Here is a 57,671-nt window from a genome sequence, read left to right on the forward strand (position 1 = left end):
GCCGGAAAATCAGGAGTACCCCACCCCAACCCTCCCCTGCTCGCAGGGGAGGGGCCGTGCCGCTCCGCCTCGCCTCACGCACGGGACCGGATCTCCGCTCCGCCGCTGCCGATACCGCCGCATTCACCACCGCATGACCTTCGCGGGGTGACAGGCGCCCCCCCGGTCTGCAACCATCGGCCCCTTTCGGGGATGCGCGGCCGCGCTTCAGGAGTTTCCATGTCTTCCAGCAGCTCGATCCGCCGCGACGTCGGCCCGTTCGCCCTGATGCTCACCGGTCTGGGTTCGATCATCGGCTCCGGCTGGCTGTTCGGCGCCTGGCGCGCAGCGCAGATCGCCGGCCCCGGCGCGATCTGGGCCTGGGTGATCGGCGCGGTGATCATCCTGTTCATCGCACTGACTTATGCCGAGCTCGGGGCGATGTTCCCCGAATCCGGCGGCATGGTGCGCTACGGCCACTACTCGCACGGTTCGCTGGTGGGCTTCATCGCGGCGTGGGCGAACTGGATCGCGATCGTCTCGGTGATCTCGGTGGAGGCCGAGGCTTCGGCGCAGTACATGTCCTCGTGGAAGTGGGCGTGGGCCAAGGATCTCTATCACCAGGCGCCGGGTGGCCACGGCGAACTCAGCGCCGCCGGCCTGGCCATCGCCGCGGTACTGGTGATCGCGTACTTCCTGCTGAACTTCTGGAGCGTGAAGCTGTTCGCGCGCTCGAACACCGCCATCACCCTGTTCAAGCTGGTGATCCCGGCGCTCACTGCGGTGCTGCTGATTGCCAGCGGCTTCCACCCCGAGAATTTCAGCGTCGGCATCCATGGTGAGGTGCACGCCATCGACTTCGCCTCGGTGCTCACGGCGGTGGCGATCGCCGGCATCGTGTTCAGCTTCAACGGCTTCCAGAGCCCGGTGAACCTCGCCGGCGAGGCGCGCAACCCGGGCAAGAGCATCCCGTTCGCCATCGTCTGCTCGATCGTGCTGGCCACGGTGATCTACGTGCTGCTGCAGGTGTCCTTCATCGGCGCGGTGCCGCGCGAGATGCTGGCCAACGTGGGCTGGCACGGCATCAACTTCAGCTCGCCGTTCGCCGACCTCGCGATCATCCTGGGCCTGCAGTGGCTGGCCACGCTGCTGTTCATCGACGCGGTGATCAGCCCCAGCGGCACCGGCATGACCTACACCGCCACCACCGCGCGCATGCTCTACGGCATGGAGCGCAACGGCACGCTGCCGAAGATCCTCGGCCGCGTGCACCCCAAGTGGGGCGTGCCGCGCCCGGCGATGTGGGTGAACCTGGTGGTGTCGTTCCTGTTCCTGTTCTTCTTCCGGGGCTGGGGCACGCTGGCGGCGGTGATCTCGGTGGCCACGATCATTTCCTACCTGACCGGCCCGGTCAGCGTGATGACGCTGCGCCGCACCGCGCCCGGCCTGCACCGCCCGCTGCGCCTCGCTGGCTTGCCCGTGCTCGCCGGCATCGCGTTCGTGATGTCCACCGAGTTGCTGTACTGGGCCAAGTGGCCGCTGACCGGCGAGATCATCCTGCTGATGGTCGTGGCGCTGCCGGTGTACTTTTATTACCAGGCCAAGGCCGGCTGGCACGATTTCGGCCGCCAGATGAAGGGCGCCTGGTGGCTGGTCGCCTACCTGCCCGTGATCGCCTTCGTCTCCTGGGCCGGCAGCACTACGTTCGGCGGCAAGGGTTACTTGCCCTACGGCTGGGATCTGGTGGTGGTCGGCGTGATCGGCTTGGTGTTCTATCTGTGGGGCGTGAAGTCGGGCTGGCGCACGCCGTCGGTGGAAGCCGCCGAGCTGGAAGCCCACGCACATCCGGACGCGCCGGTGGTGCCGCCGGATGAGTTTGACGCGGAGCGCATCGCGGGACGCTGATCGCCTACTCTCGCGAAAAACCAGTCGCGCATTGAACTTGCGAAAGCGGCTTCGAGCGCCTGCCGGCGCTCGAAGCCGCTTTGTTCCTTGCGAACAAGCAGAAGCAAAAGCCCCTCTCCCGCAAGTGGGCGAGGGGATTCATGGCGCGCTCAATCGCGCCCCGCAAACGCCTCTCGCAACCACGCGTGCATCAACCCGTACGAGCGTGCGGCCACCTTCGCGTCGTACTTGCAGCCTGGCGAGTTCTCGCCCACTTCGGTGAAGCAGTGCACCGCGTGGCCCAGCACCACGAACTGCCAGTCGGCGGGACTCTGGCGCATCTCGGCCATGAACTTGTCGGCGTCCTTCATCGTCCAGGTGTCGTCGGCACCGTTCATCGCCAGCACGCGGGCCTTGATGTGCTTCGCCATCGAAGCATCGTCGGTGGAGAGGTCGCCGTGGAAGGACACCACCGCGGCGACATCTGCACCGCTGCGGGCGAGGTCGAGTACGGCTGCGCCGCCGAAGCAAAAGCCTATGGCGGCGAGTTTCGCGGTGTCGATCGGCGCGTCCTTCGCCTGCGCCCTGAGTTGCACCAGGGCCTCGTTGATGCGCGACCGCATCAGCGCGCGGTTCGCGTACAACGGCTTCACCGCGGCCTGCGCCTGCTCTGCGTTGTCCAGCTGCGGGCGCACGTTCGCGCCGTACATGTCGGTGAGCAGGATCACGTAGTCCCTGCCCGCGATCATCTCGGCCTTCCTGACCGCCTCGTCGTTCACGCCGAACCAGTTCGGCACCATCACCAGGCCCGGGCGCTTCGCGCTGCTGGCATCGTCGTAGACCAGCACGCTGTGGAAGCGGGTGCCGCCCTGCGTCCATTCCACCGGGCGATGCACCATCTTCGCCTGCGCGGCGAAGGCGAAGCTGGCGAGCAGGAGTGCGGCGAGACAACGGATGTAACGCATGGTGGAACCCTCCCTCGTGAAGAGTGCGGCCAAGGATGGCCGCCCGTTTGACTTTCGCGTTCACGGACGAACGCAAAAGAAAACATCAGAGCCCGGCGGCGTGCTGCACGATGCGCCGCTTAAGCGGCGCCAGCCGGTCGAGCAGGCGCACGCCCAAGGCGCGAGCGGCAACCAGCGGCGGCGACTGCCAGGCATAGATGCGGGCCAGTGCGTCGAAGCCGCGCGCGTCCAGCGTATCGGCACTGCGGCGACGGCGAGCGTAGCGGCGCAACACATGGGCGGCGGCGAAGTCGCCGCCCGCGTCGCGTGCGGCGACCAGCACGTCGCGCAGCTCGGCCACGTCGCGCAAGCCCAGGTTCACGCCTTGCCCGGCCAGTGGATGCACCGCGTGCGCGGCGTCGCCCAGCAGGACGAAGCGTTCGGTCTGGTAGGTCTCGGCCAGTTGCAGGCGCAGCGGGAATGCGGCGCGTTTCGTGGTGGACAGGATGCGGCCCAGCCGGAAATCGCTGGCCACGCCCAGCTCCTGCAGGAAGGCCGCGTCGTCCAGGGCCAGCACGCGCCGCGCCTCGACTTCGGGCAGCGACCACACGACGGAGCTGCGCCCGTCGACCAGCGGCAGCAGCGCCAGCGGGCCGGTGGGCAGGAAGCGCTGCCACGCCGTCTGCTGATGCAGCCGCTCGGTGGCCACGTGCGCCACCACCGCGCGCTGTGCGTAGTCGCGGCCGCGGGTGGCGATGCCCATCATGTCGCGTAGCGGCGACGCGGCGCCATCGGCGGCCACCACGAGGCGCGCGGACAGGCTTTCGCCGTCGGCCAGTTCCAGCGTCACGCGATCCTCGCGCGCTTCGCAGGCTCGCACTTCGGCCGGGCACAGGCGGCGCGCGCCAGCCGCGTCCAGTGCCTTCCAAAGCGTCCATTGCACCAGGTTGTTTTCGACGATATGGCCGAGCAGGTCGCGGCCTTCGTCGGCGGCATCGAAATCGATGGCCGCACCGTTCTCGCTGTCCCACACATGCATGTGCGCGTAGGGACCGGAACGCGATTCCCGGATGGACGTCCAGACGCCCAAGTCGTCCAGCAACGCGACGGACGAGGGCGCCAAGCCCACCACGCGCAGATCCACCTCGTCGGCGGCATCCCAGGGTTGTGGCGCACGCGCTTCCAGCAGGGCGACGGCGAAACCGGCCCGGGCCAGCGCCAGTGCCGCAGCCGCTCCCGCCATGCCGCCGCCGACCACGGCAACGTCCAGTGCGGGGCCTCGGCGCGGCGCGTGGGTGTAATGCGAGACGCTCATGGCAGGCGCTCCAGCACCGTGCGTGGTGGTTCGCCGCGGAAACCCATGCCGTGCCGGGCCAGTCGATCCTGCAGCGGTGCCAGACGATCATGCGCCAGCAGCGCCAGCGAGCGCAGCGGCGCGAGCACGGGCTGTTCGAGGCAGGCCAGGCGCACCAGACCGTGGCTCATCGCCATGGTGCCTTCGCGATCGGGCGCGCGGCGCGCGGCGTAGCGTTCCAGCAGTTCCGACGCACCAGGATCGGTCGCGGCAGCCACCAGTTCGGCCAAGGTCAGTGCATCGCGCAGACCAAGATTGAAGCCTTGCGCGCCGATCGGGTGCACGGTCTGCGCCGCATTGCCCACCAACACTGCGCGCGGGCCGATGAGCCGCTGCGCGGCCACGCGACGGATCGCATAGGGATGGCGTTTGCCGGGCCGAGTGAGGCAACCCAGCCGCCAGCCGAAGCGCTGTTGCGCCAACGCGACGAAGCCGGCATCGTCCAGCGCAGCGATCTCGTCGGCTGCTTCCGCGGGCACGGTGAGCACCAGACCGCAGCGCCCTTCGGCCAGCGGCAGCAAGGCCACCGGACCTTCGTCGGAAAAACGCTCGAAAGCGCGATTCGCATGCGCCCGCTCGGGCGTGACGGTAGCCACGAACAGGGTCTGCTTGTAGTCGTAACGAACGGCTTCGATGCCGAGTTGGCCGCGCACGAAAGATTCGGTGCCGTCAGCTCCCACCAGCAGCGCGGCGTCGAGCACGCGCTCGCCGTCTTCGCCGCGGATGCGGGCGCGCCAGCCCTGCCGCTGCGCTTCCAGTGATTCCAGCTTCGCGGGCGCGAACCGGGTCAGCCGCGTGCAGGTATCCAGCCGACGCAGCAGGGCCGCACCCAGTTCGCGCGCGGGCAGGGTCCAGCCCAGCGCGTCGACGCCGTGCTTCGCCGCATCGATGCGCGCACTGCCGAACTCGCCGGCGCGGCTGACGTGGATGTGCCGGATCGGCGTGGCCTGCGCTGCCGCATGCGGCCACACGCCGATCGCGGCGAGGCCATTGACGGTGGCGCGGGCCAGCGCGAGGTTGCGCTCGTCGTAGCTGGGCTGGGCGTCTATGCGCGGGGCGGCGGCCTCGACCAGGGTGGCCTTGATGCCGGCGGCGTCCAGCGCAATGGCGAGGCTGGCACCGACCAGGCCGCCGCCGACGATCAACACGCCATCACCGGTGGGGGAGGTGGGGGGATTCATGCGCCGGATGATACGCGCCAGCGAGCCGCCGACGCATGGGGCCGGCCACATTGGGATAAACTGCGCGCCTGAATCCCGCCGAGCTGCACGGAGTACACATGGCAATCTCAACGACCCGACGCCTGGCCATCTTCCTGGGTCTGGCCCTGGTGATGGGCGTCACCCGCTTCCATCCCTCGCTGCTGCACCACGCGCTGTGGGATGCCTCGTGGGGCGTGTTCTTCCTCGCCGGTTTCTGGCTGCGCGGCCAAGGTCGCTGGGCCTTCCCGTTGCTGCTGGCAGAGGCCGTGCTGGCGGACTACCTGGTGATCTCCGGCCAGGGCATCGATTTCTGGAGCCACTACTGCGTGTCGCCGGCCTACTGGTTCCTGGCACCGTCCTACGGCGCGCTGTGGCTGGGCGGCAGCTGGCTGGCGAAGCGCCAGTCGGGCCTGAACCTGCGCACGCTCGGTCTCGCCATTGCCGCGCTGCTGGTCGCCGAGGGCGCCTGCTACCTGATCTCCAACGGCAGCTTCTACTGGATCAGCGCCAGCGTGCCGGCGCCGCGCGGCTTCGGCGCGTGGTTCGGCAACCTCGGCGACTGGTACCTGCCGTTCCTCACCGGCACCGCCCTCTACGTGGGGCTGGGCGCGGTGGTGCATGCGCTGGCGACCCAGCTGTCGCGCGTGTCGCAGCGCGGTGCTCACGCCAAGCACTGACGTGGGCAACCGTCTCTCCAAGATCTACACCCGCACGGGGGATGACGGCAGCACCGGCCTCGGCGACGGGTCGCGCGTCGCCAAGGACTCGCCGCGCGTGGCTGCCTACGGCACGGTGGACGAGCTCAACAGCACGATCGGCATGGTGCTGGCCTGCGAGGGTGTGGACGCAGCGGTGCGCGAGGCGCTGACCCAGATCCAGCACGAGCTGTTCGACCTCGGCGGCGAGCTGTGCATTCCCGGCATGGCGATGATCGGGGACGCCGACATCGCGCGCCTGGAAACCGTGCTGGACGCGTTCAACGAACCGTTGCCGCCGCTGAAGGAATTCATCCTGCCCGGCGGCGGCATGGCTGCGGCTTGCTGCCATCTAGCGCGCACCGTGTGCCGCCGTGCCGAGCGCGAAGTCATCACGCTGCGCCACGGGGAACCCGAGGTGCGGCCACAGGCGCAGCACTACCTCAACCGGCTCTCCGACCTGCTGTTCGTGCTCTGCCGCGTGCTGGCCCGCGCCGGCGGCCACGGCGAGGTGCTGTGGCAGCACGAGCGGCGGCGCAAGCCCGCCGCCGGCTGAGTCCGCCGCATGCTGCGGCTGTACACCCATCCGGCCTGCCTGGGACACGACAACGGACCCGGCCACCCCGAATCGCCGGCGCGGCTCGCCGCCGTGCTGCGCGCGCTGGACCACGACCGCTACGCCGCGCTGGATCGCGTCGAGGCGCCGCGCGCCGGCCGCGAGCAGCTGTTGCGCGTGCACGACGACGCCCATGTCGATCGCATCCTCACCGCCATACCGGTGGGTGAGGTGCAGCGGCTGGACGAGGACACCGTGCTCTCGCCCGGTTCCGCCGAAGCCGCCTTGCGCGCCGCGGGAGCCGCGGTGGCGGCGGTGGATGCCGTGCTCGGCGGCGGCCACGTGCGCCGCGCCTTCTGCGCGGTGCGCCCGCCCGGCCACCACGCCACGCGCGAGCGAGCGATGGGCTTCTGCCTGTTCAACAACGTGGCGGTGGCCGCGGCACATGCGCTGGCGGCACACGGGCTGAAGCGCGTGGCGATCGCCGACTTCGACGTGCACCACGGCAACGGCACCCAGGACATCTTCTGGCGCGAGCCGCACGTGCTGTTCGCCTCCAGCCACCAGATGCCGTTGTACCCGGGCAGCGGCGGCCCGGACGAGCGCGGCGCAGGCAACATCCTCAACCGGCCGCTGTCGGCCGGCGACGGCCCCCACCTGTTCCGCGAACTGTGGGAGGGCGACCTGCTGCCGCAGCTGCACGCGTTCAAACCGCAACTGGTGCTGGTTTCGGCCGGCTTCGACGCGCACCAGCGCGACCCGCTGGCCGACCTGTGCCTGGGCAGCGAGGACTACGCCTGGATCACCGCGAAGCTGGTCGAGCTGGCGGACCGGCACGCCGATGGCCGGCTGGTCTCCACACTGGAAGGCGGCTACGACCTCGCCGCGCTGGCGGCCAGCGCGGCGGCGCATGTCGAGGCAATGCTGGATTGAAGGGTGCGGCCATGGTTGGCCGCCCGTTTGATTCTCGCGATCACGGACGATCGCAAAAGTAGAGATCGAGGCGTACGGCTGCCGGGCTCTGCCTGCCACTCCGCCTCGCACCGACCCGCCCGGGCTCGTTCATCACTGAATCCTCGCCTGCATCGCGCGGGCCCCATGCCTGCCTGATCCGGGGTGTTTCTGCTAATTTTACGAGCCTCACGACCGCCAGGCTCCCATTGTGATGCGCAAGCTCCCCCCACGACGCCTGCTGGCGGTCGCCGCCGCGCTTGCCCTGGTTGGCGGCCCGGTCGAAGCCATGGGCAGCAGCCTGGGGCAGCACCGCAAGAGTTCGCTGGACGGCAGCGAGCAGGTCTGTCCGCTGGGTTCCTTCCATTGCGCGCCGCGCCCGTACAACTACGCGATGTGCCGCCCGAACGCGATGCTGGAGTTCTACGATCCCGCGTTGAGCCGCGACAGTAGCCTGCGCGACACCAGCAACACCTACGTAACCGCGCAGCACGTGGACAGCTCCAACCAGACCGTCTACCACCTCGCGGGTGACGTGCGCATGGAGCGCGCCGATCAACGGCTGCAGGCGGACACGGCCGACTACAACGACGACACCACCGACTACGACGCGCGCGGCAACGTGCGCTACCAGGATGCCGGCCAGCTGCTGGCCGCCAGCCACGCCCGCGGCAACAACGACGCCAGCACCGGCATCGCCGACGACGTGCGCTACCAGATGCTGGATTCGCGCGGCAACGGCACGGCCAGCAAGGCGCAGATGTTCGACGCCGACCGCACCCGCTACTCGCAGGCCACCTATTCCACCTGCGACGTGGGCCACCACCTGTGGGAGTTCCGCGGCAAGTCGATCAGCGTCGACAAGGAAACCGGCCGTGGCGTGGCGCGCAACGCCACCTTCCGCGTCGGCAGCGTGCCGCTGATCTACCTGCCCTGGTTCAGTTTCCCGGTGGACAACCGGCGCATGACCGGCTTCCTGTACCCCACGTTCGGCCACACCAGCCGCTCGGGCTACATGCTCAGCACGCCGTTCTACCTGAACTTGGCGCCGAACTACGACGCCACGCTGGACCCGCGCATCTACACCTCGCGCGGCGCCCTGCTGGGAGGCGAGTTCCGCTATCTGGTGCCGGGGAGCGCCGGCACGCTGGACGTGCAATACGTGCCGAACGACCACGGCCGCACCGACCCGCTCACCACCGCCGACACCCAAGGCACGCGGCGCTACCTGGTCAAATTCGACGACACCACTCACCTGTGGCAGAGCTGGAGATTCATTACCTCGATCAATCGCTCATCGGACAACAATTTCCTGTACGACTTCGGCAATCAGTTGACGGGCAACGTCACTTACTGGCTTGGCTCTTATGCCGAAGTGGTTGGCGGGGGGAAATGGTGGAGCGCCTCGCTGGGCGGCGAGGTCTACCAGAACATGAATCCGTTCCTGGAAGACACGTCGGTTCCGTACCGGCAGCTGCCGTTCGCCAATTTCGATGTACACGTGCCGCTCACGCACTGGCTTGAATTCGGCATGGACAACGAATTTGTGGCATTCCGGAAATCCGGCTACGTGAGCGGTCAGCGCGAGGATCTCTACCCTTACCTCTCCGCGGATTTCGGCAGCCCCGCATGGTTCGTCCGCCCTCGCGTGGCCTACCGCTATACCGGCTACCAACTCGGCGACAACTATCAAAACTACAACTACTACGGCCTGATGAACCCAGGCATGACCTCAACGTTCACGCAGAAGTCGCCGAGCCGCGCGCTGCCGATCGTCAGCCTGGACAGCGGGTTGGTGTTCGACCGCGATACGTCGCTGTTCGGCCACGACTACACGCAGACGCTGGAGCCGCGGCTGTACTACCTGTACGTGCCGTACCGCGACCAGAACAACCTGCCGGTGTTCAACACCAGCCTGATGTCGTTCGACTACTGGCAGCTGTTCTCGACCAACCAGTTCTCCGGCGCCGATCGCCAGATGAACGCGAACAACCTCACCGCGGCGATCACCACGCGCCTGCTGGACGACGGCGGCGTGGAGCGCTTGTCGGCCAGCTTCGGCCAGATCCGCTACTTCACCCCGCAGCGGGTGCAGATGCCGAACAGCGCGAATACGTCTTCGCCGGCCACCGACTGGTCCGGCTCCTCCTATGTGGCGCAACTGGACCTGCAGCTCAGCGACCGCTGGCGCGCCAGCAGCTCCTACCAGTGGAGCCCGAACACCCGCCGCACCGACATGGCGATGCTGCAGCTGCAGGGGCGACTGGGCCTGGACGGCGTGGTCAACTTCGCGTACCGCTACCGCCGCGGGCTGATGGAACAATACAGCGTCTCGGCGGTCTACCCGCTGTCCGAGCGCTGGCGCCTGATCGGCGCGTGGACGTATGCGGAACCGGTCAAGGGCGTGGTCAACCCGCTGAAGGGCACGATCGAGGCGCTGGCCGGCATCGAATACGACAGCTGTTGTGTCACCCTGCGGCTGGTCGACCGCAGCTACGTGAATCAGGGCTACTACGGCGTCGCGCCGCCCACGACGCCGGGCCAGACCAACCTGCGCGACAACGCCATCATGTTCGAAGTCGTCTTCAAGGGCCTCGGCTCGACCGGCGGCCAGATCGACCCGCTGCTGCGCCGTGATATTCTCGGCTATCAATAAACCGCTGTATCCATCCTTCGGCTGCTCCCTGATGAAGCGATTCCTCGCCCTTCTCCTGCCCGCCCTCGTGCTCGCGCTGCCCGCGCAGGCCCAGCTGTTGCCCAACGCCGGCACCAACGCCGCACCGGCCGGCCAGACCCAGTCGCTGGACCGCATCGTGGCGGTGGTGAACGAGGACGTGATCCTGCAAAGCGAGCTCGACAACGCCGTGCGCTCGATCCAGCAGCAATACGCCAGCCAGCCGGGCCAACTGCCGCCGATGAACGTGCTGCAGCAGCAGGTGCTGGACCGGTTGATCCTGATGAAGCTGCAGTTGCAGAAGGCCGACGACCAGGGCGTGCACGTCTCCGACGCCCAAGTCGACCAGGCGGTGGCCGAGGTGGCGCAGCAGAACAAGATGAGCCCCGACCAGTTGCGCACCGAAGTACAGCGCAGCGGCGAGGATTTCGGCGCGTTCCGCCAGCAATTGGCCGACCAGCTCACCGTGCAGCAACTCCACCAGAGCGTGGTGCACGACCAGGTCTCGGTCACCGACAGCGAGATCGACAACCTGCTCGCCAGCCCCAGCTACAAGGCCGGCGAGGTGCACCTGGGCCACATCCAGATCAGCATCCCGAGCGGTGCCGACGCCGCCGCGATCCAGGCCGCCGCGGCCAAGGCCGAGGCGGCGATCAACGCGATCAAGGGCGGCATGGACTTCAACGCCGCGGCAATCCGCTACTCCGACGCATCCGACGCGCTGGACGGCGGCGACCTCGGCTGGCGCCGCATGGACGAGATCCCGCCGGCCTTCGCCGACACGGTGGCCAACATGAAGCCCGGCGACGTCAGCCCCGCGCTGCGCGGCCCCACCGGCTTCCACATCATCAAGCTGATCGGGCAGCGCGAGCCGTCCAAGCAGATCGTCACCGAATACCACGCGCGGCAGATCATGCTCAAGCCGAGCGAACTGATGACGCCGGAGCAGGCGCAGCAGAAGGCGCAGGAACTGTACGAGCAGCTCACCACCAAGCACGCGGACTTCGCCAAGCTGGCCAAGGACAATTCCAAGGACGACACCACCGCCAACCTCGGCGGCGACATGGGCTGGTTCGCCAAGGACGCCTGGGGCAGCGCGATCGCGCAGCAGCTCGCCCAGCTGAAGGAGAACCAAGTCTCGCAGCCGTTCCAGACCGGCAACGGCTGGGACATCCTGCAGCTGCTGGGCACCCGCCAGAGCGACCTCACCACCCAGATGGAACGCGACCAGGCGCGCCAGGCGATCGGCAACCGCAAGGCCGAGCAGGCCTACGACGACTTCCTGCGCGACCTGCGCGCGAATGCCTTCATCAACGTGCTGGTGCCCGCGCTGCGCGACGACACCAATACGCCGGCGGCCTCCTGACCGGGAGCCGCCGGCATGGCGCTGCCACGGCTCGCCGTCACCGCAGGTGAGCCGGCCGGGATCGGTCCGGAACTGATCGCGCGACTGGCCGCCACGGAGCTGGCGGCCGACTTGGTGGCGATCACCGACCGCGATCTGCTCGCCCGCGCCGCCGCACGCTGCGGGCTTTCCATCATTCTCGACGACGACGATGGCGCGCCACGCGAGCAGCGCGAACCCGGCAGCCTGCGCGTGCATCACGTGCCGCTGGGCACCACGGAAATACCCGGCCGGCCCGATCCGCGCAACGCACACCACGTACTCGCCACGCTCGCCGAGGCTGCGGACGGCTGCCTGGCCGGCCGCTACGCCGCCGTGGTCACCGCGCCGCTGCAGAAGTCCTCGATCAACGAGGCCGGCATCCGCTTCAGCGGCCACACCGAATATTTCGCCGAACGCGCCCGCGCCGACGTGGTGATGATGCTGGCCAGCCCCGGGCTGCGCGTGGCGCTGGCCACCACGCACCTGCCCTTGAGCGCGGTGCCTGCCGCGATCACGCGGGATGCGCTGGAGCGCGCGCTGCACATCGTGCACGCCGAACTGCGCACGAAGTTCGGCATCGCCGCGCCGCGCATCGCCGTGCTGGGCCTCAACCCGCACGCCGGCGAAGGCGGCCACCTGGGCCGCGAGGAACTGGACACGACTATCCCGCTGCTGGACGCACTGCGCGCCGAAGGCATGCAACTGCTCGGCCCGCTTCCCGCCGATACCGCCTTCGTGCCCGCGCAGCGCACGCGCTACGACGCGGTGCTGGCGATGTACCACGACCAGGCGCTGCCGGTGCTGAAGAGCGAAGCCTTCGACCGCACCGTCAACCTCACCCTGGGCCTGCCCTTCATCCGCACCTCGGTCGACCACGGCACCGCGCTGGATCTCGCCGGCACGGGCCGCGCCGACCCCGCCAGCCTGATCGCCGCCGCGGAGCTTGCGTTGACGCTCGCGGCACGCAAGCGAGAAGAGAGTGAAGAGGCGTGAGAAGTGAGTAAAACCTGCAAGACTTCCGCTCTCACTCCTCGCTTCTCTCCACTCACTCCTGCCCCATGAACGCTCGCCCCAAGAAAAGCTTCGGCCAGCACTTCCTGCACGATCGCCGCTACATCGACGACATCGTGCGCGCGATCGCGCCGCGCGCCGGCGATTTCCTGGTGGAGATCGGCCCCGGCGAGGGCGCGCTGACCCTGCCGCTGCTGGCCGCGGCCGGCTCGCTCACCGCGATCGAACTGGACACCGACCTGATCCCCGCGCTGAAGGCGCGCGCGGCGGAGGTGGGCGAGCTGGCCGTGATCCATGCCGACGTGCTGAAGGTGGACCTGGCCGCGCTGGCGCACCGCCACGGCGTGGAACGCCTGCGCATCGCCGGCAACCTGCCCTACTACATCTCCAGCCCGATCCTGTTCCATTGCGTCGAGCACGCGGCGGCGATCGAGGACATGCACTTCATGCTGCAGAAGGAAGTGGTGGACCGCATGGCCGCCGAACCCGGCAGCAAGGTCTACGGCCGGCTGTCGGTGATGCTGCAGCTGGCCTGCCGCGTGGTGCCGCTGTTCGAGGTGCCCCCGGAAGCGTTCCGGCCGCCGCCCAAGGTGGATTCGGCGGTGGTACGGCTGGTGCCGCTGGCGCCGCACGAACGCCATGATGCCGATCCCGAGCTGCTGCACGCGGTGGTGAAGGCCGCCTTCGGCCAGCGCCGCAAGACGCTCGCCAACGCGTTGCGGCAGCTGCTGGATGCCGAGGCGATCCGCAGCGCCGACGTCGATCCCCGCGCACGCGCCGAGACGCTGGCGCCCGAGGATTTCGTGCGCCTCGCCAAGCGCCTCGCCGCGCGCTGAATCCCGCCCGCGCACGGGCGACGCGCGACGCGGCAAGCCTTACAATCGGCACATGAGCGAAAACCATCCCTACACGATCGATGTGCAGGTGCGAACGCGTTTCGTCCCCGACCAGTCCCGCCCCGACGACAACCGCTACGTGTTTGCCTACACCATCACGCTGCACAACGCGGGCAGCGTGCCCGCGCAACTGCTGACCCGGCACTGGGTGATCACCGACGCCAACGGCAAGGTGGAGGAAGTGCGCGGCGACGGCGTGGTGGGCGAGCAGCCGTGGATGCGCCCTGGCGACAACTTCGAATACACCTCCGGCGCGGTGCTGGAGACCCCGGTGGGCACCATGGGCGGCAGCTACCTGATGCTGGCCGACGACGGCACCCGCTTCGAGGCGCCGATACCGTCGTTCACCCTGTCCATTCCACGCACGCTGCACTGAAGGCGACGCCAGGATGGCCACTTACGCGATCGGCGACGTGCAGGGCTGCCACCCGGAGCTGCAACGCCTGCTGGAAAAGCTGCGCTTCGACCCGGCGACCGACCGACTGTGGTTCTGCGGCGACCTGGTCAACCGCGGTGGCGAGTCGCTGGCCACGCTGCGGCTGATCCACGGCTTGCGCGAGCAATCCGTGGTCACCCTGGGCAACCACGACCTCAGCCTGCTGGCGATCGCGCTGCGCAAGCCGGAGGCCCAGGCCAAGGTGAACCCGGAGCTGCGCGAGGTGCTGTTCGCCGACGACGCGCCGGTGCTGTTCGAATGGCTGCGTTCGCAGAGGCTGCTGCATCATGACGAGCAGCTCGGCTGGACCATGATCCACGCCGGACTCGCGCCGCAGTGGACGCTGCGCCAGGCGCAGAAGGCTGCGCAGGAGGTGGAGCGCGAGCTCTCCAGCCCGCGCCATCCGCGCATCCTCCGGAATCTGTTCGGCAACCGTCCCGCCGGCTGGTCCAGCCGCCTGCAAGGACTGGACCGTCACCGCGCCACGATCAACCTGCTCACCCGCATGCGCTACTGCGACGTCAACGGCCGCATCGACTTCGAGAGCAAGGGCGAGCCCGGCACCCAGCGACCGGGCCTGTATCCCTGGTTCGAGGTACCCGGCATGCGCCGGCGCGAGACGCGCATCGTCTGCGGCCACTGGTCCGCGCTGGGCCGCTTCGCCGGCCTCGGCGTGTACGCGATCGACACCGGCTGCGTGTGGGGCGGCCAGCTCACCGCGCTGCGGCTGGACAGCGAGGAACCGCAGTACATCACCGTGGACGCCGAGCCGCATCGCAAGCGCCCGCCCGGCGGCGGCGATTAAACGCCGCCGCCTGCGATCCACGGATGGATCGCGCGCCCCGCGGACGCGGGGCGGAGCCCAGGCAAGGCCTGGGCGAGTCAGGGAAAGCGCAGGAAGCGCTTTCCCTGACTCCGACAAGATGGGCTCTTGACTGCCGTTTCAGTCCAAAGCCTGCATCTGCAAAACGTGCCGACGCGCAACGGATGCCTTTCGCAAAAAGCTCCATCGCGCGCCAGCGCGCTCCTACGGTTTTACGACCCGTGGTCTCAGGCCAGCTGCCCGTGGCAGTGCTTGTACTTCTTGCCCGAGCCGCAGGGACAGGGTTCGTTGCGGCCCACGCGCGGCGTGTCGGGCTGCTGCAGGTGCATGGCGCCGGCGGCCACGCTGGCGGGATCGGCATCCAGCGCCGCATCGGGCGCACCGCCGCCACTGGCCAGCATCTGTCGCTGCAGGCGTTCGGCGAGGCGCTGCTGCTCGGCCTCCATCGCGGCGACTTCCTCTTCGCTGCGAATGCGGATGCGCGCCAGCATCTGCACCACCTCGGCCTTGATGCGATCGAGCATGTCGGAGAACAGCCGGAACGATTCGCGCTTGAACGCCTGCTTGGGATCCTGCTGGGCATAACCCACCAGGTAGATGCCTTGGCGCAGGTAGTCCATGTTCGCCAAGTGTTCCTTCCAGGCGTTGTCGACCACGGTCAGCATGATGTGCTTCTCGAGCGCCCGCATGGTCTCGGCGCCGATCTGCGCCTCCTTGGCCTGGAACAGTTCGTCCACGCCGCCGCGCACGTGCTCGAGGATCATCGTCGCGTCGATCTCCGATTGCTGTTCGAGCCAGCGCGGCAGGTCCTGCGCCAGGCCGAACTTGCCTTCCAGCTCGCGGTCGAGTCCGGGGACGTCCCACTGCTCGTCGATGCTGTCCGGCGGCACGTGCTCGCGCACGATGCTCTCGACCACGTCGTGGCGGATGTCGGCCACGGTGGCGGACACGTCCTCGCCTTCCAGCAACTCGTCGCGCTGGCGGTAGATCACCTTGCGCTGGTCGTTGGCGACGTCGTCGAATTCGAGCAGGTGCTTGCGGATGTCGAAGTTGTGCTGCTCGACCTTGCGCTGCGCCTTCTCGATCTGGCGGCTGATCATGCGGTCTTCGAGCGCGTCGTTTTCCTTCATGCCGAAGCGCTTCATCCAGCGGATCAGGCCCTCGCCGCCGAAGATGCGCAGCAGGTTGTCCTCCAGCGACAGGTAGAAGCGCGAGGAGCCCGGATCGCCCTGGCGGCCGGAACGGCCACGCAGCTGGTTGTCGATGCGGCGCGACTCGTGCCGCTCGGTGCCGATGATGTGCAAGCCACCGGCGGCCAGCACCTGCTCGTGCAGCTTCTTCCAGTCGGCCTTGACGCGGGCGCGGTCGACCTCGGTGGCTTCCGCCGGCAGCGCGGACAACGCCGCCTCCAGGCTGCCGCCGAGCACGATGTCGGTGCCGCGACCGGCCATGTTGGTGGCGATCGTCACCTGCCCCGGCGCGCCGGCCTGCGCCACGATGTGCGCCTCGCGCTCGTGTTGCTTCGCGTTCAGCACCTCGTGCGCGACCTTTGCCTTGCGCAATTGCTCGGACAACAGTTCGGACACCTCGATCGAGGTGGTGCCCACCAGCACCGGCTGGCCGCGCTTGTGACAGTCCTTGATGTCCTCGATCACCGAGTTGTACTTGGCCTGCTGGCCGAGGAAGACCAGGTCGGCGTTGTCCTTGCGGATCATCGGCTTGTGGGTGGGAATCACCACCACCTCCAGGCCGTAGATGCTCTGGAACTCGAACGCCTCGGTGTCGGCCGTGCCGGTCATGCCGGACAGCTTCTTGTACATGCGGAACAGGTTCTGGAACGTCACCGTGGCCAGTGTCTGGTTCTCGCGCTGGATCGGCACGCCCTCCTTCGCCTCGACCGCCTGGTGCAGGCCATCGGACCAGCGCCGGCCCGGTAGGGTGCGTCCGGTGAACTCGTCGACGATGATCACTTCGCCGTCGCGCACGATGTAGTCCACGTCGCGCTGGTAGATCGCGTTGGCGCGCAGCGCGGCGTTGAGGTGGTGCACCACGGCGAGGTTCTTCGAGTCGTACAGGCCGCTGTCCGCGCTGATCACGCCGGCTTCGCGCAGCAACTCGTCGGCATGCTGCATGCCGTCCTCGGACAGGTGCACCTGCTTCTGCTTCTCGTCTACCCAGTAGTCGCCGGCGCCCTCTTCCTCCTGCTGGCGGATCATGCGCGGCACGACCTTGTTCACCGCGAGGTACAGCTGCGGCGAATCCTCGGCCGGGCCGGAGATGATCAGCGGGGTGCGCGCCTCGTCGATCAGGATCGAGTCCACCTCGTCGACGATCGCGTAGTTGAGGCCGCGCTGGTAGCGCTGCTCCTTGCTGAGCGCCATGTTGTCGCGCAGGTAGTCGAAGCCGAACTCGTTGTTGGTGCCGTAGGTGATGTCGGCGGCGTAGGCCTTGTGCTTGTCGGCATGGTCCATGCCCGGCCACACCACGTCGGTGCTGAGGCCGAGGAAGCTGTACAGCTTGCCCATCTGCGCCGAGTCGCGGCGGGCCAGGTAATCGTTCACGGTGACCACGTGCACGCCCTTGCCTGCCAGCGCATTGAGGTACACCGGCAACGTGGCCACCAGGGTCTTGCCTTCGCCGGTGCGCATCTCGGCGATCTTGCCCTGGTGCAGCACCATGCCGCCGATCAGCTGCACGTCGTAATGGCGCATGCCGAGCACGCGCTTGGCGCCCTCGCGCACCACCGCGAACGCCTCCGGCAGCAGCTTGTCCAGCGTTTCGCCCGCGGCGACACGCTGCTTGAACGCCTCGGTCTTGCCGCGCAATGCCTCGTCGTCCAGCTTCTCGAACTCGGGCTCCAGCGCATTGATGCGCGCCACGGTCCGCGACAACTGGCGCAGCACGCGCTCGTTGCGGCTGCCGAAAATGCTGGTGAGGGCACGATTGAGCATCGATCTTCCGGATGACAAGGACAAAGGGTCGCGCGTTGGCGCGAACCAAACGGGCATGTTACTACACGGGCCCGGACGGCAGGCATGACGAAGGCCCCGGCGATCTCCCGGCATGGCGGCGCCGGCACGCGGATTCAAGAGCGGCGGGCGCGGCCTGCGGCAGGTATCATCGACACATCGACCCTACCCGGAGCCGTCGGACCATGTCCCGCGCCGCCTCGCGCCCTCGCGGCCCGCAAGCACTCGGCGCCTGCGGGTCCTTCGCCACGCTGGCCGGCAAGGCCACCGCGCTGGATGCACTGGATCGTGCGCTGCGCCAGACCTTGCCAATGCCGCTGCGCGACGAGGTGCGCTTCGCCAACCTGCGCGGCGGACGGCTGCTGTTCCTCGCCTCCACGCCTGCCTGGGCCACGCGGCTGCGTCTGTTGCAGGCGCAGATTCTCGCGACCGCCCGCAGCCTCGACATCCGCGCCGAGGCCCTTGGCGTCAAGGTGAGCCCGCTGCCGCGGATCGAGCTGGAACCTGACCGCGTGCGCGAGCTGTCGCCCGCGGCCGCGACCCATCTGCGCGCTGCGGCTGCGGCCACGGCCGATCCCGAGTGGCAGGAGCTGTTCGGCAAGCTGGCCGCGCTGACCAAACCCAGCGAACCCTCACGCTGAACCGGCAACGTCTTTGCGATTGTCCCGATCGCCTGGATCAAACGGGCCGCCATCCATGGCTGCACATTCAAAAAAGCCGCCGCATCGTCGGATGCGGCGGCTTTCTGTTTCTTGCCCGTTGACGGCCGCGTTATGCGCGATCAGATCGCCTGGGCGGGATGGGCGTAGGAGATCGGCGAGGTGGCCGGGTCGTCCTGGTAGCTGACTTCTTCCCAGGCCGTGGCGTCGGCCATCAGGGTGCGCAGCAGCTTGTTGTTGAGCTCGTGGCCGGACTTGTGCGCGTGGTAGGCGCCGATCAGGCTGTGGCCGAGCAGATAAAGATCGCCGATCGCGTCGAGGATCTTGTGCTTGACGAACTCGTCCTCGTAGCGCAGGCCGTCCTCGTTCAGCACGCGGTAGTCGTCCAGCACCACGGCGTTGTCCATCGAGCCGCCCAGCGCGAGGTTGTGTTCGCGCAGCATCTCGATGTCGCGCATGAAGCCGAAGGTGCGCGCGCGGCTCACTTCCTTCACGAACGAGGTGGTGGAGAAGTCGATCTCGGCGCGCGAGGTGCGCTTGGAGATGATCGGATGGTTGAACTCGATCGAGAAGCCGACCTTGAAGCCCTCGAACGGCTCGAAGCTGGCCCACTTGTCGCCTTCCTGCACCTTCACCGGCTTCTTGATGCGGATGAAGCGCTTGGCCACGTTCTGTTCCTCGATGCCGGCGGACTGCAGCAGGAACACGAACGGGCCGGCACTCCCATCCATGATGGGAACCTCCGGCGCCGACAGGTCCACGTAGGCATTGTCGATGCCGAGGCCGGCCATCGCCGACAGCAGGTGCTCGACCGTGGCGACGCGCACCTCGCCGTTCACCAGCGTGGTGGAGAGACGAGTGTCGCCGACGTTGTCCTGGCGCGCACGGATGTCCACCGGCGGATTGAGGTCCGTGCGGCGAAACACGATGCCAGTGTTGGGCGCCGCAGGGCGCAAGGTCATGTATACCTTGTCGCCGGTGTGCAGGCCCACGCCGGTGGCGCGGATGATGTTCTTGAGCGTGCGCTGCTTGATCATTGTCGTTGGTACCTGCCAAGTAGCAGCCAATCAGGGGTCGGATGCTAACACAGTTTTAACCAGCTGCAATAGCAAACCGTACCGTACAGTCTGGTCGAGCCTTCATGCGCCCTTCATCCCGGAAGGCACGCCCGTGAACATGGTCCGCTCGCCAGGCGAGCGGGGCGACACGATACCCCGGGCCGGGACGGGATTCCGGCACCGGGGTAACGGATCCACCGTTCCGGGCCAATGCCCGGAACAGCCGATCATGCGCCCTCCCTGACGCATCGTCTTGCGGATTCCAGGCCCGAACGCGCCAGACGGTCATTCGCTGACCGGCGCGGCTGCGCACTACGGCAACAGACCCGAGTCCACCCTTCATGTCTCTGCAATGACCCGTTGGACAGGTGTTTTGTTCCACTCCTTCTTAACAAGCACGGGACGCGCGGTTCAGGCGTCGATGGCCTCAGTCGGCTTGGCGGCGCAGGAAGGCCGGAATGTCCAGGTATTCCAGCCCGTTGTCCTGCCGCGCCGGGGCCTCGCTGCGCGGATTGGCGCTGATCGACGATTCCGGCTGGGCATAGTCCACCACCTCGTTGCCGGTGCCAGTACGCAGCACCACCGGGCGCGGACGCTGGCGCATCTCCACCTGCTTCTGCTCCACGATGCGCACGTTGCGCGAGGCAGGGGCGCGGTTGAGGCCGGTGGCGACCACGGTGACGCGTACCTCGTCCTTCAGCTCGGCGTCGAGCGAGGTGCCGATCACCACGGTGGCGTCCTCGCTGGCGAAGTCGTGGATGATGCGGCCGATCTCGTCGAATTCGCGCATGGTGAGGTTGGGGCCGGCGGTGACGTTGACCAGGATGCCGCAGGCGCCGTTGAGGTTGACGTCCTCCAGCAGCGGGTTCTTGATCGCCTCCTCGGCCGCGGCCTGGGCGCGGTCGTCGCCGCTGGCGGTGCCGGTGCCCATCATCGCCAGGCCCATCTCGCTCATCACGGTGCGTACGTCGGCGAAGTCCACGTTGATCAGGCCCGGCGCGGTGATCAGGTCGGCGATGCCCTGCACGGCGCCCTGCAGCACGTTGTTGGCGGCCTTGAACGCGTTGATCAGGGTGACCTCGCGGCCCAGCACGCTGAGCAGCTTCTCGTTCGGCACGGTGATCAGCGAGTCGACGTGCTGGCTGAGGTCCTCGATGCCCTTCTGCGCCACCTGCATGCGGCGACGGCCCTCGAACGGGAACGGCTTGGTGACCACCGCCACGGTGAGGATGCCCTTTTCCTTGGCCAGCTGCGCCACCACCGGCGCCGCGCCGGTGCCGGTGCCGCCGCCCATGCCGGCGGTGATGAACACCATGTCGGCGCCTTCCAGCATCGCCTCGATGCGCTCGCGGTCCTCCAGCGCGGCCTGGCGGCCGACCTCGGGATTCGCGCCCGCGCCCAGGCCCTTGGTGACGTTCGCGCCCAGCTGCAGGTGGGTGCGCGAATTGCAGCTGCTCATCGCCTGCGCGTCGGTGTTGGCGACGATGAACTCCACGCCCTCGATGTTGGCATTGATCATGTGGGCCACGGCATTGCCGCCGCCGCCGCCCACGCCGATGACCTTGATGACTGCGTTTGGTGCAAGTTTCTCGATCAGCTCGAACATTTCCCGTCCTCCAGAGTTGTTGTCGTTGTAACCGCGGGTGGCGACTCCTGTCGCTCCGTGGTGGTGGGCGGACGTCCTGCCGCCCGTGGCTGCGCCTCCTGCGCCGCCGAAACCCTGCCGCTCCCGGCCGGGCGCCTGCCGGCGCCCGTCAGAAGTTCTTCGTGAGCCAGCTGCGCCATTTGCCGAGCAGGCCGCCGACGTTGCCGAGCGCCGGGCCGGCACCGCCGCGCACCGGCGCGTTGTGGCGCGAGCCGTGCAGCAGCAGGCCCACGCCGGTGGCGTGCAGCGGGCTGCTGATCACTTCGCCCAGGCCGCTGATCTCCTGCGGCACGCCCAGGCGCACCATCTTGTGGAAGATCTCCTCGGCCAGCTCCAGCGCGCCTTCCATCTTCGAGGCGCCGCCGGTGAGCACCACGCCGGCTGCCACCAGGCTGTCGTAGCCGGAGCTGCGCAGCTTGTCCTGCACCATCTCGAAGATTTCCTCGTAGCGCGCCTGCACGCTCTGCGCCAGCGCTTGCCGCGCCAGCCGGCGCGGCGGGCGGTCGCCCACGCTGGGCACCTGGATGGTTTCCTCGGCGTGCGCCAGCCCGGTCTGCGCGCAGGCGTACTTGATCTTGATCTCCTCGGCATGCGCGGTCGGCGTGTGCACGCCGTAGGCGATGTCGCTGGTGACCTGGTCGCCGCCGATCGGCAGCGAGGCGGTGTAGCGGATCGAGCCCTGGGTGTAGATCGCGATGTCGGTGGTGCCGGCGCCGATGTCGACCAGGCACACGCCCAGCTCGCGCTCGTCGTCGGTGAGCACCGCCTTCGCGCTGGCCAACGCCGAGGGCACCAGTTCGTCCACCGACAAACCGCAGCGCTGGATCGACTTGGTGATGTTCTGCACCGCCGCGGCCGCGCCGGTGACCAGGTGCACGTTCGCCTCCAGCCGCACGCCGCTCATGCCGACCGGCGAGCGGATGCCGTCCTGGCCGTCGATGCGGTATTCCTGCGGCTCCTTGTAGAGCACCTTGTGGTCGGCCGGGATCGCCACCGCGCTGGCCGCTTCCAGCACCTGCTCCAGGTCGCCCGGCGTCACCTCGCGGTCGCGGATCGCCGCATTGCCGTGCGAGTTGCGCGTTTCCAGGTGGCTGCCCGAGATCGAGGCGCAGACCGAGCGGATGTCGCAACCGGCCATCAGCTCAGCCTCCTCCACCGCGCGCTGGATCGAGTGCACGGTCGATTCGATGTCCACCACCATGCCCTTGCGCATGCCGCGCGACACATGGGTACCGATGCCGATCACGGTGATCGGTTCGCCCGGCTCGTACTCGCCCACGATCGCGGTCACCTTGGAGGTGCCGATATCGAGGCCGACCACCAGCTGCTTGTCGTTGCGCGTCTTCATATGCATGGCGTCCTCATGAGCGGCGCGTCACGTTGGTCTTGGCGGCGGGTGCCGGCTGCGGCCAGCGCACGGCGAACCCGTTTGTGTAGCGCAGGTCGGCGTAGACGAAACCCTCGTCGTGGCCGGCCATCAGCTGCGGATAGACATCGAGGAAGCGGCGCAGCCGCGCGCCGGCGAGGTCGCGGTCGCCGATCACGATGCGCGCGCCGCTCGCCGTGGTGACGCTCCAGCTGCCGCGCGCCGTCAGCGCCACGCCGTCGATCGCGAGACGCGTGCCGGCGAAGGCCTTGCGCACGTCGGCATAGAAGCTCACCACCTCGGCAAGCCGGTCGTCCGGCCCTTCGAGGTCCGGCAGCGTGGCGGCATCGGCGGCGCCGATCGGCGCGTCGAACACCTTGCCCTGCCGGCTGATCAACTGCTTGTCGTTCCAGCGCGCGAACGGCTGGCGCTCGATCACGCGCAGCTGCAAGGTGTCCGGCCAGCGTTTGCGCGCCTCCACCGACTCCACCCACGGCAGCGCCGCCACCGCCTGTTGCACGCTGTCGAGGTTCAGCGCGAAGAAGCCCTTGCCCAGCCGCGGCAGCACGGCGGCGCGGATCTCGTCCATGTTCACGTGCCGGAACTCGCCCTGCACCGTGAGCCGGGTCACCGGCCAGCGGCCGGCGGCGAACCAGCCGTGCAGCACGCCGACGACCGGCAGCGCCACCAGCGCGATGGCGAGGCACCAGGCGACGAGGCGGACGCTACCCCTCATGCACCCTCCCGGAAGCTCGTCTCGAGCACGCGCCAGCACAGCGCCTCGTAGTCGATGCCGGCGGCGCGCGCGGCCTTGGGCACCAGCGAGTGCGAGGTCATGCCCGGTGCGGTGTTCACTTCCAGCAGCCAGTTGCGGCCGGCGCGGTCGCGCATCACGTCGACCCGGCCCCAGCCGGCGCAGCCCAGCGCGTCGAACGCCTGCAGCGCCAGCGCGCGCAGCTCGCTTTCGGCATCGCCATGCAGGCCGGGGCACAGGTACTGCGTGTCCTCGGCGACGTACTTCGCGTTGTAGTCGTAGAACGCGCCCTTCGGCACGATGTGGATGGACGGCAGCACCTCGCGGCCGAGGATGCCGACGGTCAGCTCGTCGCCCTCGATCAGGGTTTCCATCAACAGGTCGCCGGGGTACTTCGCCGCCAGCTCGACCGCGCTGTCCAGCTGCGCCTCCTCGAACACGCGGGTGACGCCCACGCTGGAGCCTTCGCAGGCCGGCTTCACGATCAACGGGAAGCCGATCGTGTGCGCCGCGGCATGCACCGCCGCGGCATCGGCGCCGCGCGCCAGCGCCACGAACTTCGGCGTGGGCAGGCCCAAAGACTGCCACACGCGCTTGGAACGCGGCTTGTCCATCGACAGCGCCGAGCCGAGCACGCCCGAGCCGGTGTACGGCACCTTGAGCGATTCCAGCGCGCCCTGCAGCACGCCGTCCTCGCCGCCGCCGTGCTGGCCGTGCAGGATGTTGAACACGCGCGCGAAGTGGCCGGCGCGCAGGGCGTCGAGCAACGCCGGGATACCGTCGATCGCGTGCGCGTCGACGCCGCGCGCCTTGAGCGCCGCCAACACGTTGCGGCCGGAATCCAGCGACACCTCGCGCTCGGCCGAGCTGCCGCCCATCACCACCGCGACGCGGCCGAAGTCCGCGGGGTTCGAGATGCGCGAGGCAGGATTCGTCGTGACGGCCATCAGGCGGCTCCCCTGGTCTTCAGTTGGCCCAGCTGCGCGAGTTCCACCGCCGCCGCGCCGATGTCGCCGGCGCCGAGCAGCAGCAGCAGGTCGCCGTCGCGCAGCAGCGCCGGCAAGGTGTCCTTGAGTTCGCGCGGATGCTCGACCAGCACGGGGTCGACCTTGCCGCGCGCGCGCACCGCACGCGCCAGCGCGCGGCCATCGGCGCCCGCGATCGGCGCCTCGCCCGCCGGATATACCTCGGTGAGCACCAGCACGTCGGCCTCGGCCAGCACGTTCGCGAAGTCGTCGAGCAGGTCGCGCGTGCGGCTGTAGCGGTGCGGCTGGAAACCGACGACGAGGCGCCGCTCGGGCCAACCGCCGCGCGCGGCGGCGAACACCGCGGCCAGCTCGCTGGGATGGTGGCCGTAGTCGTCCACCAGCAGGACTGTGCCGTGGTCCAGCGCGATTTCGCCGCGGCGATGGAAGCGCCGACCCACGCCCTGGAAGTTAGCCAGTGCGTGCGCGATCGCCTCGGCGCCCACGCCGAGCTGCCAGCCGATGCTGGCGGCGGCCAGCGCGTTCAGCACGTTGTGCCGACCGGGCAGGTTCAGCATCACCGGCAACGCCTCGGCGCGGCCGGGCAGGTGCAGGTCGAAGTGCATCTCGAAGCCGTGCTGCACCACGTTGGAGGCGCGCACATCGGCGTCGGCGGTGGCGATGCCGTAGGTCATCACGCGGCGCGTGGTGGTCTTCGCGAGCTTCGCCACCTCGGCGTCGTCCACGCACAGCACGGCGAGGCCGTAGAACGGCAGGCGATGCAGGAAATCGGCGAAGGCCTTCTTCACCTCGGCGAAATCGCCGTGGTAGTTCTCCAGGTGGTCGGCGTCGATATTGGTGACCGCCGCGATCACCGGCGACAGCAGCAGGAAGGAGCCGTCCGATTCGTCGGCCTCCGCCACCAGGTACTGGCCGGTGCCCAGCCGAGCGTTCGCGCCGGCCGCATTGAGCTGACCGCCGATCACGAAGGTTGGGTCGTAGTTCGCCTCGGCCAGCACGCTGGCGACCAGGCTGGTCGTCGTGGTCTTGCCGTGGGTGCCGGCGATCGCGATGCCGCGGCGGAAGCGCATCAGCTCGCCCAGCATCTCGGCGCGCGGGATGACCGGGATGCGCGCCGCACGCGCGGCGAGCAGCTCGGGATTGTCCGGCTTGATCGCACTGGAAGTGACCACCACGTCGGCGTCGCCCACGTTCGCGGCGTCGTGCCCCTCGTGCACCACCAGGCCCAGTCGCGCTAGGCGCTGCGCGGTGGGCGAGTTCGCCTTGTCCGAACCCGACACCGCATAGCCCAGGTTGTGCAGCACCTCGGCAATGCCGCTCATGCCCACGCCGCCGATGCCGATGAAGTGCACGCGACGGAACGTGGTCATCAGGTCTTCGTGCGCGAGCAGGCGACGTGGCGTCATGCGGCCACCTCCAGGCAAGCACGGGCAATCACCGCCGCCGCGTCGGGCTTGGCCAGCGTGCGTGCGGCTTCGGCCACCGCGAGCAGCCGCGCGCGGTCGGCCAGCAGTGCATCCAGACGCTGCGCAAGTGTTTCGATGTTCAAATCACGTTCCTGGATCAGTTCGGCCGCGCCGGCGGCGACCAGCGCCTCGGCATTGCGGGTCTGGTGGTCGTCCACCGCGTGCGGGAACGGCACCAGCACCGCGCCCAGCCCGGCCGCGGTGAGTTCGGCCAGGGTCAGCGCGCCGGCGCGGCAGACCGCGAGATCGGCCCAGCCGTAGCTGCCCGCCATGTCCTCGATGAACGGCACCACTTGGGCCTCGACGCCAGCCTTCGCGTACGCTTCGCGAGCCTCGGCTAGGCCACGATTGCCGCACTGGTGCAGCACTTCGGGGCGACGCTCCGGCGGCAGCAGTGCCAGCGCCTGCGGCAGCGTGAGGTTCAGCGCGCGCGCGCCGAGACTGCCGCCCAGCACCAGCAGGTGCGCGCGGCCCGCGCGACCCGCAAAGCGCTGCGCGGGCGGCGCCAGCGCGGCGATCGCGCCGCGCACCGGATTGCCCACCCACTCCGCGTTCGGCAGCGCGTCGGCGAAGCCGGCCAGCACGCGCTGCGCATGCGCGGCGAGCTTGCGGTTGGTGAAACCGGCCACGCGGTTCTGCTCGTGCACCAGCAACGGGCGATGCAGCAGGCGCGCGGCCAGGCCGCCGGGGCCGGCCACGTAGCCACCCATCGACAGCACGCTGCGCGGCTTCAGCCGGCGCAGCGTGCCGAATGCAGACAGCAACGCACGCGCCAGCATCACGGGCGCCGCGAGGCGCGTCTGCCAGCCTTTGCCGCGCAGACCGCCCACGCGGATCTCGTGCAGCTCGATGCCGTGCGCCGGCACCACCTTCGTCTCCATGCCACCGACCGCGCCCAGCCATGCCACCGGCACGCCTTGCGCGCGCAGCGTCTCGGCCACGGCGAGGCCGGGGAAGATATGGCCACCGGTGCCGCCGGCCATGATCAGCACGGGACGCTGCTCGGCGTTCATGCCACCGCCGCCTCGCGCGGACGCACCGCGTCGTTCACGTCCGGCGCCGCTACCGCCTCCGGCATGCGCTTGGCCATCTGCCGCGCATCCAATGCGCGGTTGATCTCCCAGGTGGCGCGCAGCAGCACGCCGGCCATCGCGCAGGTCAGCACCATCGACGAACCGCCGTAGCTGATCAGCGGCAGGGTGAGGCCCTTAGTGGGCAGCGCGCCGAGGTTCACGCCCACTGAGACGATCGCCTGCATCGCCAGCATCAACGAGATGCCAAACGCGACGTAGCCGGCGAAACGCTGGCCCACCTCGACCCCTTTGAGACCCAGGTACAGGCCGCGCCCCACCGCCAGCGCGAACAGGCCCATCACCAGCATCACGCCGACCAGACCCAGCTCCTCGCCGATCACCGCGAAGATGAAGTCAGTGTGCGCCTCGGGCAGGTACGACAACTTCAGCACGCTGGAACCCAGGCCCACGCCGGTCCACTCGCCGCGGCCGATCGCCATCAGCGACTGGGTGAGCTGGAAGCCGTCGGTGAACGGGTGCTCCCAGGGATTCATGAACGAGGTGAGCCGCTTTACGCGGTAGCTCTCGCCGGTCGCCGCGATCACCAGCAGCGGCATCAGCGGCAGCCCCATCACGAACAGGTAGATCGGCCGCGCGCCGCCCAGCCAGACCATCGCGATGGTCACCGAGATCACCAGCGTGGCCGAGCCGAAGTCGGGCTGCGCCAGCAGCAGCAGCACGATGATGCCGGCCACCGCGATCGGCTTGATCAGGCCGAGGAACTTCGTCTCGATGCTGTCGCGATGGCGCACGAGGTAGCTGGCGAGGTAGACCACCAGGATGAGCTTCACCGCCTCCACCGGCTGGAAGCTGGTCACCACCAGGTTCAGCCAGCGGTGCGCGCCGTTGATGCGCATGCCCAGGTGCGGCACGAACACCGCCAGCAGCAGCACGAAGGCGACCAGCATCAGATGGAACGCGTACTTCTCCAGCAGCTTCAGCTCGGTGCGCATCGCCATGCCGGCCGCCACCGCGCCCAGTGCCAGGAACAGCAGGTCCTTCTTCAGGTAATAGAACGCGCCCACGTGGCTGCTGTCGGCCACCGCGATCGAACTGGAGGTCACCATCACCACGCCGATGCTGGCCAGGCCGACCAGCGCGACCAGCAGCCACAGGTCGTAGCTGCCGCGCGGCCCCTGCCGCTTGATCGCCTGCGATGTACCGAAGCCGAACATGTCAGCGCACCTTCAACGTGGCGAGGCCGATCAGCACCAGCACGACGCTGATGATCCAGAAGCGCACGATCACCCGCGGCTCGGGCCAGCCCTTGAGCTCGAAGTGGTGGTGGATCGGCGCCATGCGGAACACGCGCTTGCCGGTGAGCTTGAAGCTGCCCACCTGGATCATCACCGAGGCGGTCTCCAGCACGAACACGCCACCCATCACCAGCAACACGATCTCCTGGCGCACGATCACCGCGATGCAGCCCAGCGCGGCGCCGATCGCCAGCGCGCCCACGTCGCCCATGAACACCTGCGCCGGGTAGGTGTTGAACCACAGGAAGCCCAGCCCGGCACCGGCCAGCGCACCGCAGTAGATCGACAGCTCGCCCGCGCCGGGGATCGAGGGGATGCCCAGGTATTCGGAGAACAGCTTGTTGCCGGCGAGGTAGGCGAACACGCCGAGCGCGCCGGAGACCAGCACGGTGGGCATGATCGCGAGGCCGTCGAGGCCGTCGGTGAGGTTCACCGCATTGGAGAAGCCCACCACGATGAAATACGCCACCACCACGAAGAACGCGCCCAGCGGAATCGCCACGTGCTTGAACAGCGGCACGTACAGCGCGGTCTCCGCCACCGGCGCGTTGCCGACCGCGTGTGGCGCGGTGAAGAACAGGAACAGCGCCGCGCACAGGCCGAACACCGACTGCCAGAAATACTTCCAGCGCGAGGCGAGGCCGCGGCTGTCCTTCAGCACCAGCTTGCGGTAGTCGTCGTAGAAGCCGATCACGCCGAACGCCAGCATCACCGCCAGCACCACCCACACGTAGCGGTTGTGCAGGTCGGCCCACAGCAGCGTGGCGACGGTGACCGCGAGCAGGATCATCACGCCGCCCATGGTCGGCGTGCCGGCCTTGGAGAGATGCGTCTGCGGACCATCGCTGCGCACCACCTGGCCCGCCTTCAGCGCGGCCAGCTTGCGGATCAACGCGGGACCCAGCAGCAGCGACACCGCCAGCGCGGTGAGCGCAGCCATGATGGTGCGAAAGGTGATGTACTGGAACAGGTGCAGCGTGGTGAAGTGCCGCGCCATCCAGTCCGCGAGTTCAAGCAGCATCGGATGCGCCCTCCGGCTTTGTATCGGCGTGTCGTGCCGCACCTTCCAGTGCCTTCACCACCTCGTCCATGCCCGACGAATGCGAGCCCTTGACCAGACAGGTCACGCCGTCGTGCAGGCCGGCTTTCAGCGCGGCGATCAGCGCGGCCTTGTCGGCGTAGTGTTCGCCGCCCGTGCCGAACGCCTCCACCGTCGCAGCACCCAGCGGGCCGACGGCGAACAGGCGCTCGATGCCGCGTTCGAGCGCCCGCGCGCCCACGCCGGCGTGCAGCGCGTGGGCGTCGGCGCCCAGTTCGGCCATGTCGCCCAGCGCCAGCCAGCGTTCGCCCGCCGCCAGCGCCAGCGTGTCGATCGCCGCGGCCATCGAGCTGGGGTTGGCGTTGTAGCTGTCGTCGATCAGCGTGACGCCGCCGGGCAACGCGATGCGACGCAGGCGGCCGGCGACCGCACGCGCCTGTTCCAGTCCTGCCACGATGGTGGTCAGCGGCACCTCCAGCGCCAGCGCGACGGAAGCCGCGGCCAGCGCGTTCGCCACGTTGTGGCGGCCGGGCAACGCGAGATTCACCTCGGCGTCGCCTTCCGGCGTGCTCAGCACGAAGCGCGAACCATCCGCGCGCTGCTCCACGATATCGGCGCCCACGTCGGCCTTGTGTTCCAGGCCGAAACGCAGCACGCGGCGCGTGCCGGCCAGGCCCGCGAAAAAACCGGCGAACGCGTCGTCCGCATTGATGATCGCCACGCCGTCCGCCGGCAGTGCCTGGTACAGCGCGCCCTTGGTCTCGGCCACGCCTTCCACGCTGCCCATGCGCTCAAGATGCGCGGGGGCGATGATGTTGACGAGGCCGATTTCGGGCCGCGCGATGGCGGCGAGATAGGCGATGTCGCCAGGCTTGCCTGCGCCCATCTCCAGCACTGCGTATTCGGCGTCTTCCGGCATCGCCAGCAGGGTCAGCGGCAAGCCGATCTCGTTGTTGAAGCTGCCCGTGTTGACGTGGGTGTGGCCATGCAGCGACAGGATGGAGGCGGCGAGCGTCTTCACCGTGGTCTTGCCGTTGGAGCCGGTGATGCCGATCACCCGTGCATGGCGCTGCGCGCGCACTGCGCTGGCGAGGTCGCCCAGCGCCGCTTCCACGTCGTCCACCAGCACCTGCGGCAACGGACTGTCCAGCTTGCGCGACACCAGCGCGCCGGCGGCGCCGGCGGCAGCGGCCTGCGCGAGATAGTCGTGGCCGTCCACGCGCTCGCCCTTGAACGCAGCGAACAGGTCGCCGGCTTTCAGCTTGCGGGTGTCGATCGCGACCCCGCCCACCGCGGCGTCATCGCCGAGCAGGCGGCCGTGGGTCCACATCGCGATGGCGGAGAGCCGCATCATGCGCGCCGCTCCAGGGCTGCGCGCGCGACCAGCATGTCGTCGAACGGGCGCTTGCCGGCCGCGCTCTCCTGGTAGGTTTCGTGCCCCTTGCCGGCGATCACCACCACATCGTTGGCCGCCGCCATCTCCAGCGCCTGCCCGATCGCGGCGGCGCGGTCGCGTTGCACGCCGTATTCGCGCGCCGCGCCCATGCCGGCCACGATCTGCGCCACGATCGCGTCGCCGCTCTCGCCACGCGGGTTGTCGTCGGTGACGATCGCCACGTCGGCCAGCCGCGCCGCGATCGCGCCCATCAGCGGGCGCTTGCCCGGGTCGCGCTCGCCGCCGCAGCCGAACACGCAGATCAGCCGCCCGCGGCAATGCGCGCGCACGGCAGTCAGCACCTGCTCCAGCGCGTCGGGCGTGTGTGCGTAATCCACCACCACCAGCGGCAGGCCGTGGCGGCCGCCCAGCCGGCTCATGCGCCCGTTGACCGGCTGCAGATTCTCCAGCGCGGCCACGATGCGCTCGAACGACTCGTCCAGCGCGCCGAGACAGGCCGCCACCGTGAGCAGGTTCGCCACGTTGAACAGGCCCAGCAGGTGGCTGCGCAAGGTGTGCGTGCCCCATGGCGTGCGCAGCACGAAGGCCAGGCCCTCGGCGGAGCTGACCACGTTGCTGGCCGCCACGTCCGCGGCGGCATCGCCGTGCGCGCTCACGCGCAGCGCGCGCACGCCGGCCGGCAGCCGTTCCAGCAGCTCGGCGCCGAACGCGTCGTCGCCGTTGACGACCGCGGCGCGCAGTCCCGGCCAGGCGAACAGCTTCGCCTTCGCCGCGCCATAGGCTTCCATCGTGCCGTGGTAGTCCAGATGGTCGCGGGTGAGGTTGGTGAACGCGGCGACCTCGAAATCCACCGCGCCGACCCGGCCCTGCTCCAGCGCGTGCGAAGAAACTTCCATCGCCACGTGGGTCGCGCCGGCATCGCGGAACTCGGCCAGCAGGGCGTGCACGCTGATCGCATCCGGCGTGGTGCGCTCGCCTTCGCGCAGCCGACCGTGCAGGCCGGCACCCAGGGTGCCGATGCTTGCGGCGCGATCGCCGAGGAAGGTCAGCGCCTGCGCCAGCAACTGCACGGTGGAAGTCTTGCCGTTGGTGCCGGTGACGCCGATCACGTGCAACGCTTCGGACGGACGCCCGTGGAAGCGCGCGGCAATTTCGCCGACCAAGCCGTGCAGGCCGTCGATCCACAGCACCGGCACGTCCAGCGGCTCGATCCCGATCGCCGGCCCTTCGGCCAGCACCACTTCCGCGCCGCGCTGCACCGCGCCGGCGGCGAACTGGATGCCGTGGCTCTGCGTGCCGCGCAACGCCAGGAAGGCGTCGCCGCGGCGCACCTTGCGCGAATCCAGGGCCAGCCCGGACACCACGATGCGCGCGGCGCCCGGCGTGGCGGCCAGCGGCGCGTCGGCGAGGCCCAGCAGCAACTGGTCGAGATGGCCGGTGCTCATGGCGCACCTCCTTCCGTCGGCGCCTCGTCGACCGGCGCCTCCTGGATCGGCACGTCGTTGACCGCCGGCGTGACCGGCGTCTGACTGCCAACCAGGCCGCCGTTGCCCTGCAGCGGACCGCCCACGTACCAGCGGCCGATGTTGTCCGGCGGGATGTCGAGCAGGCGCAGCGCGCCACTGGTCACCGCGGCGAAGGCCGGCGCCGACACGGTGCCGCCGAAGTAGCCGTTCTTGCCGGTGGTCCCGTTGATCACCACCGCAGTCACCAGGCGCGGGCTGCTGGCCGGCACGACGCCGACGAAGAGCGAGTTGTAGGTGCTCTTGGAGTAGCCGCCGGCGATCGCCTGGTGCGAGGTGCCGGTCTTGCCCGCCACGCTGTAGTTCGCGATGCGCGCGCGCGCGCCGGTGCTGCCGGGACCAGTGATCGTCTCCAGCATGCTGACCAGCTCATGCGCCACCTGCGGCGAGATGATCTGCCGGCCCGCGCTGTCGTCGCCCTTGATGAAGGTGGGCGTGTGCATCACGCCGCCGTCGGCGATGGTGGCGTAGGCGTTGGCCAGCTGCAGCGGAGTGACGTTCAGGCCGTAACCGTAGGCCATGATCGCCTTTTCCAGCGGACGCCAGTCGCGGCCGATCTTGAGGTAGCCGGAGGCCTCGCCGGGGAAGCCGCTGCCGGTGCTGTTGCCCAGGCCGAACGCGCGGTAGGTGTCGTACATCAGCGGCGTGTCCAGCGTCATCGCGATCTTCGCCGCGCCCACGTTGCTGGAGCGGGTGAGCACGCCGGTGGGGGTGAGCAGGCCGTTCGGGTCGTCGTCGCGGATGTCGTGGCCGTAGAAGTACCAGTGGCCGTTGCCGGTATCGATGATCGGGCCGGTCGGCGTGTACTTGCCGCTGGACAGCGCCGCCGCCAGCGTGAGCGCCTTCATCGTGGAACCGGGCTCGACCACGTCGGTGAGCGCGCGGTTGCGCCGCTGCGCCGGCTTGCTGCCGGCCACCGCGTTCGGGTTGAAGGTCGGCATGCTGGCCATCGCCAGGATCTCGCCGGTGCGCACGTCGAGCACGACGATCGAGCCGGAAGCAGCCTGGAACTTGTCCAGCGTGGACTTCAGCTCGTTGTAGGCGAGAAACTGGATGCCGCGGTCGATGCTGAGCGTGAGGTTCTGCCCCGGCTTGGGCGCACGCACCTGTTCCAGATCCTCGACGATGTGGCCCTTGCCGTCGCGGATCACGCGCTTGGCGCCGGGCTTGCCGGCCAGCCAGTCGTCGTAGGCCAGCTCCAGGCCTTCCTGGCCATGGTCGTCGATGTTGGTGAAGCCCAGTATGTGCGCGGTGACTTCGCCCGACGGGTAGAAGCGCTTGAATTCACGCTGGCCGTTGACGCCGGGGATGTCGAGATCGAGCACGGCCTGCGCCGCCTCCGGCGCCATCTGCCGGCGCAGGTAGACGAACTCGCGGCTCGCGCGCGCTTCGAGATAACTCTGGATGTCGGCCGCGTTCCCGCCCAGAGCCTTGGCCAACGCGGGGATGCGGTCGTCGTTCGCCAGCACCTCGGCCGGGTTGGCCCAGATCGAGGTGACCGGCGTGGACACCGCCAGCGGCTCGCCGTTGCGGTCGAAGATGGTGCCGCGCGAGACCGGGATCGGCACCTCGCGCAGGAATCGCGCATCGCCCTGCTTCTGGTAGAACTGCTTGCGCACCACCTGCAGATCGAACGCGCGCGCCACCAGGCCCAGCGAGACCAGGCCGAGCACGCCCGCCACCAGCACCATGCGCTTGCGCGCGCTGGGGCCGGCGCCGCGCCGGCGGCCCGGTGACGGCGTGGCGCGCTGCGGCTGCGGGCGGGTGCGGTCGCGCCAATTCATCGGCGCAGCAACCGGATGTCTTGCGGCCGCGGATCGAGCATGCCCAGCTGCTGCCGCGCCTCTTCGTCGATGCGTCGCGGCTCCGCGAACGTGGCCTGCTCCAGTTCGAGCTTGCCGTATTCGATGTTCATGTCGTCGCGCTGGTTCTGCAGCGCGGTGAGCTTGACGAACAGCACGCGGCTCTCGTGGCGCGCCCACACCACGCTGATCGCGCTGGCCAGCACGGCGGCCAGCAGCGCGAGCATGAAGAGGGACTGGATCAGCCTCATGCGGAGCCCACCTTCTGCGCCACCCGCAACACGGCGGAACGGGCGCGCGGATTCGCGGCGAGTTCGGCCTCGGAGGGGAACTGCGCCTTGCCCACCGCGGCGAGTTCGGCTGGCGCCGCAGCCTGCGGCGGACCGCGCCGACTGCCCAGCACGCGGCCGGAATGGTCGCGGATGAATTGCTTGACGATGCGGTCTTCCAGCGAGTGGAAGCTGATCACCGCGAGCCGGCCGCCGGGCTTCAGGCGCGCCAGCGCGGCATCCAGCCCGCGCCGCACCGAATCCAGTTCGCCGTTCACGCGGATGCGCAGCGCCTGGAAGCTGCGCGTGGCCGGGTGCTTGCCCGGTTCGCGCCGCCCCACCACGCGCTCGATCAGCGCGGCCAGTTCGCCGGTGCGGATGAGCGGGGTTTCCGCGCGACGCTCGACGATGGCGCGGGCGATCTTGCGGCTGAAACGCTCCTCGCCGTACTGCCACAGCACGTCGGCGATCTCGCGCTCGGGTGCATGGGCGAGGAAATCCGCCGCGCTCTCGCCCTGGCTGGTGTCCATGCGCATGTCCAGCGGCGCATCGGCCATGAAGCTGAAGCCGCGCGCGGCCTCGTCCAGCTGCGGCGAGGAGACGCCCAGATCCAGCAGCACGCCGTCGAGACCGGCGGCGGTCTCGTCCCACTCGGCGAGGCTGGCGAAGTTGGCGTGGCGGATCGTGACGCGTGGCTCGGCGGCGAACGCCTTCTGCGCCGCGTCGATAGCGACGGGATCGCGATCCATCAGCAGCAGGCGGCCGCCGGGGCCGAGACGCGACAGCACGGCGCGAGCGTGACCGCCGCGTCCGAACGTGCCATCCAGATAACGCCCGCCTGCCTGCACGGCAAGGCCCTCCACCGCTTCGTCCAGCATTACCGGGATGTGCCGCAACTCGGCCATGCCGCACCTCCCGTCCCGTATCCCGCCCGCAAAAACGTGCGCCGCATTACAGCTGCAGCGCGGCCATCTCGTTGGTGATTTCGTCTTCGCCGATGGTCTGGCGGATCTTGGCCAGGTGGGCCTGTTCGCTCCACAGCTCGAACTTGTTGCCCATGCCCAGCAGGACCGCCTTCTTCTCGATGCCGGTGGTCGCGCGCTGGCTGGCCGGCAGCAGGATGCGCGCGGCACCGTCGGGTTCCACCACCGCGGCGGCACCGACGATCTTCATCTGCATGTCGCGGTGCGACTTGACCACCTTGGACAGCGCATTGACCTGGTCGCGCACCTTCTCCCACTCCTCGTGCGGGAACAGCCACAGGCAGCCCGGCTCGAACGGGTTGTAGGTGACCACCAGCCGGTTCGCGCAGGCGCCGGCCACCAACTCGCGGTACGCGGTCGGTATGGCCAGGCGGCCCTTGTCGTCGACGGTGATGGCGGTTTCGCCCTGGAACACGTAATAGACTCCACGAAAACCCACGATTTCACACTGAAAGCCACGATAGTCTCGCCCCATGAGACTGTCAAGGGATTTTTGCTTGTGAATCAAGGAGAAAGGCGAAGTTGTGGCGGTGTTTCCAGCACTTTCTGAGAAACATCCCAAAGGTGCTTGAATGCAGGGAAATTTTTCTGCGACGCATCCGCTCAAGTGGATCGCAAAAGTCCGCTCCTTGCGTCGGCGGGAGCGGCCGGGCATGAACCGCCGTTCACCTCGCACCATGCGCCGCCGCATGCGCGCACCCATGACCCGTCCCGGCGCACGCGTGGTGCGCCGGGACGGGAGCGGGAAAGGTGGAGTCGGCCTGTAAGCCGGGTTCTGTACGCCTTGCGGCGCGACAGTCATTCCTCTCGGCCAAGCGTCGCCGCCTGGCTCCAGCAACCTACCCGGGGACGACGCGGGCCGCGCCAATGTCCCCCTATTTGGTCTTGCTCCGAGTGGGGTTTACCGTGCCGTACGGCGTTGGCCCCGTACGCGGTGCGCTCTTACCGCACCCTTTCACCCTTGCCTGTGCCCTTGCGGGCCATCGGCGGTCTGCTCTCTGTTGCACTGGCCGTCGGCTCACGCCGCCCAGGCGTTACCTGGCACTCTGCCCTGTGGAGCCCGGACTTTCCTCGATGCGCTTGCGCGCGACGCGACTGTCCGGCCGACTCCGCCTGCCAGTTTAGTAGGAGCGCACCCTGTGCGCGATGCTTTTCGGAAGTATCGGTGAAAAGCTATCGCGCACAGGGTGCGTTCCTACCCTTCATAGAGGAGTTTGCGTGGCGCCCCGCTGATCGCCGCGGCGAGCTTGGCGGCCTTCGCCGGTGGCAACTCCTCGCGCAGGATGGCGAAGATGCGCTGCCCTTCGGCGAGCTTCGCATCCGCCTCCTCGCCACGACCCGCGACGAGGATCACGCATTCGCCGCGCTGCTGGTCCGGATCGTTCGCCACGCGTTCGGCGAGTTGCGCCAGCGGCTCGTCGAGCACCGTCTCGAACAGCTTGGTGAGTTCGCGCGCCAGCACCGCCTCGCGCCCGTCGCCGAACACTGCGCGCATGTCCGCCAGACTCTCGGCGACGCGATGCGAGGATTCGTAGAAGATCAGCGTGCGCGGCTCGCCCACCAGTTCCTGCAGGCGAGCGCGGCGCGCCGCGGATTTCGGTGGAAGGAAACCCTCGAACACGAAGCGGTCGCTGGGCAGTCCCGCCACCGACAGCGCAGCGATCGCCGCGCAAGCACCCGGCACCGGCGCGCAACGAATGCCGGCCGCGCGTGCCGCGCGCACCAGCCGGAAACCGGGATCGGAAATCAGCGGCGTGCCCGCATCGGAAATCAGCGCCACCGATTCGCCGCCCTGCAGGCGTCGCACCACCGCGTCCACCACCTCGCGCTCGTTGTGCTCGTGCAACGCGAGCAGCGGCGTGGCGATGTTGTGGTGAAGCAGCAGCGGACGGCTGTGGCGGGTGTCTTCGGCGGCGATCACCACCACCTCGCGCAGCGTCGCGATCGCGCGTGCGGAGAAATCGTCGCGATGGCCGATCGGCGTGGCGACCACCCACAGGCAACCGGGTTGGACGGATGACATGTGCAAGCTCCTGCGGACCCGAGTCACGGAAACGATCGGCTATCATCGCGCACACTCGCCGCGAATACCGACAAGAGAGCTCCGATGCGCCTGCGTTCCGTTCCCCGGCCATCCCTGACGACCCTCGGCCTGACCCTGTTGTTGACCGGAACGCTCGCGCTGAGCGGCTGCGTCCCCGGCAACACGAAACCTTCGCCCGCCGAAATCAGCGCAGCGGACGGCGCCGCCGCGCTGGCGCGGCAAGGCCAATTCGACCAGGCCGCGCAGGCTTATCTCGCGCTGGCCGGGCAGTACGGCGGCCATGCCGACCATTATCGCCTGCTCGCAGCCGAGTCCTGGCGCGAGGAAGGCCGCATCGACGACGCCGCGCCCACGCTGGCGCAGATCAAACGCGCCAACCTGCAGAGCGACGATGCGGTGCGCTTCGATCTGTTGCGCGCGGATCTCGCGTTGCGCCACCACGACGCAGCCGCCGCGCTGCAGCTCACCACCCAGCCCACCGTCGCCGTGCCAGGCAAGCTGCAGCTGCGCCTGTACGAGCTGCGCGCCCGCGCCCAGGCCGCCACCGGCGACCACTGGGGCGCCGCGCGCACCCGCGTGCAGATGGACGACAGCTTGCAGGGACTGGATCGCGCGGAGAACCGCAAGCAGATCCTCGCCGAACTCACCAAGCTCGACGTGGCCTCGCTCAAGCAGCGCGCTGCCGCGATGAAGCCGGGCGACCGCATGCTGTCGTGGACCAACGAGGCACTCAGCCAGCTCGGCGTCGCCGTGGCGCAGCCACCGCCCTCGCTGCAGCAGCCGGTGGGCACCCTGCTGCCCGGCGCCAATGCCGAGGTGCGCGAGGGCTACAAGATGCCCGCCCGTGTGGCCTTGCTGCTGCCCACCAGCGGCGCCTTCGCCGCGGCCAGCGACGCGATCCGCGAAGGCTTCTTCGCCGCCTATGCGGAAGACGCGCGCACCCACGCACCGCGCGCCTCGGTACGCATCTACGACACGCAGGGCAGCGCCGATGGAACACTCAAGGCCTACCAGCAGGCGGCCAGCGACGGCGCGCAACTGGTGGTCGGCCCGCTCACCCGCGGCGCGGTGGCTGCGCTGTTCGGCCTATCCAAGCTGCCGGTGCCGGTGCTGGCACTGAACCACCCCGACAGCAAGCAATTGCCTGCGAGCGGCGCCAGCGAATTCGGCCTGTTGCCGGAAACCGAGGGCGCGCAGGCCGCCGACCACATGATCGAACGCGGCCTGCACCAGGCCTACGTGGTGATCTCCGGCGACGACTTCGCCCAGCGCGCCGCCGGCGCGTTCAAGGCCGAGTTGCTCGCCCGCGGCGGCGAGGTTGCCGGCATGGCCACGCTGCCCGCCGGCGGCGCGAACTACGCCAACCTGATCGCCAACCTGCACCTGCCCGCCAGCGCCACGCCAGCCGCCGCGACGCCCGACACTTCCAACCCCGCCAGCAGCGCCAGCACGGGCGCCATCGCGTCCACGGCGGCAAGCGACGCCGGCATCTTCATCAGCATGCGCCCCAACCAGGCGCGCCTGCTGCTGCCGCAGCTGCGGATCGCCAAGATCGCGCTGCCGGTATTCGGCAGCTCGCACGTCTACGCCGGCAGCGACAACCCAACCGCCGACGGCGACCTCAACGGCGTGGAATTCTGCGACGCGCCATGGCTGTTCGACGCCCAACCCGGCCTGCCCCACCACGACGACATCGCCACCTTGCTGCCCGCCGCGCGCGACGGCAGCGCGCGGCTGTTCGCGTTCGGCATGGACGCATGGAACCTGGTGCCCTACCTGGACTGGCTGCGCGACCACCCCGGCAGCTACCTGCCCGGCGCCAGCGGCCAGCTCACCGCCGACCAGTTCGGCCGCATCCGCCGCGTGCTGATCTGGGCGAAATTCCAGAACGGCCTCGCCCGCCCATTGGGCGGCAGCCTGCAGGTCGACGACCTGCCCGCGCCGTCCGGCACCGCACCGGCACCGGCCAACAGCAGCGATCAGCCGGCCACCGCCTCGTCGGCCGGCTGATGCGCAGCACCGGCGCCGCCTTCGAGCAACGCGCCGGCGCCGAGCTCGAACGCGCCGGCCTGAAACTGCTCGCGCGCAACTACACCACCCGCCACGGCGAACTCGACCTCGTCATGCTCGACGGCGACACCATCGTGTTCGTCGAAGTGCGTTACCGCGTGCACGCCGGCCATGGCGACGCACTCGCCTCGATCACCCGCACCAAGCAGGACAAGCTGATCCGCACCGCGCAACTGTGGCTCGCCGCCCACCCGCAACATGCGCAACGCGCCTGCCGCTTCGACGTGGTGAGTTACGACGGCCCTGCGCCTGACGCGTGCATGCAGTGGCTGCGCGGCGCGTTCGAGGCAGGTTGAAACCAGATCCGCAAGAGTCGGGTGCAAACCGGGCAATTCGATTTGCATCACGGCAAACACCGGTGTCGCCATAAGGCGAACGGCCGGGGCCGCGGGTCGCACGCCATCACGGTGCATGAAGCACTCGCATCGATGCCACGCCCGATCAGATGTCGGGAACCCGTTGCGAGCATTTGGTGGAAGCCACCCGTGTAAGCAATGGACTACATGTCGTCAGCACGAACGGACATCTGTTTCAGTGCGCTCACCGACATGCCTCAATCCGGGCCTGACCTAACATAGACATCGCGCAGTTTTGCGATGCGTTAGACGAAATCCAGGCGTATCGCATGACAGCATTCGCAACCGTGGCATGCGCTGCATGCTGCACAGGGGATGCACCGGTCAGTCGATCTCGGAGCGTACTCACGCGCCGATCTCCGATCGCGCCGGGCTTTCACCCGCGGAATGGGCACCGGATTTCTCCGGATGGAATACACGAATGGATATCGAAGCGATGGAACAACCAGACACCCGCCCGAATCGCCACCAAGGCGGCGCCCGTCCGCATTCCGCGGCAGAGATTCCTCAGCTGCGCTCCCGTCATCTCGATATGGCAATCCCCTTATTCAATCAATGCCGGTGCGCCTCAGACGCCGCGAATAAAGGCGGCATTTTGTAATGCCATCGCATCCCGGGTACTGCAAATGGAAGTCCCGGCAAGGCAAACACACTCAACCCCAACCAGCGGACCAGACGTGGACAAGGATCTTCTGAAGTTGACCCGCACAGGCGCCACGCTGCTCGTCATCGCGGCGCTAGCCGGATGCGGCACACCCCCGGCCAGGAACTTCGCGGGCCCGTGGAAACCCGTCAATCATTTCCAGAGCACGCCTACCGAGATACCGCTGAATCCGGCCTACGTGTTCTACGCATCGCCGATGGACGAAACGCTCAAGACGATGCTCGCACGCTGGGCCAGGGACTCGGGCAGAGAACTGTCTTACCAGCTCGGCTTCGATGTCACGCTCTATCAGCCGGTCTCGGGCATCCGCACGACGGATATCGACGACGCCGTCGCGCGACTCAACTCCATCTTTGCGATGCAGGGGGTTTCCGTGTCGGCCGATGCGCGGCGCATCGAAGTCCGATCGCCCGCCGCCGGCAATTCGGACGCCACGGCCGAAAACGTCACTCGCGCAGCAACGCCACCCGCCACGGCCGCCGGCGCCAAGTGAGTTCGCGGGCCAGCAACATCACGGAAGGAACGGATACTCGCCGATGCTGAAGAAGAATTCATCCAGCAGGAAAATTGACGAAACGATTGCACAGTCGGTCAATTTCGAACTGACGATCGCGGATCTCGCCAAGCGCAGCGAACGCCGGGCGTGGCTGGTGGCGTTCGGCGCAATCACGATGGCGCTCATCCTTGCCGGCGGCTACTTCTACATGTTGCCGCTCAAGCAGAAAATCCCCTACCTCGTCATGGCCGATGCCTATACCGGCACCAGTACCGTCGCACGCCTGACTGACGACATGACCCATCGCAGGATAAGCACCAGCGAGGCGATCAATCGCAGCAACGTCGCGCACTTCGTGTTGGCGCGCGAATCGTACGATCTGGCCATGCTCAACCTGGGCGACTGGACCACCGTCCAAACCATGTCCTCGCCCGGGGTCCGTGCCGCATACACCCGCCTTTATTCGTCGGTCAATCCGGACAGCCTCTACAAGAAGTACGGCAAGGACACTGCCGTCCGGGTCAAGCTGCTGAGCATCGTGCTTACCGGCGGCGGACCAGGCGTGACGCCCAAGGGCGCCACCGTGCGCTTCCAACGGAGCCTCTACGACAAGCAGACGGGATCCACACGTCCGCTGGACAACAAGATCGCGACCCTGGCCTTCACCTACAAGACCAATCTCGACATGGACGACCAGAGTCGCATCCAGAACCCGCTGGGGTTCTGGGTCACGGACTACCGCGTGGACGACGATTACTCATCGAGCCCGCCCGCCGAAAATCTGCAGACGGACACTTCCTCGGCGCCCGGCCAGGAAACTGCTCCGACGACGGCAGCCGCGCCCGATCCATCCATGGCAACGGCCGCGCCTCAAGCAGGCTCCACAGCGCCGTTGCCAACCACGGATACCCAATCGCCCGGCACCAGCCAGCCCATGCCACCGCGTGAGCCGGCCATCGGGAATGCCACCACGGGAGCAGGCCGTCCATGAACCGATCCAGCCTGCCTGGCTTGGCTGTCGCGGTGTGCGCGGCTTTCGCCGGCACACCGTCCCTGGCGAGCGCACAGGTCGTGCAGCAGTACGAATACCAGCCCAATCGCATCTACCCGGTGCGCACGGGCCTCGGCATCACCACGCAGATCGAGCTGAGTCCACAGGAGAAGATCCTCGACTACAGCACCGGCTTCAGTTCCGGCTGGGAGCTCACCCGACGCGACAACGTCTTCTACCTCAAACCGAAGAACGTCGACGTGGACACCAACATGATGATCCGCACGGCGACGCACTCCTACATCTTCGAGCTGAAGGTGGTCGCTACCGACTGGAAGACGCTTGAGCAGGCTCGGCGGGACGGCGTGGAATACAAGATTACCTTCAGCTATCCGGCCGATGTCAGCTTCGCCAGGGAAATGAAGAAGGACGCCAAGGCCTCGGCGCTGAACACCCGCCTGGTCCCGGGACGCAGCTACAACTTCGACTACGACTACGCCACGCGCAGCAAGGCCGCGCCCTGGCTGGTGCCCGTCAACGTTTACGACGACGGCCGCTTCACCTACATCCGGATGAGCGACCTGAAGCAGTTCCCGACCGGCGACTTCCCCGCGGTGTTCATGCGCGAACAGGAAAAGGGCGAGGACTCGCTGGTGAACACGACCGTCGAGGGCAACACGATCATCGTTCACGGCACGTATCCCTACCTGGTCATCCGCCACGGCAACGATGTCGTGGGCCTGCGAAGGAACACTACGAAGTGAACTCGAACATTCCGAACCAGCCCGGCGACGGCACCGCGTCCCAACCGGCCTCGTCGCACGAGATGCCGGGCCACCAGGCCGACCCGCTGGCAAGCAACCCCTATTCCGCCCGCTACCAGCAGGCTGCCGCACCGGACCTGGACGCTGGCGCGCCCCAGCTGAAGTCGCATGATCTCCGCCGCATGAACCAGCGCGCGCTGTTGCTGCTGGGTGCGGTCGTGCTGCTCCTGCTGTTCGTCGCGTACTGGATGATCACCGGCACCAGCAGCCGCAGCGAACCACCCAAGCTGCGCGAGGAAAAGGTCACGGTGGCGGAGCCACCGAAGTCGCTGGCCTTGCCGCCGTTGCCGGCGCCGACGCCCGTACCGCGGCAGCCCGACCCCATCCCGCTCGTGCAGCAGGCGGCCGCGTCGCTGCCGACGCAACAGGTTTCCCCACCGGTCCCGCAGCCGTCGAGTCTGGTGCAGCGTCGCATCGCCGGCGCGGAGGATGCCGGCGCCGGCGGCCAGGCCACCGATCAGCCGACCGCCGCGGCGATACCGGTTGCGGCGGGTCTCGGGCAGCCGGGCAGCCTGAAGGACTCGACCGTCACCAGCGCCCAGCCGCTGCGCCATCCCGACACCTTGATGCAGCGGGGCACCTACATCCGCTGCGTGCTGGAGACACGCATCATCTCGGACATCCCGGGCTACACCTCCTGCCTGGTCACCGAGCCGGTCTACTCATTCAACGGCCAGCGCCTGCTGCTGCCCAAGGGTTCGAAGGTGCTCGGCACCTACGACCGCGGGCCGCTGGGCGATCGCATGGCGGTGATCTGGGACCGCATCATCACGCCCAACGGCATCGACGTGAACATGGCAAGCCCCGGCATCGACAACCTTGGCGGCGCCGGCATTCCCGGCTATTACGACGCCCACTGGGGCCAGCGCATCAGCTCGGCCCTGCTGATCAGCATGCTCAGCGACGCCTTCAAGTACGAAGCGGCCGAACATGGACCGAAGACCACCACCATCGGCTACGGCGTGGCGACTCAACAGCCGTTCGAGAGCAATACCGCGCAGACCGTGCAGAACCTCGCCAACCAAGCGGTGCAGGCCGCAGCCAACCGCGCGCCTACCGTGACCATCAACCAGGGCTCGATCGTGTACGTCTACGTCGCCAAGGACGTGGATTTCAGCGGCGTCGTGGCCCGCTTCTGAACCGGCTCGCCTCAAGAACCATGGAAGAACTCGCCGCACAGATCTCTCACGAATTCCTCGACTACCAGTACGACGTGCTGGGAGTACGGGAGTTCATGGCGTCGGCGGAGGTCACCGAGATCTGCATCAACCGCCCGGGTGAGCTGTACCTGGAAAGCTGCGGCGCATGGCGACGCGTCGAGGTTCCCGCGCTGACCTTCGAACGAGCCCGGCAGTTCTGCACCGCAGTCGTCAACGAGAGCAACACCGGCCAACGCATCACCGACACCGACCCCGTCGTGTCGCTGACTTTCCCCACCGGCGAGCGTGCGCAGTTCGTGATACCGCCGGCCTGCGAGGCCGGCAACGTCTCCATCACCATCCGCCTGCCCTCGAAGCAGGCGAAGACGCTAGCCCAGTACCAGCAGGACGGCTTCTTCGACGAGATCGTGGAGGTCGGGCAAGGCATCGGCGATACCGATCGCGAGCTGCTGGAGCTGCGGGCGGGACGCCATTACGCGGACTTCTTCCGCAAGGCGGTCCTGAACAAGAAGAACATCGTGGTTTCCGGCGCCACCGGCAGCGGCAAGACCACCTTCATGAGGTCGCTGGTGCACCACATCCCCGACAACGAGCGCCTGGTGACGATCGAGGATGCGCGCGAACTGTTCATCGCGCAGCCGAACGTCGTGCATCTGCTCTATTCGAAAGGTGGCCAGAGCACCAGCAACGTCACCGCCAAGAGCTGCATGGAAGCCTGCCTGCGCATGAAGCCGGACCGCATCATCCTGGCCGAGTTGCGCGGCGACGAATCGTTCTACTTCATCCGCAACTGCGCCTCGGGCCATCCGGGCTCGATCACCAGCTGCCATTCCGGCAGCACGGAACAGACCTGGGACCAGCTCGCCCTGATGGTGAAGGCGTCCACCGAAGGTGCCGGGCTGGAGTTCGCCACCATCAAGCGCCTGCTCAAGATGACCATCGACATCGTCGTGCACATCAAGGCGCACGCGGGGCGCCGTTGCATCACCGGCATCGATTTCGATCCGGGCCGCAGCTTTTCGCAAGCCTGACCCCCGCCACGCCAGGCTCGCACGGATACAGGAGGCCGCAACATGCTCGCCGCAATCGGATTGATGGCTTGCCCCAACCTCGCCGTACCGGTCGAGGTCATGCGCCACGTCGTCGAGGTCGAATCGGGCGCCAACCCGTACGCGATCGGCGTGGTCGGCGGCCAGCTGGCGCGCCAGCCGAAGAACCTGGCCGAGGCGCTGGCCACCGTGCACATGCTCGACGCCAAGGGCTACAACTACTCGCTGGGCGTGGCGCAAGTGAACCGCGCCAACCTCGGCAAGTACGGCCTGGACTCCTACGAGAAGGCCTTCGAACCCTGCCCCAACCTGGCCGCCGGCGCGCAGATACTCGCCGCCTGCCATGCCAGTTCCGGCGGCGACTGGGGCAAGGCCTTCAGCTGCTACTACTCGGGCAACTTCACCACCGGCTACCGCGATGGCTACGTGCAGAAGGTGTTCGACTCCATCAATCGCGCCGCGGGCATGGCTGCCAATGCCGACACGTCCCAAGCCATCCCGCTCAGGTCCGCATCACAGGTCGCGCCCGGTAGCGCTCGGAAAGCGGAAGCCCTGACAGCGGACAGCCCTGGCTACCGCGTGGCGATCCACAGCGTCGCGTTCTACACGACGACGACGGCCGCGGCTCCCGCAAATGGCGCCGCATCGAGTCACGCTCCAGCGTCCCGCGACTCCGTGGTGCAGGCTCCGCCCAACTCCGCTCCGACGTCCCCGGCATCGATCAAGCCAGCGGTGCCAGTGTCCGAACATGCCAGCGGCGCACCAAACGCCGGCGCTGCGTCATCGGTTTTCGTGCCGCAGGTGACCGGACCGAACGATCCACCGCCCCAGTCGACGTCGGTTGGTGATACCGCATCGACACAGGTGGCATCCGCATCGCCCGAGAAGTTCGGCAGCCCAGTCATTCCCGGCCAGGAACATCACGATGCCGCATTCGTGTTCTGAAACCGTGGCGCAGTCCGCTGCGCGCACGACCCACTCCGGTTCACGGACTCGCCAGTCCGCGCCAGTGGCCGCATGGCCGCAAACCCGCCCCGAAGCGCTCGATGCATCCCGCGGTGAATCCGCCTGTACACCACCCAGCCTCCCCTGAAGCGGCCCACGCCCGGCAACCGCGACGTACTCCACCAACCTCAAGGAAACTCGACATGGCACCGAACCAGATCGTCACCGAAAGCCTGCTCCGCTCCAGCCGCGCGCGCCTGGGCATGTTCCTGTACCTGGCGGTGCTCATCGCCCTGGTCATGCCGAGCCTTGCCTTCGGCCAGGACGCCACGGACACCATCAACACCACGTGCAAGTTCGCCACCAACATCAACATGATCCTCAACGCCATCTCCGTCGTGGTCGTGACCATCGCGGTGGTCTTCTCCGGCTACCAGATCGCCTTCGCGCACAAGCGCATCGGTGACGTGGCTCCCGTCCTGATCGGTGCCGTGCTGATCGGTGCGGCAGGCCAGATCGCGAAGATGTTCCTGGCAGGCAGTACCACGGCCGCCGGCGCCACCCAGTGCACGGCGAGCTTGGTCTCGCACGCACTGAACCACTATGCATAAGAACGCGCTGTTCCGCGGCTGCACCCGCCCACCCATGTTTATGGGCGTGCCCTATGTGCCGTTCTTCATGGGGGCGGGCGCGTGCCTGCTGTTGTCGATGTACTTCAACCTGTTCTTCCTGCTGCTGATCCCGCCGGTGATCTTCGTGATGCGCCAGATGGCGCGCCGCGACGAGATGATCTTCCGGCTGCTGGGCCTGCGACTGCAGTTCCGGACCCGGGTTCGAAACCTGCGCGAACACGACGGGATGTGGGTGTTCACGGCCAACAGCTACCGCGGACAGTCGAGAGACAAGAAGTAAGCCACCAGGTGCCCCGGTTCGCCGGGGTGCCGCCACGGAATCGGACCATGCCCAAGCCCAGCTTCATTCCCGACACCGCGATCAGCGAATTCGTCCCGCTGTCCACCCATGTGTCGCCAACCGTGCTCAAGACCACGGGCGGCGATTTCCTGATGGTGTGGCGCCTGGGCGGGCTGCCGTTCGTGGGGCGCGAGGAGTGGGACATCGAGCACCGCCACAACACGTTCAACCGCATGCTGCAAACCCTGCGCGCCCCGGATTTCGTCAACGTGGCGTTCTGGGTGCACGACGTGCGCCGCCGTCGCCGTCTCAAGGACCACAGCCGCTACACGCAGGCATTCAACCAGACGATGTCGGACACCTATTACGACGCGCTGTCCGCACAGAAGCTGATGCAGAACGAGCTCTACCTCACCCTGATCTACCGCCCCATCGTCAACGGCAAGCGCTTCGTCGAGAAATCCAGCGACCTGGGCCGACTGGAATCTGAGCAGCTGCAGGCCGTCAGCACGGTGCTGGAATTGGCAGGCAACGTCGAGGCGGTGCTGAAGGACTACGCACCGTATCGTCTCGGCATGTACGAAGCCGCCAATGGCGTGGTGTTCTCCGAACCACTGGAGTTCTACGGCTACCTGCTCAACCGCATCGACGAACCGGTGCCTGTGCTGCCCGCACCGGTATGCAACTACCTGCCAGTGAGCAAGCACCGCTTCTCGGCCAAGACCGGCGACTTCGTCGTCACCACGCCCGACGGCGTCAACCAGTTCGGTGCCATCCTCAACATCAAGGAATACACCGACGGCACCTACCCGGGCATCCTCAACGGGCTGAAGTACCTCGACTTCGAATACGTTATCACCCATTCCTTCAGCCCCATGGGCCGTCACGACGCGCTCAAAGCGCTGGACCGCACCAAAGGCATGATGATTTCCTCCGGCGACAAGGCCTTCAGCCAGATCGCCGAGATGGATCATGCCATGGACCAGCTCGCCTCCGGCAACTTCGTGCTGGGCGAATACCACTTCACCATTGCGGTGTACGCACCGAACCAGGAGACGCTCTCGCAGCAGATCGCGACCACCCGCGCCGAGCTGTCCAACGCCGGCTTCGTCTCGGTGAAGGAGGACCTCGCCGTCACGGCATCGTTCTATTCGCAGCTGCCCGGCAACTGGAAATACCGCACGCGGCTGGCCAACGTCAGCTCGCTGAACTTCCTTGGCCTCTCGCCGCTGCACAACTTCGCCACCGGCAAGAAAGAGAACAACCCCTGGGGCGATTACGTCACCACGCTGCAGACCACGAACGGCCAGCCCTACTACTTCAACTTCCACGCCACCCACCCGGCGGAGAACTCGCTGGGCGAGAAGGCCATCGCCAACACCATGGTCATCGGCAAGTCCGGCACCGGCAAGACCGCACTGATCAACTTCCTGCTCAGCCAGGTGCAGAAGTACACGCCGACGCCGACCATCTTCTTCTTCGACAAGGATCGCGGCGCCGAGATCTTCGTGCGCGCTTGCGGCGGCAACTACCTGGCACTGGAGAACGGCCAGCCTACCGGCTTCAACCCGTTCCACTGCGAACGTACCGAAGCCAACGTGCAGTTCCTCGCCGAACTCGTCAAGGTGCTGGCCGGCAAGAGCGTCTATAGCTCGCGCGAGGAGGAAGACATCTTCCGTGCCGTCGAGAGCATGCTTGATACACCGGTGCGCCTGCGCAACATGACCAACTTCCAGAAGAGCCTGCCCAACATGGGCGACGACGGCCTGTACGTGCGCATGCGCAAGTGGACGGCCGGCAACTCGCTGGGCTGGGTATTCGACAACCCCGTCGACACCATCGACCTGACCCGCGCCAGCATCATCGGCTTCGATTACACCGATATCATCGACAACCCCGAGGTGCGGGTGCCGGTGATCAACTACCTGCTGCACCGACTGGAGGCGCTGATCGATGGCCGTCCGCTGATCTACGTGATGGACGAGTTTTGGAAGATCCTCGACGGCAAGGGAGGCCTCAAGGAATTCGCCAAGAACAAGCAGAAGACCATCCGCAAGCAGAACGGCCTCGGCATCTTCGCCACCCAGAGCCCGGAAGACGCGCTGGTCAGCGACATCGCCGCCGCGCTGATCGAGCAGACCGCCACCATGATCCTGCTGCCCAACCCCAACGCCAGCCGCGAAGACTACGTCGAAGGCCTCAAGCTCACCGAAGCCGAATACCAGGTGGTGGTGAGCCTGGACGAACGCTCGCGCTGCTTCCTCGTCAAGCAAGGTCACGCCAGCGCCGTCTGCCAGCTCAACCTGCGCGGCATGGACGACGCGCTCTCGGTGATCTCCGCCTCCACCGACAACATCGAGATCATGCATCAGGTGCTGCACGAGCACGCCGCCGCCAACGGTGTTGCCGTGGACACACTTAGGCCGGAGCAGTGGCTGGAGACGTTCTATGCGAATCGGAAGGGGAGCGGCAAGCAAAAACCCGGTAAACCGTCGCAATCAGCGGTGTCGCCGCGCTCGGCCAGCATGTAGAACCAATGAAAATCCGTATGGAGAAGTCCGCCATGAAGAATGCACGACGCGGCACCTTGTACCGGCGCGCTGCATGCAAGACTGCTCTGGCGCTAGGTATCTGCCTTGCCTGCGGCTTGCCTGAAGGCAACGCGCGAGCACAAGTTGTAACTATCGATCCTGCCCACATCGCGAAGGACGTAGCCAATTTTGCGAAAACACTCGAGCAATATGCCAAGGATATCGCGCAGTACCAGGCCGTACTGCAACATTACCAACAGCAATTGATCAGCATGACGCAAATGAACTTTTCGCTGCCTACCATGCAGAACACTTATCAGGAAATTTCAGACAGCGATGCGCAGCAGCAAGTGATGCAAGCTTGCCCAAGCGCCGATGGCAGCGGACTTGGCGGTGCGTCCGCAGGTCTTCTCCAGATTTTCACCCCTGATGTTGGCTCATCGATCACCGCCAATCAGCGCAAAATCTGCGAACAGATCCAGTTCCGTCAGATCGACAAGTACAACCTGACCATCAAGATGATGAATCGCCTGCGAGACTACTCGGCCAATCTGAAATCGCTTTCGAGCCAACTCGATTCGGTCGGCACAAGTCAGGGCGCCATGGACGGCGTCAAAGGCAATATCGAGGCCAACAGCCTTGCACTTGAGACTGAAATGAAAACCTGGAACAGCCAAGTTCTGGCTGACGATCAGATGATCAGTTACCTGCAAAACCAGCAAGGCGTGCAGGCTAGAATACTTTTGAATGGCAGCAACACGCTGCTTGGCAATGTCGTTCAGGCATCGACATTCGCTGCGGCCTTTCATTGATCCGAGCACCTAGCGTCGCACTGCGCGACGCAAGCAACTTGCCACGCCAACGGGAACGGCAGCAATGGGATATGTTTACTACGTACTGATCTACAACTGGTTGAACGACAAAATCAACTCGTTCGGCATGAGCCTTATGGCCACCTTCATGACCTGGGCAAGTGCCATTGCCTTGGTCATGGTCACGTTGTGGATCATGATTCAAGGCTACCGCATCATCACCGGGCAGATGCACGAGTCGCTGATGGCAATGGTGACGAACATGACGCGGGTAGTCGTTATCGTCACTGTAGCCACCACCATGGGCATCTTCGGCACGAACCTGCATCAGCTCTTCACCACAGACCTCAGCACTGGTATCAACCAGATGTTCACGGGCAGCAACGAGACCGCCGCGCAAACCATCGACAACAACCTGGCCTGGACGCAATTGGCGCTGGGCGCCATCGATGCTGTGCAGGTGCCCTCTGGCGATCAAGCAACCAGCGATACGAAGAACCACGCTCTGCTGTTGGCCGGCTTCGGTACCGCCAGCGCGCCCATGGCCGCTGGCGCGATGCTGTTGCTGTACAACTTCGCCCTCGCCTTGTTCATTGGCCTCGGGCCGCTATTCATTCTTTGCCTGATCTTCGAGCAGACCAAGGGGCTATTCCAGAAGTGGCTGATGTATGGACTCGGGACATTGTTCTCCATGGCTATGCTTAGCTTCGTCAGCTCACTGGCGCTGCAACTGACCTTGCGCGTAGCCGCCGCGCTGTGGTCGGCGAACGCCATCAACAACATGACCGGCTTCGGTGCGGAAGGCTTGTCCAGCCAGGCATTACAGCAGGGTGGCATCGGTTTGTTGATGACCGTGCTGATCATCTCCGTGCCGCCGATGGCGGCGATGTTCTTCCAGGGGACGATGGGCAACTTCCTGACGTATTCTGCGTTCGGCATGGGCGGCGCATCGCGCCTTGGGCCGCAGGGACAGCCGCCGGGGTCGTACGGTGGCGGATATGCTGGTGGGACGTATGTGCCGCCAGCATCGGGCACAGCGCAAACGGCTGATCCAGGAAGACATGCGGGGCATACTGGTTTTAATAACAACCTCGGTGCGACTACACGCCTGACTGGAACCTCTACCTCCACCTATGCCGATGCCATCAGGCCGGCTCCCATGCCCCCCCCCGTGGGAGGTACACGATGAAAACCTGTCGACTTTTGTTGTTTGGATTACTGCTCTTGCTAGGCAACATGGCTCGTGCCGAGGGCAATTGCCCGCGCGGCTATTACCCGATAGGCGCTCCGCAAGGTCAAGCGGGCCCGCAAAGCTGCGCCCCCATTCCGGGATATGGCAACGGCCAACAACAACAACGCTCCCAGCAATCGCCTCCACCACAATGGGCTAGTCGTTGGGGGGCTATTGCGACCGACTCAGTCAAGGGAGTCCTCGGGGCTGCAACAGATCAATCCAGCGAGAGTGGTGCGCAACAAGCAGCCATGGCTGACTGCCAGACGAAAGGGGGAGCACCCTGCAAGCTCGAAATAGCCTACGACAACGAATGTGTGACATTGGCTGTGGGTAGCAAGGGATACAGCATCAACACTGGAAGCACAGCAGATGCCGCGAATCAATTGGCCATGAAAACTTGCAGTGCTGATGGTGAAGATCATGACTGCCATGTCTACTACTCCGCCTGCAGCCTACCTGTACGGACTCAATAGCCCATGCCCTCCATGAAAACACTGTTCCTTCCCTGCGCCCTCTGCATTCTTTTTTTTGTTGCGGTTCCGCGCGCGATTTCCGCCAGCTTCGATTGTGGCAAGGCCACGGGCACTACAGAAACGCTGATTTGCAAGAACGCCAAGACATCTGCACTGGATGACAAGTTGCAGGAAGCCTACAAGGCAGCGCAGGCAGCTGTCGCCTCATCCAGCAAAAAGGCGCTGACCGAAGAGCAGCGCCACTGGATTGCGTACACCCGGGACGTTTGCCAAGACGAGGCCTGCCTGCAGCAGGCATACACGACGCGCATCGCAGTGCTGGTACGCAACGAGAAGTACATCATCGACGATTCGTCGTGCGAACTACTGGACAATGGCGGCCCGTGTACCAACGTGGTGACTTATCGCGACACCAGCATCCGGATCGCCTCGTTCAACAAGTCGCTGATGGAGCAAAAGCGCAGCGGCAAGATCATCAGTTGCAGCCACCTCATCAACCTGCCGGTAGGCACGGCAAACAGCAACAACAGCTACGGCGGCATCTGCATCCTGCAAGACGGTACGCAACGCAAGGCCGTGGAGATCTGCAATGACGACATGTTCGGGCATTTCCAGATGCGACCCGCTACACCAAAGGACGCTTCCGGCAAGGACTTGATCGACTTTACCCACAGCTACTGCTTCGGAGGCTGACCGTCTTTCCAGCTCCCGACATGAACTAAAAGGAGTTTGTCATGCCAAACAACGTCACCATCACACATGATCAGTTGCGCACGCTTTTCCTTGAAACGGAGCTCGGGGGCAACACGCGAAACCTGAACCGGTTTACCTACGCAGAGAAGGGTAACAGCACCTACACGTTCGGCCTGCTGCAATTCGACGTGGGAAAGAATGGAGCAGATGTGAAAGGATTCTTGAAGGAGAACGGATTCGGCGATGACGACATCAAAAAGTTGTCACAACACGGCGGACTGTCGCGCACGGAATTGAATGCACTTGATATCAAGTTGCAGGCAGTCCAGCAGGACAAGATTGACCAGTTCATCAACAAACAGCTGGGCAAGTCCATCGCCGGCGTGAACGCCATCATTGATCGGGTTGGTATGCAAAGCCAAGCTGCGGCCGGAGCCATCAGCAAAGACCCAATACTGCAACTAGGCATTGCCGACTACGAGAATCAATTTGGGCCCGCTGGCCCGCAGTTTGTCGGCTTCCTTGCCGGGAAATCGGAAAAGCTCGTCGGCGGAACGGTGCAAGCGGGCGACCCGCCGACCCAGGAGGACCTCCAGAGGTTCATCAGCGCCACGGGGTACGGTCACGACAATGCCAATACCAAAGCCGTCGAAAGTCGCGCCGAGCGGTTCGGTGAGGCGATGGGCATACTCAAGTTGGGCTCTCCCGCGAAAGCTCCCAATCACATTTCAGACAAGGCGGGCTCCACCCTCCAGCAAGGCACCCATGGCCATGCTGTGCAGATCCTGCAAGCCGACCTGGCCCGCCTCGGCTACACCGGCCACCACGGCAAGCCCCCGGCAGCCGACGGCGTCTTCGGCCCCGACACCCGCCACGCCGTGGAACACTTCCAGCACGACCACCGCCTCACCGTGGACGGCAAGGCCGGCCCCCTAACCCAACAGGCCATGCAGACGGTCTTGCTGCAACACACCACCGCCCGCGGCCTGACCGATCCACGCCACCCCGACCACGCCTTGTTCGAGCAGGCGCTTGCTGGTGTACGCACCTTCGATGCGCAACATGACCATCCAACCACCGAACAGCAGCGCCTGAACATGGCTGGCGCACTCACCGTCGAGGCCAAACGCGAAGGTCTTACACGCATCGACCAAGTGGTCCTCGGCGACAGCGGTAGCCGAATCTACATCGCCCAGCATCCGAGATCGGCGATGGAGCAGGCGAAGTTTGGTTCCGTCGACACCGCAACAGCCTTGCAAACACCGGTGACGCAAAGCTCTGCGACAGCGACAGCCTTGCCGACTTCCGATCAGGCACCCCCGACTCCACCACAGCCACATCAACCAAGCCGCAGCAGTTTGACCATCTAGCCCAGGTCCGTCGCGTATCCGGCAACGCCCTGTTCATGGCCGACGCCACCTTCGCCACCGTATCGATAGCGAGTGTTTGGCAGCATCGGGAGCTCCCGCACGGGACCTCGTGCCTGATTGATCCAACCTCGCGCCAGATCTTCATGACCACAAGGAGTCAAGTCATGCAATCGCGCACTCTGCTTGCCGCTCTCGCCATTGGCGCCATCGGATTGACCGTTGGCAACGCACATGCCCAAGCCGCAGATCCTTGTACGGTCTACACCTGCATGGCTGGAGTGTCTGGCGTAGGCACCCCGGGCGGTGCGGCCTGCACCGCCCCCATCGCTGCCTTCCATGCCATCCAGGTGTGGGATCCGGAATTCGACAGTGGATCTACCGCCACGGCACGCCGACAGTTCCTGATGACCTGCCCCGGAGTTCAGGAACCCACCAATCTCGCCATCCTCAACGCCATCATCGCGCAATGGGGTTACAGCCCCTGAGTGAACCCCTCGTTTGTCTGCCTGCCGGCATGGCCCATGCGCATGCCACCCAAACGCTCGACGAGGCACTGAAGGATGCGCCAAGGAAAGTTGGTTTTCGCAGTGATGCTGCTCGTGGCCGCCATGCTCGGAGGCCTCTACCTCGCTGGCTGGCTCACGCTGTGGTTGCTCAACCTGAAGAGTTCGCTGCTCGCCTGGAATACCTGGTGGCAGTACCTCCAAGCCACCAATCTGCCGCAGTACGTGCCCTATGCCGGCAAGATCAAGCTGGCCGGCGGATTCGGCTTCGGTCTGCCCTTGCTGGCATGGCTGCTCCTGCTGATTCCGTTGTCCCGGCGCAAGGTCGAGTCCCTGCATGGCGATGCCCGCTTCGCCAGCCTGTCCGATCTGCGCAAGGCCGGCCTGCTGACGCAGAGTGCGCAAGGCATCCTGATCGGCAAGTACCGGGGACGCTATCTGTGGTTGAACGGCGCCCAGCACGCCATCGCCATTTCCCCCACGCGTTCCGGAAAAACCACCAGCATTGCCATCCCGGTGCTGCTTTCGTACGCCCAATCAATGATGGTGCTCGATCTCAAGGGCGAGCTGTTCAAGGCCACCAGCGGCTGGCGGGAAGCGCAAGGCCACGTCATTCGCGTATGGGCGCCTTACGACGATGCGGGGAACACCCACCGCTTCAACCCGATGTCCCTCATGGCCGGCATGGACCCAGGCAAGCGCCTCGGCGAACTCCAGACCATGGCCGCCATCCTGTATCCGGATGAGGCGGGCAAGGATCCGTTCTGGACCAGCCAGTCGCGTGCGACCTTCGCGGCGTTCGCCTCCTTCATGTTCGAGATCTGGGACGCCCAAGTGCTGGCCCAGCAGCGCGCGGGCACGCCGGCATCGATGCAACTCGACCCGAATACATCGATTCTGTTCCCGAGCCTGGAGCGCATCCTGCGCCTCTCCAGCGGCATGGATGGCAAGGGCATCAAGGAGACGCTGCAGCAGATCCTCGCCGATCCCGCCTATGCCTATGTCAGTCCGCAGACCCGCACCGTGTTCGGCAACCTGCTTGGGCTGGCCGAGCAGACCTTCTCCTCGGTCATCGCCACCGTGCAGGCGCCGTTGCAGCAGTTCCTGAGCCCGATCCTGGCCACCGCCACCAATGCCACGGACTTCGACGTCAACGCCTTGCGCAAGCGGCCCACCACCCTCTACGTCATCATCCCCACCAACAAGCTCGACGAAAGCAGCAAGCTGCTGAACATCTTCTTCAGCACCGTGATCGGCGCCAACCTGGGCAAGCAACTGGGCGAGGAGCCGGAGCTCAAGCATCAGCTGCTGATGCTGATGGACGAGTTCACCGCCATGGGCCGGGTGGACGTGTGGGCCAAGCGCATCTCGATCTCCGCCAGCTACGGCGTGCGCGACCTATGCATCGTGCAGAGCCGGTCGCAGTTGCGCTCGGCCTACGGCGACCACGACGCGCAGAACTTCATCACCAACCACGGCGCGCAGATCGTGTTCGCCCCGCGCGAACAGGCCGACGCCAACGAATACAGCGAAATGCTCGGCTACAAGACGGTGCGCAGGAAGCAGGAAAGCCGCAGCCGCGGCCGTGGGCGCGACAGCCACCAGGTGTCAATCAGCTACAACGAGGAGAAGCGCGCCCTGTTCCTGCCACAGGAGATCAAGGAATTGCCGCAGGACGAGGAGATCATCTTCTACGAGGGCTGCAAGCCCATTCGCGCCCACAAGAACTGGTTCTTCAAGGACAAGGCGCTCAGGGAGCGAGCCGGCGTGCCGCCCGCCAGCATTGAACGGACTGCGCTACCGCAGATGCTCGTCGAACGCGCCCAAGTTGAACCGACAAATCCCAGGACCAGGCAGCTGTTGGCGCAGTAATGCACGCGCCTGCGCGTGAAGCGACGGCGCAACGACATGTCTTCTCGGTCACGCACCTCTTGCCTAGACCATGACCACAGGATGTTTCATGACATACAGCGACTTCAAAAACTCCAGGAAGGACCCGCACCTCCAGTCGACAAGCAAGCCATCGCTTGTCTGGAAGCTCATAAAAGGGCATTTCACAGGCCTCGCGCTGGTGGTTCTTATCGGGGTGACCGCGACGCCCTCTTCTGCCCACGCGCAAGGCAAAGTCGTCCAGGTGCAGGCGCCTCAGGATGCATGGCAGGTACGCAGCGAGTGGACCCACGCGATCATCAAGGTGATTCGCGACCCGAACGCCACTCCAGCCGAGCATGCCAAAGCGCTTCGCGGATTCGACGCCACCCTGACTGCCGCCGAGAAAGGGAAACTTACACCCATCGAGACCATGGAGCTGTTCGGCATTTTCTACGTGCCCAAGGAGCTGCAGAAAAAGTCTCCCGACATCGGCTTGCTGCTGGAAATGATCGCCACGCAAGCCACGCTTGGCTGGTATGACGCGCTGCGCTTCGCCGACAAGAGCGGTCGTGCCGAGATAGCAAACAACCAAGCCTTCTTCGCGCTGCCCTTCGATGAGGACGCGCAGGTCGTCATCCAATTCATGAAGGACCATCCCGACCAGGCCGCCGCAGCGATCGAGGCCGGCATCCAGTATGCCCGCGAAAAGGTCGGCGCCAACGACATCCACTACGACACGCACTGGGCCGCCTCCTATGGCCTGCTACGGATGCAGTGCGCCTTGCAGAACGCCAAGACATGCGAGAAGCCCAAGCCGCAGCCAGTCAGCGAATGGCCTGCGCTATTCGACCAAGCAGCACAGCGGGTTAGCAGCTACTACCGAGCCGGCGAGGTCGATTGAAATGGTACGGTCAAATCAGCCGCTCGGACAAACATTGGATGGATTTTGATCATGCCGTGTAGAACCGCCACCATTCTCTTTCTGGCGCTCGCCCTGACCGCAGGATGCTCTCCCATGCATGCCGACCCGAAAAATCCCAAAAAGAATCCACACCCGGTCAAGCGCTACGAAGTCACCGCCACGGCGGAAGCGCCGGGGCCGTGGGATCAGGTGAAAGGCTACATAAGCTACGAGGTCGTCAATCCGAAATGCACACCAGAGAACAAGTTCCTTGGCGTACATATCAAGCCAACGGGGGTTGGCGTGAACATCGAGATGACCCGCGTCGGCGAGAGCACCTGGAAGGGCTATTTCTACCGTGACCACATGCAAGACGAGGATTACTACGGGCTGGGGGAATGCCACTGGGACGCGACTGACGTCGGAGTCGGCTTCACTGTGCACGGCGAAATGTTCGGGGCGGGAGACATCCTGGAAATGCTGCTCAGCAAGGGTCCGCAAACGGATTACTTCAAAGTGAGCGAGTTCATGGATCGCACGGTGTCAGGCGATGACGCATGGTTGACCAGTGCAGATGATCCCGAAGTCGCCAAACACCCAGACCAATTCTTTCCGATCACCGTTGCCATCAAGGAGGTCTCGCCATGAACCTCAGCCCCCAAGCCTCCGCTGACGCTGCCAGTGACGCCTACATGGATCGCCCTCAAAGCGACGTCGGCAACCCGAAAAGGCACG

51 protein-coding genes and 1 other RNA gene (1 of these 52 running past the window's edge) are annotated in these 57,671 nt (G+C 66.7%); 31 read left to right on the forward strand and 21 right to left on the reverse strand.

Annotated elements, in window-relative coordinates; translation table 11 throughout:
* Positions 1-219: 219 nt before the first annotated feature.
* Entirely contained in the window at positions 220-1,884 is a 1,665-nt protein-coding gene (locus tag B0E52_RS06285; RefSeq protein ID WP_077482717.1) for an APC family permease, read from the forward strand.
* Between the two features lie 149 nt (positions 1,885-2,033).
* Here B0E52_RS06285 and B0E52_RS06290 read toward each other — a convergent pair whose 3' ends face one another.
* From B0E52_RS06290 to ubiH, 3 genes are all read right to left on the reverse strand, one after another.
* Positions 2,034-2,828: a dienelactone hydrolase family protein gene (locus tag B0E52_RS06290; protein ID WP_077482719.1), complete on the reverse strand. Its 795-nt coding sequence runs from the start codon at positions 2,826-2,828 to the stop codon at positions 2,034-2,036.
* An 85-nt stretch (positions 2,829-2,913) separates the two neighbouring features.
* Entirely contained in the window at positions 2,914-4,122 is a 1,209-nt protein-coding gene (locus tag B0E52_RS06295) for a UbiH/UbiF/VisC/COQ6 family ubiquinone biosynthesis hydroxylase (RefSeq protein ID WP_077482720.1), read from the reverse strand.
* A complete protein-coding gene (gene ubiH, locus B0E52_RS06300) occupies positions 4,119-5,342 on the reverse strand; it encodes a 2-octaprenyl-6-methoxyphenyl hydroxylase (RefSeq protein WP_077482803.1) in 1,224 nt (407 codons plus the stop codon). The genes B0E52_RS06295 and ubiH overlap by 4 nt, the downstream gene beginning before the upstream one ends.
* 98 nt (positions 5,343-5,440) lie before the next feature.
* On the opposite strand from ubiH, the gene B0E52_RS06305 reads away from it, so the two are divergent.
* The 9 genes from B0E52_RS06305 to B0E52_RS06345 all read left to right on the forward strand — a co-directional run bounded on the left by B0E52_RS06305 (position 5,441) and on the right by B0E52_RS06345 (position 14,774).
* Complete coding sequence (locus B0E52_RS06305) at positions 5,441-6,040, forward strand: hypothetical protein (protein ID WP_077482722.1); 600 nt, start codon at positions 5,441-5,443, stop codon at positions 6,038-6,040.
* Between the two features lies 1 nt (position 6,041).
* Positions 6,042-6,614, forward strand: a complete 573-nt coding sequence (locus tag B0E52_RS06310) for a cob(I)yrinic acid a,c-diamide adenosyltransferase (RefSeq protein WP_077482723.1) — start codon at positions 6,042-6,044, stop codon at positions 6,612-6,614.
* A gap of 12 nt (positions 6,615-6,626) precedes the next feature.
* Positions 6,627-7,547, forward strand: coding sequence for a histone deacetylase family protein (locus B0E52_RS06315; protein WP_217316668.1), 921 nt, complete (start codon positions 6,627-6,629; stop codon positions 7,545-7,547).
* Between the two features lie 229 nt (positions 7,548-7,776).
* A complete protein-coding gene (gene lptD, locus B0E52_RS06320; protein ID WP_139351605.1) occupies positions 7,777-10,221 on the forward strand; it encodes an LPS assembly protein LptD in 2,445 nt (814 codons plus the stop codon).
* Positions 10,222-10,252: 31 nt separating this feature from the next.
* A complete protein-coding gene (locus B0E52_RS06325; protein ID WP_077482729.1) occupies positions 10,253-11,605 on the forward strand; it encodes a peptidylprolyl isomerase in 1,353 nt (450 codons plus the stop codon).
* 15 nt (positions 11,606-11,620) lie between these two features.
* The gene (gene pdxA / locus B0E52_RS06330) at positions 11,621-12,619 is read left to right on the forward strand and encodes a 4-hydroxythreonine-4-phosphate dehydrogenase PdxA (RefSeq protein ID WP_077482731.1); all 999 of its coding nucleotides are present in this window, start codon (positions 11,621-11,623) and stop codon (positions 12,617-12,619) included.
* Between the two features lie 65 nt (positions 12,620-12,684).
* Entirely contained in the window at positions 12,685-13,473 is a 789-nt protein-coding gene (gene rsmA / locus B0E52_RS06335; protein WP_077482732.1) for a 16S rRNA (adenine(1518)-N(6)/adenine(1519)-N(6))-dimethyltransferase RsmA, read from the forward strand.
* A gap of 52 nt (positions 13,474-13,525) precedes the next feature.
* Positions 13,526-13,909, forward strand: a complete 384-nt coding sequence (gene apaG / locus B0E52_RS06340) for a Co2+/Mg2+ efflux protein ApaG (RefSeq protein ID WP_077482734.1) — start codon at positions 13,526-13,528, stop codon at positions 13,907-13,909.
* Positions 13,910-13,922: 13 nt separating this feature from the next.
* The gene (locus B0E52_RS06345; protein ID WP_077482736.1) at positions 13,923-14,774 is read left to right on the forward strand and encodes a symmetrical bis(5'-nucleosyl)-tetraphosphatase; all 852 of its coding nucleotides are present in this window, start codon (positions 13,923-13,925) and stop codon (positions 14,772-14,774) included.
* Between the two features lie 245 nt (positions 14,775-15,019).
* Here B0E52_RS06345 and secA read toward each other — a convergent pair whose 3' ends face one another.
* Entirely contained in the window at positions 15,020-17,743 is a 2,724-nt protein-coding gene (gene secA / locus B0E52_RS06350; protein ID WP_077482738.1) for a preprotein translocase subunit SecA, read from the reverse strand.
* A 203-nt stretch (positions 17,744-17,946) separates the two neighbouring features.
* Here secA and B0E52_RS06355 point away from each other — a divergent pair, with 203 nt between their 5' ends.
* Complete coding sequence (locus B0E52_RS06355; RefSeq protein ID WP_077482740.1) at positions 17,947-18,402, forward strand: DciA family protein; 456 nt, start codon at positions 17,947-17,949, stop codon at positions 18,400-18,402.
* 140 nt (positions 18,403-18,542) lie between these two features.
* Here the strand turns inward: B0E52_RS06355 and lpxC are convergent, their stop codons facing one another.
* From lpxC to rsmI, 17 genes are all read right to left on the reverse strand, one after another.
* On the reverse strand, positions 18,543-19,457 hold the full coding sequence (lpxC, locus tag B0E52_RS06360; protein WP_077482741.1) for a UDP-3-O-acyl-N-acetylglucosamine deacetylase: 915 nt from the start codon (positions 19,455-19,457) through the stop codon (positions 18,543-18,545).
* A gap of 448 nt (positions 19,458-19,905) precedes the next feature.
* Complete coding sequence (gene ftsZ, locus B0E52_RS06365; RefSeq protein WP_077482743.1) at positions 19,906-21,084, reverse strand: cell division protein FtsZ; 1,179 nt, start codon at positions 21,082-21,084, stop codon at positions 19,906-19,908.
* Positions 21,085-21,232: 148 nt separating this feature from the next.
* Positions 21,233-22,471: a cell division protein FtsA gene (gene ftsA / locus B0E52_RS06370; RefSeq protein ID WP_077482745.1), complete on the reverse strand. Its 1,239-nt coding sequence runs from the start codon at positions 22,469-22,471 to the stop codon at positions 21,233-21,235.
* Positions 22,472-22,484: 13 nt separating this feature from the next.
* Positions 22,485-23,225: a cell division protein FtsQ/DivIB gene (locus B0E52_RS06375; RefSeq protein WP_077482746.1), complete on the reverse strand. Its 741-nt coding sequence runs from the start codon at positions 23,223-23,225 to the stop codon at positions 22,485-22,487.
* A complete protein-coding gene (locus B0E52_RS06380; RefSeq protein ID WP_077482748.1) occupies positions 23,222-24,190 on the reverse strand; it encodes a D-alanine--D-alanine ligase in 969 nt (322 codons plus the stop codon). The genes B0E52_RS06375 and B0E52_RS06380 overlap by 4 nt, the downstream gene beginning before the upstream one ends.
* Positions 24,190-25,635: a UDP-N-acetylmuramate--L-alanine ligase gene (murC, locus tag B0E52_RS06385; RefSeq protein ID WP_077482749.1), complete on the reverse strand. Its 1,446-nt coding sequence runs from the start codon at positions 25,633-25,635 to the stop codon at positions 24,190-24,192. Before murC ends, B0E52_RS06380 begins: the two co-directional genes overlap by 1 nt.
* A complete protein-coding gene (gene murG, locus B0E52_RS06390; protein WP_077482751.1) occupies positions 25,632-26,708 on the reverse strand; it encodes an undecaprenyldiphospho-muramoylpentapeptide beta-N-acetylglucosaminyltransferase in 1,077 nt (358 codons plus the stop codon). Before murG ends, murC begins: the two co-directional genes overlap by 4 nt.
* The gene (gene ftsW, locus B0E52_RS06395; RefSeq protein WP_077482753.1) at positions 26,705-27,943 is read right to left on the reverse strand and encodes a putative lipid II flippase FtsW; all 1,239 of its coding nucleotides are present in this window, start codon (positions 27,941-27,943) and stop codon (positions 26,705-26,707) included. Before ftsW ends, murG begins: the two co-directional genes overlap by 4 nt.
* Position 27,944: 1 nt before the next feature.
* Complete coding sequence (gene mraY / locus B0E52_RS06400) at positions 27,945-29,045, reverse strand: phospho-N-acetylmuramoyl-pentapeptide-transferase (RefSeq protein ID WP_077482755.1); 1,101 nt, start codon at positions 29,043-29,045, stop codon at positions 27,945-27,947.
* On the reverse strand, positions 29,035-30,417 hold the full coding sequence (gene murF, locus B0E52_RS06405; RefSeq protein WP_077482757.1) for a UDP-N-acetylmuramoyl-tripeptide--D-alanyl-D-alanine ligase: 1,383 nt from the start codon (positions 30,415-30,417) through the stop codon (positions 29,035-29,037). The genes mraY and murF overlap by 11 nt, the downstream gene beginning before the upstream one ends.
* Positions 30,414-31,904 carry a UDP-N-acetylmuramoyl-L-alanyl-D-glutamate--2,6-diaminopimelate ligase gene (locus B0E52_RS06410; protein ID WP_077482758.1) on the reverse strand — a complete coding sequence of 497 codons (1,491 nt, stop codon included), beginning with the start codon at positions 31,902-31,904 and terminating at the stop codon, positions 30,414-30,416. Before B0E52_RS06410 ends, murF begins: the two co-directional genes overlap by 4 nt.
* Positions 31,901-33,766 (reverse strand): penicillin-binding protein 2, encoded by a 1,866-nt coding sequence (locus tag B0E52_RS06415; protein ID WP_077482760.1) that lies wholly within the window; start codon positions 33,764-33,766, stop codon positions 31,901-31,903. Before B0E52_RS06415 ends, B0E52_RS06410 begins: the two co-directional genes overlap by 4 nt.
* On the reverse strand, positions 33,763-34,026 hold the full coding sequence (gene ftsL / locus B0E52_RS06420; protein WP_174575543.1) for a cell division protein FtsL: 264 nt from the start codon (positions 34,024-34,026) through the stop codon (positions 33,763-33,765). Before ftsL ends, B0E52_RS06415 begins: the two co-directional genes overlap by 4 nt.
* Before the next feature lie 5 nt (positions 34,027-34,031).
* Positions 34,032-34,958 carry a 16S rRNA (cytosine(1402)-N(4))-methyltransferase RsmH gene (rsmH, locus tag B0E52_RS06425; RefSeq protein ID WP_077482764.1) on the reverse strand — a complete coding sequence of 309 codons (927 nt, stop codon included), beginning with the start codon at positions 34,956-34,958 and terminating at the stop codon, positions 34,032-34,034.
* A gap of 46 nt (positions 34,959-35,004) precedes the next feature.
* Positions 35,005-35,475, reverse strand: coding sequence for a division/cell wall cluster transcriptional repressor MraZ (gene mraZ / locus B0E52_RS18520; protein WP_168174141.1), 471 nt, complete (start codon positions 35,473-35,475; stop codon positions 35,005-35,007).
* A gap of 309 nt (positions 35,476-35,784) precedes the next feature.
* An RNA gene (gene rnpB, locus B0E52_RS06435) (RNase P RNA component class A) lies at positions 35,785-36,147 on the reverse strand.
* Positions 36,148-36,231: 84 nt separating this feature from the next.
* The gene (rsmI, locus tag B0E52_RS06440) at positions 36,232-37,059 is read right to left on the reverse strand and encodes a 16S rRNA (cytidine(1402)-2'-O)-methyltransferase (protein ID WP_077482767.1); all 828 of its coding nucleotides are present in this window, start codon (positions 37,057-37,059) and stop codon (positions 36,232-36,234) included.
* An 84-nt stretch (positions 37,060-37,143) separates the two neighbouring features.
* On the opposite strand from rsmI, the gene B0E52_RS06445 reads away from it, so the two are divergent.
* The 20 genes from B0E52_RS06445 to B0E52_RS06545 form a co-directional block, all read left to right on the forward strand.
* Positions 37,144-39,090, forward strand: a complete 1,947-nt coding sequence (locus B0E52_RS06445) for a penicillin-binding protein activator (RefSeq protein ID WP_077482769.1) — start codon at positions 37,144-37,146, stop codon at positions 39,088-39,090.
* Positions 39,090-39,446: a YraN family protein gene (locus B0E52_RS06450; protein ID WP_077482770.1), complete on the forward strand. Its 357-nt coding sequence runs from the start codon at positions 39,090-39,092 to the stop codon at positions 39,444-39,446. Before B0E52_RS06445 ends, B0E52_RS06450 begins: the two co-directional genes overlap by 1 nt.
* Positions 39,447-40,204: 758 nt before the next feature.
* Positions 40,205-40,663, forward strand: a complete 459-nt coding sequence (locus B0E52_RS06455; protein WP_077482805.1) for a hypothetical protein — start codon at positions 40,205-40,207, stop codon at positions 40,661-40,663.
* A 43-nt stretch (positions 40,664-40,706) separates the two neighbouring features.
* Positions 40,707-41,657 (forward strand): type IV secretion system protein, encoded by a 951-nt coding sequence (locus B0E52_RS06460; protein WP_077482772.1) that lies wholly within the window; start codon positions 40,707-40,709, stop codon positions 41,655-41,657.
* Entirely contained in the window at positions 41,654-42,421 is a 768-nt protein-coding gene (locus B0E52_RS06465) for a TrbG/VirB9 family P-type conjugative transfer protein (RefSeq protein WP_077482773.1), read from the forward strand. Before B0E52_RS06460 ends, B0E52_RS06465 begins: the two co-directional genes overlap by 4 nt.
* Positions 42,418-43,620, forward strand: coding sequence for a TrbI/VirB10 family protein (locus B0E52_RS06470; RefSeq protein ID WP_077482775.1), 1,203 nt, complete (start codon positions 42,418-42,420; stop codon positions 43,618-43,620). The genes B0E52_RS06465 and B0E52_RS06470 overlap by 4 nt, the downstream gene beginning before the upstream one ends.
* A gap of 20 nt (positions 43,621-43,640) precedes the next feature.
* Entirely contained in the window at positions 43,641-44,672 is a 1,032-nt protein-coding gene (gene virB11 / locus B0E52_RS06475; protein ID WP_077482777.1) for a P-type DNA transfer ATPase VirB11, read from the forward strand.
* A gap of 42 nt (positions 44,673-44,714) precedes the next feature.
* Positions 44,715-45,635 (forward strand): lytic transglycosylase domain-containing protein, encoded by a 921-nt coding sequence (locus tag B0E52_RS06480; RefSeq protein WP_077482779.1) that lies wholly within the window; start codon positions 44,715-44,717, stop codon positions 45,633-45,635.
* Between the two features lie 203 nt (positions 45,636-45,838).
* Complete coding sequence (locus tag B0E52_RS06485) at positions 45,839-46,246, forward strand: TrbC/VirB2 family protein (RefSeq protein WP_077482781.1); 408 nt, start codon at positions 45,839-45,841, stop codon at positions 46,244-46,246.
* Positions 46,239-46,547 carry a VirB3 family type IV secretion system protein gene (locus tag B0E52_RS06490; RefSeq protein ID WP_077482782.1) on the forward strand — a complete coding sequence of 103 codons (309 nt, stop codon included), beginning with the start codon at positions 46,239-46,241 and terminating at the stop codon, positions 46,545-46,547. The genes B0E52_RS06485 and B0E52_RS06490 overlap by 8 nt, the downstream gene beginning before the upstream one ends.
* 47 nt (positions 46,548-46,594) lie before the next feature.
* A complete protein-coding gene (locus B0E52_RS06495) occupies positions 46,595-49,078 on the forward strand; it encodes a VirB4 family type IV secretion/conjugal transfer ATPase (RefSeq protein WP_077482784.1) in 2,484 nt (827 codons plus the stop codon).
* A gap of 32 nt (positions 49,079-49,110) precedes the next feature.
* Positions 49,111-49,890 carry a type IV secretion system protein gene (locus B0E52_RS06500; RefSeq protein ID WP_168174143.1) on the forward strand — a complete coding sequence of 260 codons (780 nt, stop codon included), beginning with the start codon at positions 49,111-49,113 and terminating at the stop codon, positions 49,888-49,890.
* A 64-nt stretch (positions 49,891-49,954) separates the two neighbouring features.
* Entirely contained in the window at positions 49,955-51,079 is a 1,125-nt protein-coding gene (locus B0E52_RS06505; protein WP_077482787.1) for a type IV secretion system protein, read from the forward strand.
* Positions 51,080-51,609: 530 nt separating this feature from the next.
* The gene (locus B0E52_RS06515; RefSeq protein ID WP_077482790.1) at positions 51,610-52,290 is read left to right on the forward strand and encodes a lysozyme inhibitor LprI family protein; all 681 of its coding nucleotides are present in this window, start codon (positions 51,610-51,612) and stop codon (positions 52,288-52,290) included.
* A 41-nt stretch (positions 52,291-52,331) separates the two neighbouring features.
* A complete protein-coding gene (locus B0E52_RS06520; RefSeq protein WP_077482792.1) occupies positions 52,332-53,660 on the forward strand; it encodes a peptidoglycan-binding domain-containing protein in 1,329 nt (442 codons plus the stop codon).
* A 35-nt stretch (positions 53,661-53,695) separates the two neighbouring features.
* Complete coding sequence (locus tag B0E52_RS06525) at positions 53,696-54,145, forward strand: hypothetical protein (protein ID WP_254426726.1); 450 nt, start codon at positions 53,696-53,698, stop codon at positions 54,143-54,145.
* Positions 54,146-54,268: 123 nt separating this feature from the next.
* Complete coding sequence (locus B0E52_RS06530) at positions 54,269-56,035, forward strand: type IV secretory system conjugative DNA transfer family protein (RefSeq protein ID WP_254426727.1); 1,767 nt, start codon at positions 54,269-54,271, stop codon at positions 56,033-56,035.
* 88 nt (positions 56,036-56,123) lie between these two features.
* Positions 56,124-56,936 (forward strand): hypothetical protein, encoded by an 813-nt coding sequence (locus B0E52_RS06535; protein WP_139351608.1) that lies wholly within the window; start codon positions 56,124-56,126, stop codon positions 56,934-56,936.
* A 114-nt stretch (positions 56,937-57,050) separates the two neighbouring features.
* The gene (locus tag B0E52_RS06540; protein ID WP_077482797.1) at positions 57,051-57,584 is read left to right on the forward strand and encodes a hypothetical protein; all 534 of its coding nucleotides are present in this window, start codon (positions 57,051-57,053) and stop codon (positions 57,582-57,584) included.
* Positions 57,581-57,671 carry the start of a hypothetical protein gene (locus B0E52_RS06545; protein ID WP_139351609.1) on the forward strand. 1,856 nt of this gene lie beyond the right edge of the window, so only the first 91 of its 1,947 coding nucleotides appear in the window; it begins with the start codon at positions 57,581-57,583; its stop codon lies beyond the right edge, outside the window. The genes B0E52_RS06540 and B0E52_RS06545 overlap by 4 nt, the downstream gene beginning before the upstream one ends.

The sequence above is a fragment of the Rhodanobacter sp. C06 genome (genome assembly GCF_002001105.1).
Taxonomy (GTDB): Bacteria; Pseudomonadota; Gammaproteobacteria; order Xanthomonadales; family Rhodanobacteraceae; genus Rhodanobacter_A.

What these genes read in the sequence shown, in the direction of transcription:
- B0E52_RS06520 (WP_077482792.1), top strand. Translation starts at nt 52,332, where the DNA reads ATGCCAAACAACGTCACCATCACACATGATCAGTTGCGCACGCTTTTC.
- B0E52_RS06540 (WP_077482797.1), top strand. Translation starts at nt 57,051, where the DNA reads ATGCATGCCGACCCGAAAAATCCCAAAAAGAATCCACACCCGGTCAAG.
- B0E52_RS06355 (WP_077482740.1), top strand. Translation starts at nt 17,947, where the DNA reads ATGTCCCGCGCCGCCTCGCGCCCTCGCGGCCCGCAAGCACTCGGCGCC.
- B0E52_RS06345 (WP_077482736.1), top strand. Translation starts at nt 13,923, where the DNA reads ATGGCCACTTACGCGATCGGCGACGTGCAGGGCTGCCACCCGGAGCTG.
- B0E52_RS06480 (WP_077482779.1), top strand. Translation starts at nt 44,715, where the DNA reads ATGCTCGCCGCAATCGGATTGATGGCTTGCCCCAACCTCGCCGTACCG.
- B0E52_RS06380 (WP_077482748.1), bottom strand. Translation starts at nt 24,190, where the DNA reads ATGGCCGTCACGACGAATCCTGCCTCGCGCATCTCGAACCCCGCGGAC.
- B0E52_RS06410 (WP_077482758.1), bottom strand. Translation starts at nt 31,904, where the DNA reads ATGAGCACCGGCCATCTCGACCAGTTGCTGCTGGGCCTCGCCGACGCG.
- lpxC (WP_077482741.1), bottom strand. Translation starts at nt 19,457, where the DNA reads ATGATCAAGCAGCGCACGCTCAAGAACATCATCCGCGCCACCGGCGTG.
- ftsW (WP_077482753.1), bottom strand. Translation starts at nt 27,943, where the DNA reads ATGTTCGGCTTCGGTACATCGCAGGCGATCAAGCGGCAGGGGCCGCGC.
- ftsZ (WP_077482743.1), bottom strand. Translation starts at nt 21,084, where the DNA reads ATGTTCGAGCTGATCGAGAAACTTGCACCAAACGCAGTCATCAAGGTC.
- murF (WP_077482757.1), bottom strand. Translation starts at nt 30,417, where the DNA reads ATGATGCGGCTCTCCGCCATCGCGATGTGGACCCACGGCCGCCTGCTC.
- mraY (WP_077482755.1), bottom strand. Translation starts at nt 29,045, where the DNA reads ATGCTGCTTGAACTCGCGGACTGGATGGCGCGGCACTTCACCACGCTG.
- rsmH (WP_077482764.1), bottom strand. Translation starts at nt 34,958, where the DNA reads ATGGCCGAGTTGCGGCACATCCCGGTAATGCTGGACGAAGCGGTGGAG.
- virB11 (WP_077482777.1), top strand. Translation starts at nt 43,641, where the DNA reads ATGGAAGAACTCGCCGCACAGATCTCTCACGAATTCCTCGACTACCAG.
- B0E52_RS06305 (WP_077482722.1), top strand. Translation starts at nt 5,441, where the DNA reads ATGGCAATCTCAACGACCCGACGCCTGGCCATCTTCCTGGGTCTGGCC.
- ubiH (WP_077482803.1), bottom strand. Translation starts at nt 5,342, where the DNA reads ATGAATCCCCCCACCTCCCCCACCGGTGATGGCGTGTTGATCGTCGGC.
- B0E52_RS06295 (WP_077482720.1), bottom strand. Translation starts at nt 4,122, where the DNA reads ATGAGCGTCTCGCATTACACCCACGCGCCGCGCCGAGGCCCCGCACTG.
- pdxA (WP_077482731.1), top strand. Translation starts at nt 11,621, where the DNA reads ATGGCGCTGCCACGGCTCGCCGTCACCGCAGGTGAGCCGGCCGGGATC.
- B0E52_RS06485 (WP_077482781.1), top strand. Translation starts at nt 45,839, where the DNA reads ATGGCACCGAACCAGATCGTCACCGAAAGCCTGCTCCGCTCCAGCCGC.
- B0E52_RS06525 (WP_254426726.1), top strand. Translation starts at nt 53,696, where the DNA reads ATGGCCGACGCCACCTTCGCCACCGTATCGATAGCGAGTGTTTGGCAG.
- B0E52_RS06495 (WP_077482784.1), top strand. Translation starts at nt 46,595, where the DNA reads ATGCCCAAGCCCAGCTTCATTCCCGACACCGCGATCAGCGAATTCGTC.
- secA (WP_077482738.1), bottom strand. Translation starts at nt 17,743, where the DNA reads ATGCTCAATCGTGCCCTCACCAGCATTTTCGGCAGCCGCAACGAGCGC.
- B0E52_RS06500 (WP_168174143.1), top strand. Translation starts at nt 49,111, where the DNA reads ATGAAGAATGCACGACGCGGCACCTTGTACCGGCGCGCTGCATGCAAG.
- B0E52_RS06460 (WP_077482772.1), top strand. Translation starts at nt 40,707, where the DNA reads ATGCTGAAGAAGAATTCATCCAGCAGGAAAATTGACGAAACGATTGCA.
- B0E52_RS06375 (WP_077482746.1), bottom strand. Translation starts at nt 23,225, where the DNA reads ATGAGGGGTAGCGTCCGCCTCGTCGCCTGGTGCCTCGCCATCGCGCTG.
- B0E52_RS06445 (WP_077482769.1), top strand. Translation starts at nt 37,144, where the DNA reads ATGCGCCTGCGTTCCGTTCCCCGGCCATCCCTGACGACCCTCGGCCTG.
- B0E52_RS06535 (WP_139351608.1), top strand. Translation starts at nt 56,124, where the DNA reads ATGACATACAGCGACTTCAAAAACTCCAGGAAGGACCCGCACCTCCAG.
- B0E52_RS06290 (WP_077482719.1), bottom strand. Translation starts at nt 2,828, where the DNA reads ATGCGTTACATCCGTTGTCTCGCCGCACTCCTGCTCGCCAGCTTCGCC.
- B0E52_RS06465 (WP_077482773.1), top strand. Translation starts at nt 41,654, where the DNA reads ATGAACCGATCCAGCCTGCCTGGCTTGGCTGTCGCGGTGTGCGCGGCT.
- rsmI (WP_077482767.1), bottom strand. Translation starts at nt 37,059, where the DNA reads ATGTCATCCGTCCAACCCGGTTGCCTGTGGGTGGTCGCCACGCCGATC.
- B0E52_RS06530 (WP_254426727.1), top strand. Translation starts at nt 54,269, where the DNA reads ATGCTCGGAGGCCTCTACCTCGCTGGCTGGCTCACGCTGTGGTTGCTC.
- B0E52_RS06450 (WP_077482770.1), top strand. Translation starts at nt 39,090, where the DNA reads ATGCGCAGCACCGGCGCCGCCTTCGAGCAACGCGCCGGCGCCGAGCTC.
- B0E52_RS06505 (WP_077482787.1), top strand. Translation starts at nt 49,955, where the DNA reads ATGGGATATGTTTACTACGTACTGATCTACAACTGGTTGAACGACAAA.
- ftsA (WP_077482745.1), bottom strand. Translation starts at nt 22,471, where the DNA reads ATGAAGACGCGCAACGACAAGCAGCTGGTGGTCGGCCTCGATATCGGC.
- B0E52_RS06490 (WP_077482782.1), top strand. Translation starts at nt 46,239, where the DNA reads ATGCATAAGAACGCGCTGTTCCGCGGCTGCACCCGCCCACCCATGTTT.
- B0E52_RS06415 (WP_077482760.1), bottom strand. Translation starts at nt 33,766, where the DNA reads ATGAATTGGCGCGACCGCACCCGCCCGCAGCCGCAGCGCGCCACGCCG.
- murC (WP_077482749.1), bottom strand. Translation starts at nt 25,635, where the DNA reads ATGACGCCACGTCGCCTGCTCGCGCACGAAGACCTGATGACCACGTTC.
- murG (WP_077482751.1), bottom strand. Translation starts at nt 26,708, where the DNA reads ATGAACGCCGAGCAGCGTCCCGTGCTGATCATGGCCGGCGGCACCGGT.
- apaG (WP_077482734.1), top strand. Translation starts at nt 13,526, where the DNA reads ATGAGCGAAAACCATCCCTACACGATCGATGTGCAGGTGCGAACGCGT.
- rsmA (WP_077482732.1), top strand. Translation starts at nt 12,685, where the DNA reads ATGAACGCTCGCCCCAAGAAAAGCTTCGGCCAGCACTTCCTGCACGAT.
- B0E52_RS06285 (WP_077482717.1), top strand. Translation starts at nt 220, where the DNA reads ATGTCTTCCAGCAGCTCGATCCGCCGCGACGTCGGCCCGTTCGCCCTG.
- B0E52_RS06515 (WP_077482790.1), top strand. Translation starts at nt 51,610, where the DNA reads ATGAAAACACTGTTCCTTCCCTGCGCCCTCTGCATTCTTTTTTTTGTT.
- B0E52_RS06325 (WP_077482729.1), top strand. Translation starts at nt 10,253, where the DNA reads ATGAAGCGATTCCTCGCCCTTCTCCTGCCCGCCCTCGTGCTCGCGCTG.